The sequence below is a fragment of the Bradyrhizobium sp. BRP56 genome (genome assembly GCF_020194035.1).
Classification (GTDB): Bacteria; Pseudomonadota; Alphaproteobacteria; order Rhizobiales; family Xanthobacteraceae; genus Bradyrhizobium; species Bradyrhizobium australafricanum.
Map to the genome: position 1 here is coordinate 1 of NZ_JADYVV010000060.1, position 57,671 is coordinate 57,671.

48 protein-coding genes (1 of these 48 running past the window's edge) are annotated in these 57,671 nt (G+C 66.0%); 21 read left to right on the top strand and 27 right to left on the bottom strand.

Annotated elements, in window-relative coordinates; all coding sequences use genetic code 11:
- Positions 1 to 485: 485 nt before the first annotated feature.
- Positions 486 to 848 (bottom strand): darcynin family protein, encoded by a 363-nt coding sequence (locus I6F38_RS32395; RefSeq protein ID WP_016846500.1) that lies wholly within the window; start codon positions 846 to 848, stop codon positions 486 to 488.
- Positions 849 to 988: 140 nt separating this feature from the next.
- Between I6F38_RS32395 and I6F38_RS32400 the strand changes: the two genes are divergently transcribed.
- The 9 genes from I6F38_RS32400 to soxA all read left to right on the top strand — a co-directional run bounded on the left by I6F38_RS32400 (position 989) and on the right by soxA (position 9,181).
- On the top strand, positions 989 to 1,549 hold the full coding sequence (locus I6F38_RS32400) for a TetR/AcrR family transcriptional regulator (RefSeq protein ID WP_225163267.1): 561 nt from the start codon (positions 989 to 991) through the stop codon (positions 1,547 to 1,549).
- Positions 1,550 to 1,648: 99 nt separating this feature from the next.
- Positions 1,649 to 3,046: an MFS transporter gene (locus I6F38_RS32405; protein WP_225163268.1), complete on the top strand. Its 1,398-nt coding sequence runs from the start codon at positions 1,649 to 1,651 to the stop codon at positions 3,044 to 3,046.
- Between the two features lie 153 nt (positions 3,047 to 3,199).
- On the top strand, positions 3,200 to 3,649 hold the full coding sequence (locus tag I6F38_RS32410) for a (2Fe-2S)-binding protein (protein ID WP_016846497.1): 450 nt from the start codon (positions 3,200 to 3,202) through the stop codon (positions 3,647 to 3,649).
- Positions 3,650 to 3,659: 10 nt separating this feature from the next.
- Positions 3,660 to 5,846, top strand: coding sequence for a molybdopterin cofactor-binding domain-containing protein (locus tag I6F38_RS32415; protein WP_225163269.1), 2,187 nt, complete (start codon positions 3,660 to 3,662; stop codon positions 5,844 to 5,846).
- Positions 5,847 to 5,903: 57 nt separating this feature from the next.
- Positions 5,904 to 7,175 (top strand): NAD(P)/FAD-dependent oxidoreductase, encoded by a 1,272-nt coding sequence (locus I6F38_RS32420; RefSeq protein WP_225163270.1) that lies wholly within the window; start codon positions 5,904 to 5,906, stop codon positions 7,173 to 7,175.
- Positions 7,168 to 7,617, top strand: coding sequence for a sulfur oxidation c-type cytochrome SoxX (gene soxX / locus I6F38_RS32425; RefSeq protein WP_225163271.1), 450 nt, complete (start codon positions 7,168 to 7,170; stop codon positions 7,615 to 7,617). Before I6F38_RS32420 ends, soxX begins: the two co-directional genes overlap by 8 nt.
- Before the next feature lie 9 nt (positions 7,618 to 7,626).
- On the top strand, positions 7,627 to 8,091 hold the full coding sequence (locus I6F38_RS32430; RefSeq protein ID WP_225163272.1) for a SoxY-related AACIE arm protein: 465 nt from the start codon (positions 7,627 to 7,629) through the stop codon (positions 8,089 to 8,091).
- The gene (gene soxZ, locus I6F38_RS32435; protein WP_076827071.1) at positions 8,091 to 8,411 is read left to right on the top strand and encodes a thiosulfate oxidation carrier complex protein SoxZ; all 321 of its coding nucleotides are present in this window, start codon (positions 8,091 to 8,093) and stop codon (positions 8,409 to 8,411) included. The genes I6F38_RS32430 and soxZ overlap by 1 nt, the downstream gene beginning before the upstream one ends.
- Positions 8,408 to 9,181: a sulfur oxidation c-type cytochrome SoxA gene (soxA, locus tag I6F38_RS32440; RefSeq protein ID WP_225163273.1), complete on the top strand. Its 774-nt coding sequence runs from the start codon at positions 8,408 to 8,410 to the stop codon at positions 9,179 to 9,181. Before soxZ ends, soxA begins: the two co-directional genes overlap by 4 nt.
- A 120-nt stretch (positions 9,182 to 9,301) precedes the next feature.
- Here soxA and I6F38_RS32445 read toward each other — a convergent pair whose 3' ends face one another.
- The gene (locus tag I6F38_RS32445) at positions 9,302 to 10,075 is read right to left on the bottom strand and encodes a ferredoxin--NADP reductase (RefSeq protein ID WP_018270450.1); all 774 of its coding nucleotides are present in this window, start codon (positions 10,073 to 10,075) and stop codon (positions 9,302 to 9,304) included.
- A 146-nt stretch (positions 10,076 to 10,221) separates the two neighbouring features.
- Here I6F38_RS32445 and I6F38_RS32450 point away from each other — a divergent pair, with 146 nt between their 5' ends.
- From I6F38_RS32450 to I6F38_RS32460, 3 genes are all read left to right on the top strand, one after another.
- Positions 10,222 to 11,418 carry an amidohydrolase family protein gene (locus I6F38_RS32450; RefSeq protein ID WP_225163274.1) on the top strand — a complete coding sequence of 399 codons (1,197 nt, stop codon included), beginning with the start codon at positions 10,222 to 10,224 and terminating at the stop codon, positions 11,416 to 11,418.
- A 387-nt stretch (positions 11,419 to 11,805) separates the two neighbouring features.
- Positions 11,806 to 13,206, top strand: a complete 1,401-nt coding sequence (locus I6F38_RS32455) for a selenium-binding family protein (RefSeq protein WP_225163275.1) — start codon at positions 11,806 to 11,808, stop codon at positions 13,204 to 13,206.
- Between the two features lie 102 nt (positions 13,207 to 13,308).
- Positions 13,309 to 13,977 carry a hypothetical protein gene (locus I6F38_RS32460; protein ID WP_225163276.1) on the top strand — a complete coding sequence of 223 codons (669 nt, stop codon included), beginning with the start codon at positions 13,309 to 13,311 and terminating at the stop codon, positions 13,975 to 13,977.
- A gap of 194 nt (positions 13,978 to 14,171) precedes the next feature.
- Here I6F38_RS32460 and I6F38_RS32465 read toward each other — a convergent pair whose 3' ends face one another.
- From I6F38_RS32465 to I6F38_RS32500, 8 genes are all read right to left on the bottom strand, one after another.
- On the bottom strand, positions 14,172 to 14,627 hold the full coding sequence (locus I6F38_RS32465; RefSeq protein WP_225163277.1) for a MarR family winged helix-turn-helix transcriptional regulator: 456 nt from the start codon (positions 14,625 to 14,627) through the stop codon (positions 14,172 to 14,174).
- 14 nt (positions 14,628 to 14,641) lie between these two features.
- The gene (locus tag I6F38_RS32470; protein WP_038383941.1) at positions 14,642 to 15,346 is read right to left on the bottom strand and encodes an ABC transporter ATP-binding protein; all 705 of its coding nucleotides are present in this window, start codon (positions 15,344 to 15,346) and stop codon (positions 14,642 to 14,644) included.
- Positions 15,343 to 16,134 (bottom strand): ABC transporter ATP-binding protein, encoded by a 792-nt coding sequence (locus I6F38_RS32475; RefSeq protein WP_225163278.1) that lies wholly within the window; start codon positions 16,132 to 16,134, stop codon positions 15,343 to 15,345. Before I6F38_RS32475 ends, I6F38_RS32470 begins: the two co-directional genes overlap by 4 nt.
- Positions 16,131 to 18,020 (bottom strand): ABC transporter permease, encoded by a 1,890-nt coding sequence (locus I6F38_RS32480; RefSeq protein WP_225163279.1) that lies wholly within the window; start codon positions 18,018 to 18,020, stop codon positions 16,131 to 16,133. The genes I6F38_RS32475 and I6F38_RS32480 overlap by 4 nt, the downstream gene beginning before the upstream one ends.
- A gap of 186 nt (positions 18,021 to 18,206) precedes the next feature.
- Complete coding sequence (locus I6F38_RS32485) at positions 18,207 to 19,421, bottom strand: ABC transporter substrate-binding protein (protein WP_225163280.1); 1,215 nt, start codon at positions 19,419 to 19,421, stop codon at positions 18,207 to 18,209.
- Positions 19,422 to 19,449: 28 nt separating this feature from the next.
- Entirely contained in the window at positions 19,450 to 20,034 is a 585-nt protein-coding gene (locus I6F38_RS32490; RefSeq protein ID WP_016842455.1) for an amino acid synthesis family protein, read from the bottom strand.
- Between the two features lie 16 nt (positions 20,035 to 20,050).
- Positions 20,051 to 20,959, bottom strand: coding sequence for a UPF0280 family protein (locus I6F38_RS32495; RefSeq protein ID WP_225163281.1), 909 nt, complete (start codon positions 20,957 to 20,959; stop codon positions 20,051 to 20,053).
- Positions 20,956 to 22,395 carry a 6-hydroxynicotinate reductase gene (locus I6F38_RS32500; protein ID WP_225163282.1) on the bottom strand — a complete coding sequence of 480 codons (1,440 nt, stop codon included), beginning with the start codon at positions 22,393 to 22,395 and terminating at the stop codon, positions 20,956 to 20,958. Before I6F38_RS32500 ends, I6F38_RS32495 begins: the two co-directional genes overlap by 4 nt.
- A 275-nt stretch (positions 22,396 to 22,670) precedes the next feature.
- On the opposite strand from I6F38_RS32500, the gene I6F38_RS32505 reads away from it, so the two are divergent.
- From I6F38_RS32505 to I6F38_RS32525, 5 genes are all read left to right on the top strand, one after another.
- Positions 22,671 to 23,138: a (2Fe-2S)-binding protein gene (locus tag I6F38_RS32505; protein WP_225163283.1), complete on the top strand. Its 468-nt coding sequence runs from the start codon at positions 22,671 to 22,673 to the stop codon at positions 23,136 to 23,138.
- Positions 23,138 to 26,680 (top strand): molybdopterin cofactor-binding domain-containing protein, encoded by a 3,543-nt coding sequence (locus tag I6F38_RS32510; protein ID WP_225163284.1) that lies wholly within the window; start codon positions 23,138 to 23,140, stop codon positions 26,678 to 26,680. The genes I6F38_RS32505 and I6F38_RS32510 overlap by 1 nt, the downstream gene beginning before the upstream one ends.
- A 61-nt stretch (positions 26,681 to 26,741) precedes the next feature.
- A complete protein-coding gene (gene pncB / locus I6F38_RS32515; RefSeq protein WP_225163285.1) occupies positions 26,742 to 28,046 on the top strand; it encodes a nicotinate phosphoribosyltransferase in 1,305 nt (434 codons plus the stop codon).
- Between the two features lie 45 nt (positions 28,047 to 28,091).
- Complete coding sequence (locus tag I6F38_RS32520) at positions 28,092 to 29,387, top strand: O-acetylhomoserine aminocarboxypropyltransferase (RefSeq protein WP_225163286.1); 1,296 nt, start codon at positions 28,092 to 28,094, stop codon at positions 29,385 to 29,387.
- A gap of 4 nt (positions 29,388 to 29,391) precedes the next feature.
- Positions 29,392 to 30,171 carry an alpha/beta hydrolase gene (locus I6F38_RS32525; RefSeq protein WP_225163287.1) on the top strand — a complete coding sequence of 260 codons (780 nt, stop codon included), beginning with the start codon at positions 29,392 to 29,394 and terminating at the stop codon, positions 30,169 to 30,171.
- 183 nt (positions 30,172 to 30,354) lie between these two features.
- On the opposite strand, the gene I6F38_RS32530 is transcribed toward I6F38_RS32525, so the two are convergent.
- The 4 genes from I6F38_RS32530 to I6F38_RS32545 all read right to left on the bottom strand — a co-directional run bounded on the left by I6F38_RS32530 (position 30,355) and on the right by I6F38_RS32545 (position 34,863).
- A complete protein-coding gene (locus I6F38_RS32530; RefSeq protein WP_225163288.1) occupies positions 30,355 to 31,377 on the bottom strand; it encodes a trypsin-like peptidase domain-containing protein in 1,023 nt (340 codons plus the stop codon).
- A gap of 76 nt (positions 31,378 to 31,453) precedes the next feature.
- Positions 31,454 to 31,903 carry a hypothetical protein gene (locus I6F38_RS32535; RefSeq protein ID WP_225163289.1) on the bottom strand — a complete coding sequence of 150 codons (450 nt, stop codon included), beginning with the start codon at positions 31,901 to 31,903 and terminating at the stop codon, positions 31,454 to 31,456.
- Positions 31,904 to 31,920: 17 nt separating this feature from the next.
- Entirely contained in the window at positions 31,921 to 33,522 is a 1,602-nt protein-coding gene (locus I6F38_RS32540) for a GMC family oxidoreductase (RefSeq protein ID WP_225163290.1), read from the bottom strand.
- Positions 33,523 to 33,639: 117 nt separating this feature from the next.
- Positions 33,640 to 34,863 (bottom strand): cytochrome P450, encoded by a 1,224-nt coding sequence (locus I6F38_RS32545; RefSeq protein WP_225163291.1) that lies wholly within the window; start codon positions 34,861 to 34,863, stop codon positions 33,640 to 33,642.
- Between the two features lie 235 nt (positions 34,864 to 35,098).
- Between I6F38_RS32545 and I6F38_RS32550 the strand changes: the two genes are divergently transcribed.
- Complete coding sequence (locus tag I6F38_RS32550) at positions 35,099 to 36,733, top strand: NAD(P)/FAD-dependent oxidoreductase (protein ID WP_225163292.1); 1,635 nt, start codon at positions 35,099 to 35,101, stop codon at positions 36,731 to 36,733.
- Positions 36,734 to 36,916: 183 nt separating this feature from the next.
- Here the strand turns inward: I6F38_RS32550 and I6F38_RS32555 are convergent, their stop codons facing one another.
- From I6F38_RS32555 to I6F38_RS32605, 11 genes are all read right to left on the bottom strand, one after another.
- Positions 36,917 to 40,219, bottom strand: coding sequence for a carboxyl transferase domain-containing protein (locus I6F38_RS32555; protein ID WP_225163293.1), 3,303 nt, complete (start codon positions 40,217 to 40,219; stop codon positions 36,917 to 36,919).
- Between the two features lie 16 nt (positions 40,220 to 40,235).
- Positions 40,236 to 41,120 carry an ABC transporter permease gene (locus tag I6F38_RS32560; RefSeq protein ID WP_225163294.1) on the bottom strand — a complete coding sequence of 295 codons (885 nt, stop codon included), beginning with the start codon at positions 41,118 to 41,120 and terminating at the stop codon, positions 40,236 to 40,238.
- A complete protein-coding gene (locus I6F38_RS32565) occupies positions 41,117 to 42,073 on the bottom strand; it encodes an ABC transporter permease (RefSeq protein WP_225163295.1) in 957 nt (318 codons plus the stop codon). Before I6F38_RS32565 ends, I6F38_RS32560 begins: the two co-directional genes overlap by 4 nt.
- A 3-nt stretch (positions 42,074 to 42,076) precedes the next feature.
- The gene (locus I6F38_RS32570; RefSeq protein WP_225163296.1) at positions 42,077 to 43,624 is read right to left on the bottom strand and encodes an ABC transporter substrate-binding protein; all 1,548 of its coding nucleotides are present in this window, start codon (positions 43,622 to 43,624) and stop codon (positions 42,077 to 42,079) included.
- On the bottom strand, positions 43,621 to 44,646 hold the full coding sequence (locus tag I6F38_RS32575; RefSeq protein WP_225163297.1) for an ABC transporter ATP-binding protein: 1,026 nt from the start codon (positions 44,644 to 44,646) through the stop codon (positions 43,621 to 43,623). The genes I6F38_RS32570 and I6F38_RS32575 overlap by 4 nt, the downstream gene beginning before the upstream one ends.
- Positions 44,643 to 45,719 (bottom strand): ABC transporter ATP-binding protein, encoded by a 1,077-nt coding sequence (locus I6F38_RS32580; protein ID WP_225163298.1) that lies wholly within the window; start codon positions 45,717 to 45,719, stop codon positions 44,643 to 44,645. Before I6F38_RS32580 ends, I6F38_RS32575 begins: the two co-directional genes overlap by 4 nt.
- Entirely contained in the window at positions 45,719 to 48,151 is a 2,433-nt protein-coding gene (locus I6F38_RS32585; protein WP_225163299.1) for a CoA transferase, read from the bottom strand. The genes I6F38_RS32580 and I6F38_RS32585 overlap by 1 nt, the downstream gene beginning before the upstream one ends.
- Before the next feature lie 173 nt (positions 48,152 to 48,324).
- The gene (locus I6F38_RS32590) at positions 48,325 to 49,761 is read right to left on the bottom strand and encodes an amidohydrolase family protein (protein WP_225163300.1); all 1,437 of its coding nucleotides are present in this window, start codon (positions 49,759 to 49,761) and stop codon (positions 48,325 to 48,327) included.
- 103 nt (positions 49,762 to 49,864) lie between these two features.
- A complete protein-coding gene (locus tag I6F38_RS32595; RefSeq protein WP_225163301.1) occupies positions 49,865 to 50,890 on the bottom strand; it encodes an ABC transporter substrate-binding protein in 1,026 nt (341 codons plus the stop codon).
- 44 nt (positions 50,891 to 50,934) lie between these two features.
- Positions 50,935 to 51,711, bottom strand: coding sequence for an ABC transporter permease (locus tag I6F38_RS32600; protein ID WP_050425957.1), 777 nt, complete (start codon positions 51,709 to 51,711; stop codon positions 50,935 to 50,937).
- A 2-nt stretch (positions 51,712 to 51,713) separates the two neighbouring features.
- On the bottom strand, positions 51,714 to 52,568 hold the full coding sequence (locus I6F38_RS32605) for an ABC transporter ATP-binding protein (protein WP_225163302.1): 855 nt from the start codon (positions 52,566 to 52,568) through the stop codon (positions 51,714 to 51,716).
- Between the two features lie 201 nt (positions 52,569 to 52,769).
- Between I6F38_RS32605 and I6F38_RS32610 the strand changes: the two genes are divergently transcribed.
- Entirely contained in the window at positions 52,770 to 53,528 is a 759-nt protein-coding gene (locus tag I6F38_RS32610) for a GntR family transcriptional regulator (protein WP_225163303.1), read from the top strand.
- A gap of 180 nt (positions 53,529 to 53,708) precedes the next feature.
- Here the strand turns inward: I6F38_RS32610 and I6F38_RS32615 are convergent, their stop codons facing one another.
- Complete coding sequence (locus I6F38_RS32615) at positions 53,709 to 54,128, bottom strand: nuclear transport factor 2 family protein (protein ID WP_225163304.1); 420 nt, start codon at positions 54,126 to 54,128, stop codon at positions 53,709 to 53,711.
- A gap of 152 nt (positions 54,129 to 54,280) precedes the next feature.
- On the opposite strand from I6F38_RS32615, the gene I6F38_RS32620 reads away from it, so the two are divergent.
- Together I6F38_RS32620 and I6F38_RS32625 are read left to right on the top strand one after the other, a co-directional pair.
- Positions 54,281 to 55,543 (top strand): amidohydrolase family protein, encoded by a 1,263-nt coding sequence (locus I6F38_RS32620; protein ID WP_225163305.1) that lies wholly within the window; start codon positions 54,281 to 54,283, stop codon positions 55,541 to 55,543.
- Between the two features lie 237 nt (positions 55,544 to 55,780).
- Positions 55,781 to 56,995 carry a mandelate racemase/muconate lactonizing enzyme family protein gene (locus tag I6F38_RS32625; protein WP_225163306.1) on the top strand — a complete coding sequence of 405 codons (1,215 nt, stop codon included), beginning with the start codon at positions 55,781 to 55,783 and terminating at the stop codon, positions 56,993 to 56,995.
- A 157-nt stretch (positions 56,996 to 57,152) separates the two neighbouring features.
- Here I6F38_RS32625 and I6F38_RS32630 read toward each other — a convergent pair whose 3' ends face one another.
- Positions 57,153 to 57,671 carry the 3' portion of an ABC transporter substrate-binding protein gene (locus I6F38_RS32630; protein WP_225163307.1) on the bottom strand. Its footprint extends 717 nt past the window's final position, so the window shows 519 of its 1,236 coding nt (coding positions 718-1,236); its start codon lies off the right edge, out of view; it ends in the stop codon at positions 57,153 to 57,155.

Below are 57,671 nucleotides of genomic sequence, written 5' to 3' on the forward strand. Positions count from 1 at the left end.
CCATCGGCAGGATGCGCCGCTTTATTCCCCGCAAGACGGATCTCGTAACCCTCTCGACCGCCAGATTCCGCCAGTTCATCGCCGCCTACAACAACACCCCGCGCAAATGCCTTGACTACCGCACGCCCGCCGAGTCCTTTGCTCAAGTGTTGCACTTCGAATGTGAATCCACCTCCCGGCCTGCGCCGGGACGACGATGCGGGCGGGGCGCAATTCGAGATGTCAGAACAGCCACTCGGTGTCATCGCCCGCGAAAGCGAACGCGGGTGATCCATCACTGACACCTCACTCCAAGGCATGGACGGCCTCCCGAATCGGACCAATCCAGCCAATGTTGATGTGTCAGCTATGTCTCCGAACACCCGTCAGTGATCTGTCCGGGCTGAACATCGAGCCGGGCGATGACAGATGTGGATGGGACGCAGTTGCGTCGCCACAGGCTGCCGGGACGCCGGCCCGCAACGATCCGGGCCGGCGTCGGCGTTCTAGGCAAGGTAATTGCCTTCGAGTGCCGGCATGATGTCGAGCACTTCGAAATAGTGGTCCCAGAACCTCGTCTCGCGCAGGTGGTCGCAGAACCACGCCCAGGCCGAGAGGTCATCGGTCTCGCAGATCATGACGTCGGTCGCCCTGGTCGAGAAGGCCTCCGGCTCGAACCAGCGCACCTTCAGCTCCGGGCGACGCCGGAGCAAGGGAATGACCTCCTCATGCAGGAAGGCGAGGCGCTGCTCGGTCTTCAGATCGAGCCAGTGCCGCGTGGTCTTGACCATGACGAAGATATGAAACCTGTGCGGATCGTCCTCGTGTTCGGGAAGCACGGGAGACGAGGTCGTTTGCAGTGTCACCATTGATCGGTTCTCCTTTCACGGCCATAATGTGAGTAATTGCTCATATTCCACAACTCGCGTTTTGGGAGATGCCCGCCATGCCGCCGAAGCGGCGTACAAAGGCCCGGAAACAGCCGCTTCAGCAGCGTTCGCGGGAAACCGTGGCGGTGATTCTGGAAGCGGCGGCTCGCGTTCTGGAGGCGCGTGGGCTCGAGGGCTACAACACCAATGCGGTCGCCGAGCGCGGCGGGATCAGCGTCGGCTCGGTGTACCAGTACTTCCCGAACAAGGACGCGCTGACGCTGGCTTTGATCACGAGGTTCGAGGACGCGCTGCTGGCGAAAGTGCGGGATGCGGTCGCGGCATCCGAGGGCAAGAGCCTGACGGTATCGCTCAGCCTGATCGTTCGGGCCCAGCTCGAGGCGCATGCCGAGCGCGCCGGGCTCAATCGCATTCTGGAGGCCGAGGAGGATCGCCTGCGCCCGGCGTCATCGGGCACGTCAGCGGCCGGCGAATTGAAGGAACTGGTCGCCGCCCTGCTGGCGCGGCATCGTCGTGAGATCGCAAGGCCAGTCGACGATGACGCCGTCGAGGATCTGATCGTGATCAGCCGCGCCATGGTTGACCACGCGCTTCAAAACGACCTCTCGCAGGCTGCGGCCACCCGGCGGGTACTGCGCGCCATCGAGGGATATCTGTTCGGTCCGCGGCCGGACTTTTGACGCTTCCGGCAAGGCCGCTTCGCATACGCATCATGCAATCGCGCGGCTGGGGAACGGGATGCCGGCGTAGTACATGGCGGTCCCGGAGACACTTCAGGCATGCTCGAGAAGACCCCGACCACCGCGGCAACGGCGCCGATCACCGATGGGCTGCCTTGGGAACGCCGCCGCTGGGCGGTGGCCGCGATCTTCACGGCGCTGGCGATGGCCTCGCTCGATACCGCGATCGCCAATATCGCGCTGCCGGCGATCGCGAGCGATCTGCATGTCAGCCCTGCGGAAGTGGTCTGGGTCGTCAACGTCTATCAGATCGCGCTGGTCGCGACGCTGCTGCCGCTCGGCGCGCTTGGCGAGATCGTCGGCCACCAGCGGATCTATCTCGGTGGCCTTCTGCTGTTCACATTGGCGTCACTCGGCTGCGCCCTGGCGTGGTCGCTGCCGAGCCTGCTGGTCGCGCGCACCTTGCAGGGGCTCGGCGCCAGCGGCCTGATGAGCGTCAACACCGCGCTGGTGCGCTTCGTCTATCCGAGCCGGATGCACGGCCGCGGCTTCGGCCACAATGCGCTCGTGGTCGCGACCGCCTTCACGCTGGGGCCGACCATCGCTTCCGGAATCCTCGCGCTCGGCCCATGGCCCTGGCTGTTCGCCGTCAACATTCCCTTTGGCGTCGTCGCGTTGCTGATCGGCATGAAGACGCTGCCGACGACGCCGCGCGCCACCCACGCCTTCGATTTCACCGGCGCGGCGCTGGCCTGTGCCTGTCTCGGCCTCTTCATCATCGGCATCGGCAGCGCCGCGCACAAGGCCGCGCCGGCGTTTGTCATCGCCGAGCTTGTCGGCGCCGTCCTGTTCGGATGGATCCTGACCCGGCGGCATGCCGATCATCCGGCGCCGATGCTGCCGATCGACCTGTTCCGGCGGCCGATCTTCGCGCTGTCGGCCGCGACCGCCGTCTGCTCATTCGCTGTGCAGGGCCTCGCCTTCGTATCGCTGCCGTTCTACTTCGAGGACATATTGCACCGCTCGCAGGTCGAGACTGGCTTCTTCATGACGCCCTGGCCGCTGGTGGTCGCCTTCATGGCGCCGATCGGCGGCCGGCTGTCGGACCGCTATCCGGCCGGCATCCTCGGCGGCATCGGCATGCTGCTGCTCGGACTTGGCATGGTGCTGCTCGCGACCCTGCCGGCCGAGCCCAGCGTCGCCAACATCGTCTGGCGCACGATGATCTGCGGCATCGGCTTCGGCTTCTTCCAGACCCCGAACATGAAGGCGATCATGTCGAGCGCGCCGTCGCATCGCAGCGGCAGCGCCAGCGGCATCGTTGCGACCGCGCGGCTGACCGGGCAGACCACCGGCGCCGCCCTCGCCGCGCTCTGCTTCGCGCTGGCCGATCGCGAGGGCGCCACCGTGGCGCTGGCGCTGGGTGCGGGATTTGCCGCGCTCGGCAGCGTCATGAGCTTCCTGCGTTTGGCCGTCGCATCACCGCAAAAGTCATGACAGGTATGCGGCGCGCACAGTCCGCGGCCAAACACCACAGCATCAACTTTCTTTCGCGCTGCGAGCGCATTTTCTTGATTTGAACCGTTCCAGTTTCAAGGCCAACATCGCACTGCAGCCCGGTCGGAGGATCGGACCATTCAGGGGATCGCGATGGCAAACCTCAAAATTAACGGCAAGACAATCACTGTAGACGTCGAGGACGATACGCCACTGTTGTGGGCAATCAGAGAGAACGTCGGACTCACAGGGACCAAATACGGCTGCGGCATCGCCCAATGCGGCGCCTGCACCGTGCATATCGACGGCGTCGCGATGCGCTCCTGCGGCGTCACGGTGAGCGAAGCGGCCGGCAAGGAAATCACCACGATCGAGGGTCTCGCGGCGGGCGGCGTGATGCACAAGGTGCAGCTCGCCTGGATCGCCAGCGACGTGCCGCAATGCGGCTATTGCCAGAGCGGCATGATCATGGCCGTCGCGGCGCTCTTGAAGGACAATCCGAAGCCGACCGACGACGACATCAACGACGCCATCACCAATATCTGCCGCTGCGGCACCTTCCAGCAGGTGCGCGAGGCGATCCATGCTGCCGCGAACGCATAAGGACGCAGCGATGAACCAGCACGTCATGCCAAAACTGAATCGCCGCGCCTTTGTGATCGGCACCGCAACCGCCGGCGCCGGCCTCGCGCTCGGCCTCGACCTGCCGTTCGGCGGCCCAGCCGTGGTGCGCGCGGCCGACGGCGCGCCTGAAGTCAACGCTTGGGTCGTGATCCGGCCCGACGACACCGTGGTGATCCGCATCGCCCGCTCCGAAATGGGCCAGGGCACGCTCACCGGCCTCGCCCAGCTCGTCGCCGAAGAACTGGAATGCGACTGGTCGAAGGTCACGACAGAATATCCGACGCCCGGCCAGAGCGTCGCCCGCAAGCGCGCCTGGGGCGACTTCTCGACCGGTGGCAGCCGCGGCATCCGCACCTCGCAGGACTATGTCCGCAAGGGCGGCGCCACCGCGCGCGTGATGCTGATCCAGGCCGCAGCCAATGAGTGGAAGGTGCCGGCCTCGGAGTGCAAGGTCTCTAACGGAGTCATCACCCACACGCCCTCGGGCAAGACGACGACCTACGGCAAGGTCGCGGAAGCCGCGGCCAAGCTCGAGCCGCCGGCCGACGTCAAGCTGAAGGACCCGAAGGACTGGACCATCGCCGGCAAGGGCCTGAAGCGGCTCGACACATCAGACAAGACCACCGGCAAGATGGTCTACGGCATCGACGTCAAGCTGCCGGGCATGCTGAACGCCGCGATCAAGGATTGCCCGGTGTTCGGCGGCAAGGTGAAGAGCTTTGACGAGGCCAAGGTCGCTGGCATGAAGGGCGTCAAGAAGGTGGTGCAGGTCGGCGACAGCGCCGTTGCCGTCGTCGCCGACACCTGGTGGCACGCCAAGACCGCGCTAGATGCGCTGCCGATTGTCTGGGACGAAGGCCCCAACGCCAAGGTCTCCAGCGAGACGATCGCGACATGGCTCGCCGAAGGTCTCGACAATGCGCAGCCGGCCTATGTCGGCCACCAGAACGGCGACGCCAAGGCGGCGATCGCCAGCGCTGCCAAGAAGGTCGAGGCGGTCTACAGCTATCCCTATCAGAACCACGCCACGATGGAGCCGATGAACGCCACCGTGCTCTACACCCCTGACAAATGCGAGGTGTGGTGCGGCACGCAGAATGGCGAGGCGGCGTTCGCCGCGGCGCTCGAGGCCTCCGGCCTGCCGGCGGAGAAGGTCGACGTGCACAAGCTGATGCTCGGCGGCGGCTTCGGCCGGCGCGGCATGACCGACTATGTGCGGCAGGCGGTGGCGATCGCCAAGCAGATGCCGGGCACGCCGATCAAGCTGTTGTGGTCGCGCGAAGAGGACATGCAGCACGGCAAGTATCACCCGATCACGCAGTGCAAGCTGACCGGCGCGTTCGATGCCGACAACAACCTGGTCGCGCTGCATTACCGGCTGTCGGGTCAATCCATCCTGTTCTCGGTGCGCCCGGAAGCATTGCAGAACGGCATGGATCCCGCCGCATTCCAGGGCGTCGCGCAAGCCGGCGAGGCCGCGATCGGCTATTCGGTGCCGAACCTGCTGGTCGAGCATTCGATGCGCAACCCGCACGTCCCGCCGGGCTTCTGGCGCGGCGTCAACGTCAATCACAACGCGATCTACATGGAATGCTTCATGGACGAGCTGGCGCTGGCGGTTGGCCAGGACCCGCTCGAATTCCGCCGCAAGCTGATGGGCAAGCACCCCAAGCATCTCGCCGTGCTCAACGCCGTGGCCGAGAAGATCGGCTGGGGCACGCCGGCGCCGCAGGGCGTCTATCGCGGCATCGCGCAGGTGATGGGCTATGGCAGCTATGTTGCCGGCGCCGCCGAGATCTCGGTGACCGACGGCAGCAAGATCAAGGTGCATCGCATCGTCGCCTCCACCGATCCCGGCTATGTCGTCAACCCGGCGCAGGTCGAGCGGCAGATCGCGGGCTCCTTCGTCTACGGCCTCAGCGCGCTGTTCTACGGCGGCTGCACCGTGAAGGACGGCCGCATCGAGCAGACCAATTTCGACAGCTACAACTCGATGCGCATCAACGAGATGCCGAAGGTGGAATCGGTGATGGTGCCGAGCGGGGGATTCTGGGGCGGCGTCGGCGAGCCGACCATCGGCGTTGCGGCGCCGGCGGTGCTCAACGCCTATTTCGCCGCGACGGGAAAGCGCATCCGCAACTTCCCGCTGCGCAACCAGAACATCAGCTTCGCCTGATCAAACCGGAAGCGGCGGCCCGACCGGCCGCCGCCTCCTTTTTTCGGATTCTCGTGCATGGCCGTCACGCGTCATCAGACGCGCAGGGATGTGATCCGTGGCGCCGCTGCCGTCGCAGCGGCCGCCTTGGCGCGTCCGGCGTTGGCGCAGGCGGCGCCGCGCATCGCGGTGATCGGCGGCGGCTTCGGCGGCGCGGCCTGCGCGCGGGCGCTGCGGCGGCTCGACACCAAGCTTCAGGTTACGCTGATCGAGCCGAACAGGACTTTCACCGCCTGCCCCTTCAGCAACGAGGTGATTGCAGGTCTGCGCGAGCTTGCCGCGCAGCAATTCACCTATGACAAGGTTGCGGCCGACGGCATCACGATTGCCGCACAGGCGGCGACGAAGGTCGACGCGCAGGCGCGCAGCATCGCGCTCGCTGATGGGACAACGCTGTCCTATGACCGGCTGGTGCTGGCCCCCGGCGTCGACATGCGCTTCGACGCCCTCTCCGGCTATGACGAGGCAGCGGCCGAGAAGATGCCGCACGCCTGGAAGGCCGGCGAGCAAACCATGCTGCTGCGCAAGCAGCTTGAAGCCATGGACGATGGCGGCCTCGTCGTGATCGCGGTGCCGGCTGCGCCGCTGCGCTGTCCGCCCGCCCCTTACGAGCGCGCCAGCCTGATCGCGCATTATCTGACGGCGAACAAGCCGAAGTCGAAGATCCTCGTGCTCGACGCCAAGGACAATTACTCGCAGCAGAAGCTGTTCGAGAAGGCCTGGACGGAGCTCTATCCCGGCATGATCGAACGGATCGCGCTGTCGCAGGGCGGACGGGTGACGTCGGTCGATCCGGCGACCAACGAGATCGTCACCGACTTCGGCAACTACACCGCCGCTGTCGCCAATGTGATCCCACCGCAAAGAGCCGGCCGCATCGCTGACATCGCCGGCGCCGCCGACCACACCGGCTGGTGCCCGATCGATCCCGTTACCTTTGCTTCAAGGCTCGTGCCCAACATCCACGTCATCGGTGATGCCGCGATCGCCGGCGGCACCCCGAAATCCGCCTCCGCGGCGGCGGCGCAAGGCAGGGCCTGCGCGGCGGCGATCGTCAACTCACTTGCCGGCAAGGCGCCGGAGACGCCGCGGCTCGATGGCGCCTGCTACAACACGGTCGCGCCGGGCTACGCCTTCTCGCTGAAGGGCATCTATCAGCCCAAGGACGATCAGTACGCCGAGGCCGAAGTCACCACGAGCCCGGTCGACGCGCCACGCGAAATGCGCCAGCAAGAAGCTGACCAAGCGCTCGACTGGTTCAAGAGGATCACGGGAGAGGCCTTTGGCTAGGCTCGCCCTCACGACGCTTCTCGCCGCGGGACTGTTCGCGGCCTGCCGGCCCGCCGGCGCCGAGGAGCTGCGGTCCTACACCGTCGTGGGCGATGCGATTCCGGCCTCGCTGACGGGAACCAAGGGCGATGTCGCGCGCGGCCGCGCGCTGATCGTCGAGCGTTCCTCCACTTGCATCCTCTGTCACAGCGGCCCATTTCCCGAGCAGGCGTTCCAGGGCGACCTCGCGCCGAACCTTGCCGGAAGCGGCAGCCGCTGGTCGGAAGGACAGTTGCGGCTCCGCCTGGTCGATGCGTCGCATCTCAACGCGGCGACGATCATGCCGTCCTACTATCGGGTCGAAGGGCTCGTGCGAGTCGGCACCTCTTGGCGCGGCAAGCCGATCCTGTCGGCGGAGCAGATCGAGGATCTCGTGGCTTACTTGACGACACTGCGGAACTAGGACCAAGCGATGGCGAATTCGGACCATACCACACGCCGGACGTTTCTGAGCCTGACTGGCGGCGCCGCCGCGCTGGTGATCGTGCGCCCCGTGGACGCGACGCCGGCGATGCTGTCGGCCGCGATCCGCAATGTCGTCGGCGAGGCCGATGTGCACATCGGCAAGGTCAAGCTCGACATTCCGCCGCTGGTCGAGAACGGCAACACGGTGCCGATGACGGTCAGCGTCACCAGCCCGTTGACGGCGGACGAGTATGTGAAGAGCATCCACGTCTTTAACGAGAAGAACCCGCAGCCGAACATCGGCAATTTCTATCTCGGGCCGCGCGCCGGGCGCGCCCAGGTGTCAACCCGCATCCGCCTCGCCGACAGCCAGAAGGTCACCGCCATCGCGCGGCTGTCTGACGACACGTTCTGGTCTGCAACCGCCGACGTCGTGGTGACGCTCGCTGCCTGCACTGAGGAGGCGATCTGATGCCGTCGGCCCTGATCAATGTCCCGGCCAAGGCCAAGCGCGGCAGCGTCATCGAGATCAAGACGCTGATGTCGCACATCATGGAGACCGGCTACCGCCACACGGCCTCGGGCAGCGTGGTGCCGCGCGACATCATCACGAGCTTCACTTGCCGCTTCAACGGCAAGGAAGTGTTCCGCGCCGATCTTTATCCTGCGATCGCGGCCAATCCGTTCATCACCTTCTTCACCACGGTGACCGAGAGCGGCAAGTTCGAATTCGAATGGATCGGCGACAAAGGGTTTTCGGAGACCGCGCAGGCTTCGATCACGGTCGAATGAGGATTGCGGTCTGCATCGCGCTGCTGACGGCGATGGCGGGCGCCGCGCTCGCCGACGAGATCCCGCAAGGCGAACGCCGCTCCGGCTATAGTTTCATGAGTCCGGACACCAAGGCGATGCAGGACGAGGACACCGCCAATCCCGGCATGCTGTCCGTGCTCGACGGCGAGGCCTTGTGGGCGCGCAAGGCCGGCGCCGCAAACAAGGCCTGCGCCGACTGCCACAACGACGCGCGCGTCAGCATGAAGGGCGTCGCGGCGCACTATCCGGCCTTCGACAAGACGCTAGGCAAGCCGGTCGACCTCGAGGGACGGATCAACCTCTGCCGGACCAACCACCAGCAGGCCTCGCCCTTCACCTATGAAAGCCGCGAGCTGCTGGCGCTGACCGCCTATGTCGCACGGCAATCGCGTGGCATGCCGATTACGGCCGGCGACGATCCGGAGCTCGCGCCGTTCGTCGAACAGGGCCACGCGCTGTTCATGCAACGGCAGGGCCAGCTCAATCTCGGCTGCACCAATTGCCACGATGATAACTGGGACAAGAAGCTCGCGGGCAGCGCGATCACGCAAGGGCAGCCGACCGGCTATCCACTGTACCGGCTGGAATGGCAGGCGCTCGGATCGTTGCAGCGGCGGCTGCGCGCCTGCATCACCGGCATCCGCGCGCAGGCTTATGATTACGGCTCGCCCGAGCTGGTCGAGCTCGAGCTCTATCTGATGACGCGGGCGCGTGGCATGCCGGTCGAGACGCCGGCGGTCAGGCCTTGACCACACAGCTCCATCCGCGTCATTGCGAGGAGCGGAGCGACGAAGCAATCCATCCCTCCGCGCGCTGGGTAGCAATGGATTGCTTCGCCTCGCTCGCAATGACGGCGAAATGTGGGGGCTTCAGCGCTCGGCGAACGCCTTCTCGACCACGAACTGCGCGGGCTCGCCGTGATTGCCTTCGACGAAGCCGCGGCCGTTCAGCAACGTGCGGGTGTCGGCGACCAGCGCCGGCGAGCCGCAGATCATGACGCGGTCATGGGCAGCATCGAGCGCCGGCAGGCCGATGTCGGTGAACAGCTTGCCCGAGGTGATGAGGTCGGTGATGCGGCCGCGGTTGCGGAACGGATCGCGCGTCACGGTCGGGTAGTAGATCAGCTGATCGCGCACCAATTCGCCGATCAGTTCGTCCTGCGGCAGCTTCTCGGTGATCATCTCGCCATAGGCGAGCTCCTTGACGCGGCGGCAGCCGTGCAGCAGCACGACCTTCTCGAACCGGTCGTAGGTCTCGGGATCCTTGATCACGCTGAGGAACGGCGCGAGGCCGGTGCCGGTGCCGACCAGATAGAGGTTGCGACCATCCTCGAGGTTGTCGATGACCAGCGTGCCGGTCGCCTTGCGGCTGACGATGATCTCGTCGCCTTCCTTGAGGTGCTGGAGGCGCGAGGTCAGCGGGCCGTCCGGAACCTTGATCGAGAAGAACTCCAGCGTGTCCTCGTAGTTCGCGCTGGCGACGCTGTAGGCCCGCAGCAGCGGCTTCTCGCCGACCTTGAGCCCGATCATGGTGAACTCGCCGTTGCGGAAGCGGAACGACGGATTGCGCGTGGTTTTGAAGGAGAACAGCGTGTCGGTCCAGTGGTGAACGCTGAGGACGCTTTCCTGGTTGAAATTGCTCATCGTCAGTTTCCTTGACGCACGGGCCGGATTGGCGGCAAAATCATTTGTGCACGATCGTTCGTATACAAATGAATATTCCAGCTTGATCCGGCCGTCAAGCCACGGGCACAATGGCCGGCGAAGGCGTTGAACCAAAAGGAAAAACCATGGCGCACGATGCACCCCAGGCGACCGGTCCGAGCAAGCTGGTGATCCGCAATATCGGGCTGTTGCTGTCGGGGGCCCTGGAAAAGCCGATCCTGGATGCCGACACCATCGTCGCCGAGAACGGCAAGATCACTGCGATCGGCCGCTTCAAGGACGTCGACACCGAAGGCGCCACCACCATCGTCGATGCCAATGGCACGACGGTCGCGCCCGGCCTGATCGACAGCCACGTCCACCCCGTCGCCGGCGACTGGACGCCGCGGCAGAACCAGATCAACTGGATCGACAGCTACCTGCATGGCGGCGTCACCACCATGATCTCCGCCGGCGAAGTGCACATGCCCGGGCGGCCGCGCGACGTCGTCGGGTTGAAGGCGATGGCGATCTTCGCGCAACGCGCGTTCTGGACGCTGCGTCCGGGCGGCGTGAAGGTGCATGCCGGCGCGCCCGTGATCGAATGCGAGATGGTGGAGGACGACTTCAAGGAGATGGCCGCCGCCGGCGTCAAGCTGCTCGGCGAGGTCGGGCTCGGCGGCGTCAAGGACGGACCGACCGCGCGCAAGATGGTCGGCTGGGCGCGCAAATACGGCATTCAAAGCACGATCCACACCGGCGGCCCGTCGATCCCGGGCTCCGGCCTGATCGACAAGGACGTGGTGCTGGAGGCCGACACCGATGTGGTCGGTCATATCAATGGCGGCCACACCGCCCTGCCCGACGACCAGATCCGCTGCATCTGCGAGGGCTGCAAGCGCGGGCTCGAGCTGGTGCATAACGGCAATGAGCGCTCGGCGCTGTTCACGCTGCGCACCGCGCGCGAGATGGGCGATTTGCACCGCGTCATCCTCGGCACCGACGCGCCCGCCGGCTCCGGCGTGCAGCCGCTCGGCATCCTGCGGATGGTCTCGCTCTTGTCCTCGCTCGGTGAGCTCCCGGCCGAGCTGGCGTTCTGCCTTGCGACCGGCAACACCGCACGGATGCGCGAGCTCGATTGCGGCCTGATCGAGGTCGGCCGCTCGGCCGATTTCGTGCTGATGGACAAGGCACAGCATTCGCCGGGCAGGAACATCCTGGAGAGCGTTCAGCTCGGCGATCTCCCGGGCATCGGCATGACGATCATCGACGGCATCGTCCGCACCCAGCGCAGCCGCAACACGCCGCCCGCGGGCAAGGTGCCGGAGGTGGTGGCGAAGTGACGTGCACCAAAGCCCGTTGCGCGGCGGTGACGGGGTGAACAGCGGTGCGACATATCCGGTGTCGCCCCGGCGAAGGCCGGGACGGCGCTGAGCGTTTGGTGCCACTCGTCAGTCATACATTCCCTTGCTCTCAGGGTGATCGTGCTGGATCGGTGTTTGCTCAACCCCTTGAGCGGGCTGCCAGATCGCGCGCCCGGCGGCGCGCGGCTTTGCCGCGCCGCCTGCGTAACCGAACCTTGTTTTCACCGGTCACCATTGCGGTGTATCCTGACCGCAAGCGAACCTTAGCCGGCGGCACTCGCAAGAGGCATTTTAGATCCGGATAGTTCTTGCTGCTGCGTGCCGCCATGCCGTGTTGATGTACACCAGGCAATCAGGAGGCAGCCGATGACGATGAGGCCAGATCCTACGTTCCACGCGTCGCCGAAGCTCGCGATGGAAGCGCCGGCCGAGAGCTTTGCCTACACCGTGCTGCTCAGTCCGGATTTTTCAGAGCCGGACGCGCTCGCGGTGATCGACGTCAAGCCCGGCTCTCCGACCTACAGCAAGATCGTCCATACGGTGACGATGCCCAACAAGGGCGACGAGTTCCACCATTTCGGCTGGAACGCCTGCTCGTCGGCGCTGTCCCCGCTGGCCGGACACGCCTTCCTCGAGCGTCGCTATCTCATCATCCCGGGCATGCGATCGTCCCGGATCTATATCGTCGACACCAAGCCGGACCCGACGCAAGCGAAGATCCACAAAATCATCGAGCCGGAGGAAATCTTCAAGAAGACCGGCTACTCGCGACCGCACACCATCCACTGCGGGCCGGAAGGCATCTATGTCAGCACGCTCGGCGGGAGCGGCAAGGACGGCACCGACGGCCCGCCCGGCATCTTCATCATGGACTGCGAGACATTCGAGGTGCTCGGCCGGTGGGAGATCGATCGTGGCCCGCAGACCAAGCATTATGACTTCTGGTGGAACCTGCCGCGCGACTACATGGTGAGCAGCGAGTGGGCCCTGCCGCCGCAGTTCGAGAACGGCATCGTGCCGGAAGACCTGCTGTCGAACAAATACGGCCATCGGCTGCATTTCTGGGACCTGCGCGCCCGACGCAATGTCCAGACCATCGACCTCGGCGCCAACCATCAAATGGCGCTGGAGGTGCGTCCGGCGCATGATCCGGTTCGCGAACACGGCTTCGTTGGCGTCGTGGTCGATACCACGAACCTCGAGGGTTCGATCTGGACCTGGTGGCGCGAGGGCGGCAAGTTTCACATCGAGAAGACGGTGACGATCCCGCCCGAGCCTGCATCGAAAGACCAGCTGCCGCCGCTGCTGCAGGGTTTCGGCGCCGTACCTCCGCTGGTGACCGATATCGACTTGTCGATGGACGACAAGTTTCTCTACGTCGCCTGCTGGGGCACCGGCGAGATGCGCCAATACGACGTCAGCGATCCGCGCAAGCCGAAGCTCGCCGGGTCGGTCCGCATCGGCGGCATCGTTCATCGCGCGCCTCACCCGAACGGACAGGCTTTTGCCGGCGGGCCGCAGATGGTCGAGATCAGCCGCGACGGCAAGCGGGTGTACTGGACCAATTCGCTCTATTCGACCTGGGACAACCAGTTCTATCCGCAAGGCATTCCCGGCGCCGAGGTGATGGCGAACGCAAACCCGGGCGGAGGCCTCGAGCTGGCGAAAGACTACTGGGTCAGCTTCCCCGACGGCTACCGGGCGCACCAGATCCGGCTCGATGGCGGTGACTGCTCCACCGACTCGTTCTGCTATCCATCGGTCTAGAGCGCTTTCGAGCGAAGTGGGTACCGGCTCGCGTGAAGACAACGCGTCAAAACAAGAATCCAGAGCCCGTTCCGATTCGATCGGAACGGAAAAGGCCTTGACGTGAGCCCGGCCGACTGGACTCCGGCCTGGCTGTGGCTGGCGGTCATCGCGAGCGGCCTCTACCACGGGATCAACCCGGGCATGGGCTGGCCGCTCGCGGTTTCCGCGGGATTGATGCAGAGAAGTTCGCGCGCGCTGGTGACCGCGCTTGGCCCGCTCGCGATCGGTCATTTGCTGGCGATGCTGCTGGTGATCCTTCCATTCGCGCTCTTGATCACCCTCGTCGAATGGCAGCGCACGATCCGGATCGGCGCCAGTCTGCTCGTCATCCTGTTCGGTGTCTATCGGCTGATCGACCGGCGCCATCCGCGGGCCCTGGCGCGGATACCGCCGACGCAACTCGCTTTGTGGTCGTTCGCGGTGGCGATCGCGCATGGCGCGGCGCTGATGCTGGTGCCGATCTATCTGGGGCTGTGCCGCGAGGCTGAAGCCGACCAAGGCCATGCGGCCGCCAACAGCCTGATCGACACCAGCCTCACGATGGCCGTGCTGGTCTCCGTCGTCCATGCCGGCGCGATGATCGCCGCCGGCGGATGCCTGGCGTGGCTGGTCTACCGCTACCTCGGCCTCAAATTCGTATCCCGGAGCTGGTTCAACCTGGACACGGTTTGGGCCTTCAGCCTGGTGCTAGTCGGCGCCGTCGCGCTGGCGCTTGGCCTTGCGACATAGTTTGGACGCGACACGCCGCCCGTAGGTAAGGTTGCGAGGTAATGCGCCATGAGTGACCCGTCATCCTGAGGTGCACGCGCAGCGTGCCTCGAAGGGTGAACGGCCCGGCGATATCTGCGCGGCGAAAGCCGGGCCGTCGACCCTTCGAGACGGTCGCTTCGCGACCTCCTCAGGGTGACGGTGTTAGATTTGCGTCACCGCAGCTTGCCGAGCAGCGCGATCAGCGTCTCGCGCTCCTTGGCGTCCAGCGGCGCCAGCGTTTCCCTGGAGATCACCAGCGCGTTGGGTGCGGCCTTGTCGGCCATCTGCTGGCCGGCGCGCGTGAGACTCACCAGCAGTCGGCGACCGTCGTCGGGATCCGGCGCGGTCTCGGTCAGGCCGCGCGCGGTCAGGCGATCGATCACGCCCTTGATGGTCGCAACGTCCATCGAGGTCAGCCGCCCGAGCTGGTTCTGCGAGCAGGCGCCGACCTCCGACAGCTTCGACAGCGCCGCCCACTGAGTCGGCGTCAGATTGATGCCGATCTCGCGGGCGAAGATCACGGCGTGGCGCTGCGACACCTGGCGCAGGATGAAGCCGATCTGCTCGTCCAGCACGTATCCCGGCCTGGTCGCCTTCCCGTTTCGCTTCGGTGCCGCACTCCTTGCCATCGTCCACCCCGCCCTTACAGCGACAGATGCGCGTCACGGATATCCGGACGCGCATCGAGTTCCGCCATGGTGCCGCCAAAGCAGATCCGGCCGCGCTCGATGATGTAGGCGCGATCCGAGATCAGCCGGGCGAAATGCAGATTCTGCTCGGAGACGACGATGCTGACGCCCTCTTTCTTCATCGCCAGGATCGCATCGACCATCTGCTCGACGATTTTCGGCGACAGCCCCTCCGAGGGCTCATCAAGCAGCACCAGCGACGGATTGCCCATCAGCGTGCGCGCGATCGTCAGCATCTGCTGCTCGCCGCCGCTCATGCGCCCGCCGGGCCTGCCGCGCATCTCGCCGAGGTTCGGGAACAGCTTGAACAGTTTTTCGCGATCCCATTGCGGCGCGCCTGCCCGCTTCGGCTGCCGGCCGACCTCGAGATTCTCCTCGACCGTCAGATCCGTGAAGATGCGCCGCTCCTCCGGGACGTAGCCGAGCCCGCCGCGCACGATCGCGTGCGTCGGCAGATCCGAGACGTCCCGGCCCTCGAACATCACACGGCCGGAGCGGTTCTCGACCAGGCCGACGATGGAGCGGAACGTGGTCGATTTGCCGGCGCCATTGCGCCCGAGCAAGGCGACCACTTCGCCCTCGCCGACCTCGAGTGCGATGTCGAACAGGATATGCGCCGGGCCGTAGAAGCTGTTGAGATCCTTCACCGTCAGCTTCATGCCGATGCTCCCTCGCGGTGCCGGGCGTCATAGACGAGGCCCTCGCCGAGATAGATCGCCCGCACCTGGGCATTGCCGCGGACTTCCTCGGGCGAGCCTTCGGCGATCAGGCTGCCGCGGTTCAGCACCAGGATGCGGTCGGCATGCTCGAACACCACGTCCATGTCGTGCTCGGTGAACAGCACGCCGATCGACTGCTCGCGCGCGATCCGCGCCGTCAGCCGCATCAGCTCGACCCGCTCGCGCGGCGCCATGCCGGCGGTCGGCTCGTCCATCAGGAGCAATTTTGGCTGGTTGGCGAGCGCGATCGCCAGCTCGAGCCGCTTGACGTCGCCATAGGCGAGCTCGCCGCACGGCCGCTCCGCATAGGCGCCCATGCCGACCAGATCGAGCAGCCGCCCCGCCTCGTCGCGGGCCTGGCGCGCGGTCGAGGCCCACAGATTGAGCAATTGCCCGCCATGCGAAACCAGCGCGACCTGCACGTTCTCGCGTACCGTCATGGTCGGGAATGTCGCCGCGATCTGGAAGGTGCGGCCGACGCCCATGCGCCAGATCACGCGCGGCTTCTTGCCCGTGGTCTCCGCGCCCAGCACGCGAATGCGGCCGCTGTCGGGAATGTTCTGGCCGTTGAGCATGTCGAAGCAGGTGCTCTTGCCCGCGCCGTTCGGCCCGATCAGCGCCAAAATCTCGCCGGCACGCAGTTCGAAGGAGACGCCGCGCACGGCATGCACGCCGCCATAGGATTTGGTCAGCCCCTCAACCGACAGCAATGTGGGAACCATGCTCATTCGGCGCTCTCGATGCGGGAGGTCAGCAGGGGCGATACCGACGACGAGGATTTGCGCCGGCGATGCATGAAGGCTTCCAGCGTGCCGACGATGCCCTTCGGGAACGCGACCACGATCAGCACCACGAAGCCGCCGAGCACCAGCTTGGAAAGATCGGTCTGGCTGACCAGCCAGATGTTGAGCGCCTTGTAGACGATGGCGCCGACCACCGCGCCCGACACCGTCTCGACACCGCCGAGCAGCACCATGACCAGCGCATCGACCGACAGCGAGATGCCCATATTGTCGGGGAAGACGCTGCCCTTGAGATAGGCGAACAGCGCGCCGGCAAGGCCGGCGACCGTGCCCGCAATCACGAAGGCGGTCCACTGGATGCGCTTGCCGTCGATGCCGATGGCTTCGCTGCGCAGCGGCGAATCGCGCGTCGCGCGCAGCGCGAAGCCGAACGGCGAGAACACGATGATGCGGAGGATCACCACCGCGAGCGCGGCGATGCCGAGCGACAGCCAGTAGAAATGCGACGGGCTCGCCGCCCATTTTTCCGGCCAGACGCCGAGGATGCCGTTGTCGCCGCCGGTGACCGACACCCATTGGAACGCGATCGACCAGACGATCTGGGCAAAGGCCAAGGTCAGCATCGCGAAATAGACCCCGGAGAGCTGCACCGCGAAGAAGCCGAATACGGCGGCGCCGAGGAGCCCGAGCAGCGGCCCGAGCAGCAGGCAGGCAATCATCGGCAGGCCCGCCATCTTGGCGAGCAGCGCCACGCCATAGGCGCCGAGGCCGAAATAGGCCGCGTGGCCGAACGAGGCGAGCCCGCCGACCGACATCAGGAAGTGCAGGCTGACCGCGAAGATCACGAAGATCGCGATCTCCGAGCCGACCGTGAGCAAATAATTGCCGGCGACGAACGGCAGCGCGGCGGCGAGCACGAGCACGGCAATCGCGGCGAACCGCTCGTTCATCGTCAGCGGCCGCCACGGATTGACGGTGAGGCCAGGCGTGCGCCGTGCCGGCGCCTCCGGCTTGCCGAACAGCCCCCACGGCCGAACGATCAGCACCACCGCCATCACCAGGAACACCAGGATGATGGAGATCTTCGGGAAGATCAGGATGCCGAAGGCGTTGAGCTCCGAGACCAGCACCGCCGCGACGAAGGCGCCGATGATGCTGCCGAGGCCGCCAATCACGACCACGACGAAGACCTCGACGATGACGCGCAGATCCATCGCGTGATTGACCGCATCGCGCGGAATCTGCAGCGCGCCGCCGAGCGCGGCGAGGAAGACGCCGAGCGCGAACACGCTGGTGAACAGCCATTTCTGATTGACGCCGAGCGCCGCGACCATGTCGCGGTCCTGCGTCGCCGCACGCACCAGCACGCCCCAGCGGGTGCGCTGGAACAACAGCCAGAGCACGCCGAGCACGACCGGCCCGAGCACGATCAGGAACAGATCATAGCTTGGTATATTCTGGCCGAAGAAATCGATTGCGCCCTTGAAGCCGGGCGCGCGGCGGCCGACCAGATCGTCCGGGCCCCAGATCAACACGACGAGATCCTCGACCATCAGCGTCAGGCCGAAGGTCGCGAGCAACTGGAACAACTCCGGCGAATGGTAGATCCGGCGCAGCAGCACCATCTCGACCAGCACGCCGATGGCGGCCACGGCCAGCGCGGCAACGACGATGCCGCCCCAGAACCCGAACGCGCCCGAGAAGCGCTCGGTCAGGGTAAAGGCGACATAGGCGCCGAGCATGTAGAACGCGCCATGCGCGAAATTCACGATCCGCATCACGCCGAAGATGATCGACAGACCCGAAGCGACCAGGAACAGCGACGCCGCGCTGGCAAGACCGGTCAGGAACTGGACGACGTAGAAGGCCATGGGCGGTCCGCGTTGGAGATCACAAGCGTCACTTTCCTTCACCTCGCCCCGCCTGCGGGGAGAGGTCGAAACTCAAGCGCCAGCTTGAGTTTCGGGTGAGGGGGACTCTCCACGAACACGACTCGTGGAGACAGCCCCTCACCCCAACCCTCTCCCCGTAAGAACGGGGAGAGGGAGAAGAAAAAATCAATCCTTCGGCCGCAGCTTCTCGATCTCGGCATCGCCGGGCAGATAGTCCGCCCCCTTGCGATAGGCGGTGTCGACCATGATGCCCTTGCCGTCCTTCAGCGCGGTCTTGCCGGTGAAGGCGCCCAGCGTCGACTGGTGGTCGATCTTGCGGAAGGTGATCTCGCCGAACGGCGACGGCATCGAGATGCCTTCCGCCGCCGCGATCAGCTTCTCCGGATCGCTCGAGCCGGCCTTGGCAAGGATCGCCGCCGCCGCCTTGATGGTCTGGTAGCCGACGATCGAGCCGAGCCGCGGATAGTCGTTGTACTTGGCCTGGTAGGCCTTCAGGAACGCGTCATGCTCCGGCGTCTTGATCGCGTACCAGGGATAGCCGGTGACGATCCAGCCTTCCGGCGTCTCGTCCTTGAGCGGATCGAGATATTCCGGCTCGCCGGTCAGGAAGCTCACCACGGTGCGGCCCTTGAACAGGCCGCGGGTGTTGCCTTCGCGCACGAGCTTGACGAGGTCGGCACCGAAGGTGACGTTGAGGATCGCTTCCGGGTTCGCCGCGGCAACCGCCTGCACCACCGGGCCGGCGTCGATCTTGCCCTGCGGCGGCCACTGCTCGTCGACCCACTGGATGTCGGGCCGCTTCGCCGACATCAGCTTCTTGAACACCGCGACCGCCGACTGGCCGTATTCATAGTTCGGCGCGATCGTCGCCCAGCGTTTTGCAGGCAGTTTTGCGGCTTCTTCCACCAGCATTGCCGCCTGCATGTAGTTCGACGGACGCAGGCGGAACGTGTAGCGGTTGCCTTTCGACCAGGTGATGGCGTCGGTCAAAGGCTCAGCCGCAAGGAAGAACACCTTCTTCTGGCTGGCGAAGTCAGAAACCGCAAGGCCAATATTGGAGAGGAACGTGCCGGTGAGCATCGCGACGTTCTCGCTCGACACCAGCTCGTTCGCCGCGGTCTGCGCATCCGCCGGCTTGCCGCCGTCGTCCTTGGAAATGACCACGAGCTTCTTGCCGCCGATGCCGCCCGCCGCATTGATCTCTTCCACCGCGAGCTGCCAGCCCTTGCGATAGGGCTCGGTGAACGCCGGCAGCAGCGAGTAACTGTTGATCTCGCCGACCTTGATTTCGCTCTGCGCCAAGGCCTGCGTCGTCATGGCGCTCGTTGCCATGGTCGCGACCGCGATCGCCAATCCCGCCCCTACGAAATAACCACGCATCCCGTCCTCCAGTTTTTCTTCAAAGAGATTATCGCAATCCGTCTTCGCCCTTGATCTCGCCGACCGTCAGCCCGCCGACGCGCGGCAGCGGCCGTCCACTGTCGGTCACCGCGACCGCGACCATGATCTCGTTGGCCCGCGGCGCGTCGTTGATCTGCACTTCCATACCGTCGAAATGGCTGCGCACGAAAGCCGCGTCCTTGTGCCCGAGCGGAATATCCAGCGTGGTGCCGGGCCCCGAGCGCTTCTTCGACGACGGGATCAGCGCCGCGCCCTTCGACAGCACCTTGCGCACCGGCGCACCCATCTTCGGATGCAGGATCGCCGCCGCATGTTCGAGCTCGCCATTCTCGCCGACGGCGGCGGCCTTGCCATAGCTGTGCGCCTTGGCGCCGTCGATGCCGAGCGCGGCGACGGCCCGTTTTGAGAGCAGTTCGCCGAGTTCCTCGCCAATCGCGATCAGCGGCGACAGATCCTCGACATAGCGGCCGGCAAAGGGGTTTTCGATCACGGCGATCGCGGCGGCCCGCCTTGTCGGCGGCGCGATGGTCTTGCCCATCTCCAGATGGGTCTCCTCGACCACTGTAACGATCTTGCGAATGACGGCGCTCATCTTGCCTCGCTTCCGGTCATGCCCGCAGCATGTGTTCTATCGTTTGTCCCTGAAACGCGTGCGACGCCGGCGCCCCAATCCCAGTTGCACCGACAATTCGCGTTTCGCCCAGTAGACGCAATGCCGCGCCCTCGATCAATCCCGACATCAGGAGGTCGCGCGCCCGCACCGCCCCCACCTCGAGCGCTTGCTCGACCTCGTGTTCCGCCAAAGACCCGACGTCGCGGGTCACCAGCCGCGCGCCGAGGTCGCTGTCGGGCTGCAGTTCGTTCGCCGCAACGCGCAGGATCGCGGGATGATTGGGCAGATCGACCGCATTGGCGATCACCGTCGCCGCGGCATCCGCCTGCGACGCCGTCCGCGCCAGCACGGTGACGGCATCGGCGATACCGAGCGAAAAGCTGCGGCCGTGCCGGCCGCTGGTCGCGATGCCGCGGACCGGCGTCTCGGCATCGACCGTCATGGTGCGCATCACGCCGTGGCGGTCCGGCCGGTCCATCAGGCCGACGGTGAATTGTTCGCCGTCGCCGAGATGCAGGGCAATGTCGCCGCCGTTGTTGACATAGGCACGGTCGAGCGGCGCGGCCTCAAGCATCGTGCCCAAAACTTCCTCGGCGACCGAGCCCGCGACCGCTGCCATCGGCGTGATGAAGCAATCGGCGGCAAACGGCGCGACCGCCGCATGCATGCGCCGCGCGACCACGCCTCTCAACACGCAACGGTGCGGATCGGCTGCACTGCGCAGCTCGGTGAGTTCCGCGCATAGCTCGTCGAGCAAACCGGTGAAGCGCTCGGCCGCCGCTCGATAGGCGGCGCTGACGTCGTCGTCCCTGCCCCTCGCCTCGATGACCAGATCAATCGGACCGTCCTGCAAATGCAGCCGCTTGCCGTCAGGAAGAAGCGCGATTTGCGGAAGCCTAGTCATGCGCGCCGCCCGGGCATCGGCCGGACCTCAGCGCTGTCCCGCAGTGACGACAGCGGCCGGACATAGTCCATGTGACCGCCCAGCGCCGCATAATCGGACATGCGCATCGTGAATTCAATCGGCGCCACCAGTGCCGGGGTCGGCACATAGCCGAAGGCACCGGCCGGCATCTGCGTGACATCGACCATGTAGGTGATGCCCCCGCCCGGCCAGACATAAACCGGCGCGCCGCCGCTGGTCACCCGCGTCAGCGCGTCCTTCACCGAGCGTGTCAGCCGCACCGGATTATCGGTGACGCCGGCGCGCAGCGATCCGCCCGCGCCGCCCATGAACAGCACGGTGCACAGCGCCGGCTCGCAATTCTCCTGGATGCGCTCGACCGAAAATCTGAGGTCGGCCGGCATCTCGGTCTCGACCGGTTTCAGCGCCTCGTCGAGCACATAATAAGAAGCGTGCTCGCCGGTGGTCGAGACCATCAGCATGGTGAGCCCCGGCCGCGCCTCCTTCGCATTGAAGGGGCCGAGGATCGACAGCGGATCGGAGATGTTGGTGCCGCCCCATCCGGTACCGGGATCGGCGACCTGGAAATAGCGGCCAGGCGTCGAACGCCGCCCCTTCATCTTGATGCCGGTGTCGGCGATGTCGAGCAGCTTGCCGGCCTGGTGCTCGCTGAGCACGCCGGTGATGTGGTCGTCGACCACCACGACCTCATCGACCTTGCCGTGCCATTGCTTGGCGAACATGCCGATGGTCGCCGAGCCGCAACCGACCCGCATGCGCTCTTCTGCCACACCATTGACGATCGGCGGCCTGCCGGCCTGCACCACGACGGTGGCGCCGCCGTCGATGGTCAGCTCGACCGCCTTGCAGTTGGAGAGATCCATCAGCGTGTCGCAGGTGACGCGGCCTTCCTTCTTGGAGCCGCCGGTCAGATGATGCACGCCGCCGAGCGAGAGCATCTGCGAGCCATATTCGCTGGTCGTGACATGGCCGACCGCCTCGCCGTCCGCGCGCACGGTCGCGGTTTCCGGGCCGAGGTAGCGGTCGGTGTCGATCTTCACCTTGACGCCGCAATACGAGAAAATGCCTTCGGTCACCACGGTGACCATGTCGATGCCGTCGACCTCCGACGACACGATGAAGGGCGCGGGTTTGTAGTCCGGATAGGTGGTTCCGGCGCCGATCGCGGTAACGAAAAGTTCGGGCTGGCGGACGATCTTGCCGTCCCAGTCGCCGCTCACCTGGAACGGAACCAGCTTGCCGCCATGCGACACGGTGCGCTCCAGCACGACGTGCGGATCGACGCGCACCAGCGTGCCGTCATGATTGGCATAGCGGTCGCAGGCGCCGGCCGCGCCCGGCTTGATGTAGCACATCACCGGACAGGCATCGCAGCGGATCTTGTCGCCGGCGGCGACGGTCATTGTGTCAGCCATCGTGACCAAGCCTGGACTTGTGGCGGCGGTCGATCATACTGCGCTTCCGCCTCCCATGCATATCGTTCGTATACGAATGATCCTGCGCGCGAGCCCGGGAGCTGTCAAGCGGCCTTTGCAATCAAACCCTGCCCTTCGCTTGCGCACCCTGTTCATAAAGCGGGCACGCGCTGCAGCGCGGCATGCCGCCGCTTGCACGTTTGTATACAAACGTTATCCTCGTCGGCGATCCGACGCTGGCGTTGCAGCGCAAAACATCAGGGAGAACCGGGGCAATGCGCCTGACCGTGAACGGCAGGAATCATGATGTCGACGCCGCTCCCGACACCGCATTGCTTTACGTGCTGCGCAACGACCTCGAATTGAACGGACCGAAATATGGCTGCGGGCTCGGCGAGTGCGGCGCCTGCGCGGTGCTGATCGACGGCGTCGCCGCGCGCGCCTGCGTGATTCCGATCGAAGGCTGTGCGGACCGCAACATCGTCACGCTCGAAGGCCTCGGCAGCCGCGAGCATCCCGATCCGGTGCAAGATGCCTTCATCCACGAACAGGCCGCGCAGTGCGGCTATTGCCTCAACGGCATGATCATCACCACCAAGGCCTTGCTGACGCGCAATCCCAATCCGTCCGAGCATGAGGTGCTGGAGGCGCTGCGCTACAATCTCTGCCGTTGCGGCGCGCATATCGAGATCATCCGCGCGGCGATGCGCGCGGCCGGTCACGCGCTCGAGGCGCGCGATTGATGGTCGACGCACGGGCTCCCGAGCAACGCCAGCGCGGCTCGCTGTCGGTCGTCCGCCCCGCGGTGCTGGGCGCGGAAGGTGCGTTCGAGACCTTCATCACCATCACGGCCGACGGCACGGTCAATGCCTATAACGGCCATGTCGACCTCGGCACCGGCATCCGCACCGCGCTCGGACAGATCGTTGCCGAAGAGCTCGACGTCTCCTTTGCCCGCGTCGTCGTGATCCTCGGCGACACCGCCGTGGTGCCGAACCAGGGCCCGACGATCGCGAGCGAGACCATCCAGATCACCGCCGTCCCCCTGCGCAAGGCCGCCGCGCAAGCGCGACATTTTTTGCTCACACGGGCCGCCGAGCGATTGGAGCTAGCTGTCGACGAGCTCACGATCGAGGACGGTCTGATCCGCGGCCGCGACAACCGCAGCGTCAGCTATGGCGAACTGATTGCGCATGAAACCATCCGGCTCGATCTTGCCGACGAGGTTCCGGTCAAGGCGGTGAGCGCCTATTCGGTCGTCGGTAAGTCGGTGCCGCGCGTCGACGTGCCGGCGAAGGCTACCGGCGAGCTCGTCTATGTCCACGATGTGCGCGTGCCCGGCATGCTGCACGGCCGTGTCGTCCGCCCGCCTTACGCCGGCGTCGATGCCGGCCCGTTCGTCGGCACCAGCCTGATCGCGATCGATGAAGCGTCGGTGCGGGATATTCCAGGCCTCGTCGCGGTGGTGCGAATCGGCGATTTCGTCGGCGTCGTCGCCGAACGCGAGGAGAATGCGATCAAGGCCGCCGCGCAACTCACGGTGAGCTGGAAGCCGGGACCGGCGATGACCGATCTTGCCGACGTGGAGAAGGCGCTGCGCGCCAATCCCTCGACGCCGCGCCAGCTGATCGACAAGGGCGACGTCGACGCCGCGATCAAGGCGGCCGCCAAGCCGATGCAGCGGACCTATCTTTGGCCCTACCAGATGCACGGCTCGATCGGCCCGTCCTGCGCGGTTGCCGATTACAGCGAGGGCGCGATCCGGGTCTGGTCCGGCACGCAGAACCCGCACATCCTGCGCGGCGACCTCGCGCTGCTGATCCAGCGGCCCGAGTCCGAGATCGACGTGATCCGGATGGAGGCGGCCGGCTGCTACGGCCGCAACTGCGCCGACGACGTCTCCGCCGATGCGCTATTGCTGTCGCGCGCAGTCGGCCGTCCGGTGCGCGTCCAGCTCACCCGCGAGCAGGAGCATGCCTGGGAGCCGAAAGGCACCGCGCAGCTGATGGACGTCAATGGCGGGCTCAATGCCGACGGCAGCGTCGCCGGTTACGATTTTGCCACGCGCTATCCCTCGAACGGCGCGCCGACATTGGCGCTGCTGCTCACCGGGCGGATCGCGCCTGAAGCGGCGGTGTTTGAGATGGGCGACCGCACCGCGATCCCGCCCTACGACTACGAGAACTTGCGTGTCGTCGCCAACGACATGCCGCCGGTCGTGCGCGCGTCCTGGTTTCGCGGCGTCTCGGCGCTGCCGAACACCTTTGCGCATGAATCCTACATCGACGAGCTTGCGGCGGAGGCGAAGGTCGATCCGATCGAGTACCGGCTGCGCTATCTGAAGGACCAGCGCGCGATCGATCTCGTCAATGCCGTTGCCGAGCGCGCCGGCTGGACGCCGCGCCCGGTGTGGAAAGAACCCGAGGCGGACGGCAATATCGTGCGCGGCCGCGGCTTTGCCTATGCGCTCTACGTGCACAGCAAGTTTCCCGGTTACGGCGCAGCATGGTCGGCGTGGATCGCCGATGTTGCCGTCAACAAGGCGACCGGCGATGTCAGCGTGACGCGCGTCGTCGCCGGCCAGGATTCCGGATTGATGATCAATCCGGAGGGCGTGCGGCACCAGATCGAAGGCAACGTGATCCAGTCGACTAGTCGAGCGCTGATGGAGGAGGTGTCCTTCGAGCGCGGCGCGGTGACGGCGCGGGAATGGGGCGCCTATCCCATCATCAAGTTTCCTGAGCTGCCGAAGATCGATGTGCTGATGCTGCCGCGGCAGGATCAACCGCCGCTCGGCGTCGGCGAGTCCGCTTCGGTGCCGAGCGCCGCTGCGATCGCCAACGCGATCTATGACGCGACCGGCGTCCGCTTCCGCGAATTGCCGTTCACGCCGGAACGCATCCTGAAGGGATTGCGCGGCGAGCAACCGGTCGCGCCCGCCCCGCTCCCGCCGCCTGCGCAGACGGCCGACCGCAACAGATGGCAGAACCCCTTTGCAAAGCGCGGGGGGATCCTTGCCGGCATTGCAGCGATCTGCGCAGCGGCGATCGGCATCGGCGCGGCCGTGCTGCCCTGGCGCGCGATCGCGCCGATCGCCCGGCCCGACGCCTCGGTCTATTCCGCTGCGACGATCGCCCGTGGCAAGGAGCTTGCAGCGCTCGGCGCCTGCGCCGTCTGCCATACGTCGGAGCATGGCGTTCCGAACGCCGGCGGTCGGCCGCTCGAGACGCCGTTCGGCACCATCTTCACCACCAACATCACGCCCGACGTCGACACCGGCATCGGCGCCTGGTCCTATCCCGCCTTCGAGCGCGCGATGCGCGAGGGCATTCATCGCGACGGACGCCATCTCTATCCGGCGTTCCCGTACACGCACTTCGCCAGGACCAGTGATGCCGACCTGCAGGCGCTCTATGCCTATCTGATGGCGCAGACGCCGGTGCGCGCCGAGACGCCGGCCAACGCGCTCGCCTTTCCGTTCAATCTGCGGCCGCTGCTCGCCGGGTGGAATGCGCTGTTCCATCAGCCGAACACGTTCCACAGTGATCCCACTAAATCGGAAGTGTGGAATCGCGGCGCTTATCTGATCGAAGGTCTCGGTCATTGCAGCGCCTGCCACTCGCCGCGCAATGCGCTCGGCGCCGAACGGCAAAGCGCCTATCTCGCCGGCGGCTTCGCCGAGGGCTGGGAGGCGCCGGCGCTGACGTCGCTGTCGAAGGCGCCGATCCCCTGGAGCGAGGACGAGCTCTACGCCTATCTGCGCACCGGCGAATCCCGGCTGCACGGCGTCGCCGCGGGCCCGATGGCGCCGGTCGTGCAGGAGCTCGCCGCGCTGCCCGACCAGGACATCCGCGCGATGGCGGTCTACCTCGCCTCGTTCAACGAGAGCACCGATCGGTCGGCCCACGATGCCATTGCCGCGAAGCTCGAAGCCGGCACCGTCGTCACCACCGCGGCCTCGGCCGGGGCGCGGATCTATCAAGGCGCCTGTGCGGTCTGCCATGAGGTCGGCGGCCCGCCGCTGTTCGGCAGCCGGCCGTCGCTGGCGCTCAACAGCAATCTGCACAGCGACGCGCCCGACAATCTGATCCAGGTGATCCTGCACGGCATCGCCAAGCCGGCCGTGACTGATCTGGGCTACATGCCGGCGTTCAAGGACAGCATGACCGACGGCCAGGTCGCCGAGCTCGTCACCTTCCTGCGACGGCAATTTGCCCCTGACAAGCCGGTCTGGACCGATGTCACCGCCACCGTCGGCCGTATACGGCAGACCATAGCGCGCTGACCTGCCATGTTCCGCCCGATACCCACTGGGCGGGCGGCGCCCGGCAGGCTAAGGTTCCCGCATGACCGTGACAGATATCGCGACCCGGACCTATAACCACGGCTGGCGGCTCGACCCGATCGTGCGCAGCCTGCTGGACACCGATTTCTACAAGCTGTTGATGCAGCAGATGATCCGGGAATGCTATCCGGACACCCGCACGACCTTTTCGGTGATCAACCGCTCGACCCATATCCGGCTCGCCGAGGTCATCGGCGAGGCCGAGTTGCGTGCCCAGCTCGACCACGCCCGCACCATCCGCTTCACCAAGAAGGAGCTGATCTGGCTCGCCGGCAACACGTTCTACGGCAAGACCCAGATGTTCTCGCCCGACTTCATCAACTGGCTCTCGAACTTCCGGCTGCCCGAATACGAGCTGCACAAGGTCGACGGCCAGTACGAGCTGCATTTCCACGGGCCGTGGACCCACACCACGATGTGGGAGATTCCGGCGCTCGCGATCCTCAACGAGCTGCGCTCGCGCGCGGCGACCAAGACCTACGGCCGCTTTGCGCTCGACGTGCTCTACGCCCGCGCCAAGGCCAAGCTGTGGGCCAAGGTCGAGCGGCTGCGCAAGCTGGACGGCTTGCGGCTGTCCGATTTCGGCACACGCCGCCGCCACGGCTTCCTCTGGCAGCGCTGGTGCGTCGAGGCGGTGAAGGAAGGCCTCGGCCCCTCCTTCACCGGAACGTCGAACGTGCTGCTCGCGATGGACAACGACCTCGAGGCGATCGGCACCAACGCGCATGAGCTGCCGATGGTCGCCGCCGCGCTCGCCAATGACGACGAGGCGCTGCGCTGGGCGCCCTATCGCATCCTCGATCAATGGCGCCACACCTATGGCGGCAACCTCTTGATCGCGCTGCCCGACGCCTTCGGCACCAAGCCGTTCCTGCGCGACGCGCCCGATTGGGTCGCCGACTGGACCGGCTTTCGACCCGACAGCGCGCCGCCGATCACGGCCGGCGAAGAGATCATCAAATGGTGGAAGCAGAAGGGCCGCGATCCCAAGGAGAAGCTGCTGGTGTTCTCCGACGCGATGGATGTCGGCTCGATCGAGGAGACGTTCCACCATTTCAAGGGCCGCGTGCGCGTCAGCTTCGGCTGGGGCACCAACCTCACCAACGATTTCGTCGGCTGCGCGCCGGATGGCACCGCCGAGCTCGACCCGATCTCGATCGTCTGCAAGGTGACGTCGGTCGACGGACGCCCGGCCGTCAAGCTCTCCGACAATCCGGAGAAGGCGACCGGCATCCCCACAGAGGTCGAGCGCTATTTGCGCGTGTTCGGCAATGTCGGCCGTGTTCGCACCGCAGTTCACGTCTAAACCGGCACAGATATCACTCCCATCGACTGACCTGACGAGTATCGCATGCCCGCACCCAAGCCGCCTGCCTTCGAAACCCTGAGCCTGCACGCCGGCCAGCGCCCCGATCCCGCGACCGGCGCGCGCGCGGTTCCGATCTATCAGACCACGTCCTACGTGTTCCAGGATGCCGATCATGCCGCGGCGCTGTTCAATCTGGAGCGCGCCGGTCACATCTACACCCGCATCTCGAACCCGACGACATCAGTGCTGGAGGAACGCATCGCCGCGCTTGAATGCGGCGTCGGCGCGATCTGCACCGCGAGCGGCATGGCCGCGATGCATCTAGCGATCGCAACCCTGCTCAATGCCGGCGACCATATCGTCGCCTCAGCCTCGCTCTATGGCGGCACCATCAATTTGCTGGCGCACACGCTGCCGCGGTTCGGCATCACCACGACGTTCGTGAAGCCGCGTGCGCTCGATGAATTCCGTGCCGCGATCAAGCCGAACACACGGCTCGTGATCGGCGAGACCATCGGCAATCCCGGGCTCGAGGTGCTCGATATCCCAGCGGTGGCGCAAATCGCGCATGACGCGAAGATTCCGCTGCTGATCGACAACACCTTCGCGACGCCCTATCTCAGCCAGCCGATCGAGCTCGGCGCCGACATCGCGATGAACTCGGCGACCAAGTGGATGGGCGGCCACGGCATCGCGATCGGCGGCGTGATCGTCGATGGCGGGCGGTTCGACTGGCGCGCCTCCGGCAAATTCCCGCAGCTCACCGAGCCCTATGCCGGCTATCACGGCATCGTCTTCGACGAGCAGTTCGGCAAGGCCGCCTTCATCATGCGCGCCCGCACCGAGGGCCTGCGCGATTTCGGCGCCTGCCTGTCGCCGACCAACGCCTTCCAGCTGCTGCAGGGCATCGAGACGCTCGGCGTCCGCATGGATCGCCATGTCAGCAACACCCATGCGGTGCTGGACGCCCTCGCCGCAAACAAGGCGGTCGACTGGGTGCTGCATCCCTCGCTGGAGACGCATCCGGATTACGCGCTCGCCAAGAAGCTGTTGCCGCGCGGCGCCGGCTCGATCGTCAGCTTCGGCATCAAGGGCGGCCGCGCCGCCGGCAAGAAGTTCATCGAGTCCCTGAAGCTGATCAGCCATCTCGCCAATGTCGGCGATGCCAAGACGCTGGTGATCCACCCCGCCAGCACCACGCACCAGCAGATGGACGCCGAGCAGCTCAAAGCCGCCGGCATCGGCGAGGAGCTGGTGCGGCTGTCGGTCGGCATCGAAACCGCGCAGGACATCATCGACGATCTCGGCCAGGCGCTGCGCGCCTCGCAAAGGACTTAGGGCCATGCAGCTTTCCGTGAACGGATCAGACACCTTCATCGCGACCGGCGGCAGGCCGTTCGATCCGTCGCTGCCGGCGGTGGTGATGATCCACGGCGCCGGCTTCGATTCCTCGACCTGGGCGCTGCACAGCCGCTGGTTCGCCCATCACGGTTTTTCCGTACTGGCGCCGGACCTGCCCGGTCATGGCCGCTCCGCCGGCAAGCCGCTGCCGACCATCGCCGAGATGGCCGACTGGATCGCGGCGCTGATCACGGCGGCCGGCGCATCGAAGGCCCGATTGATCGGCCATTCGATGGGCTCGCTGATCGCGATCGAGACCTCGGCGCGGCATCCCGACAAGGTCTCCGGCCTCGCGCTGATCGGTACCGCCGCGACCATGACGGTCGGCCCCGATCTCCTGAAGGCCGCCGAAGCCAATGACGTCGCGGCGATCGACATGGTCTCGATCTGGGGCCTCGGCTTCACGGCCGAGCTCGGCGGCAGCCTCGCGCCCGGCCTGTGGATGCACCAGGGCGCGCAGCGGGTGCTGCAGGAGGCGAAGCCCGGCGTGCTGTACAACGACCTCAACGCCTGCAACGCCTACCAGAACGCCCTGACCGCCGCCGCTGCGGTCAAGGTGCCCGCGACCTTCATCCTCGGCGAGCGCGACATGATGACGCCAGCCAAGGCCGGCAAGGCCCTCGCCGCCGCGACGCCGAACGCCCGCACCGTCGTGCTGCCGGGTGCCGGCCACATGATGATGGTCGAGCAGCCCGACGAACTGCTGGCGGCGTTGCGGTAGCAATATTCGAGGTCCCTCTTCCCTTCTCCCCTTGTGGGAGGGGGTGGCGCGGACGTAGTCCGCGACGGATGAGGGGTCTGTCTCCGCGGAGAGAACCCCTCACCCGGTTTCGCTGCTACCGCAGCGAAACCACCCTCTCCCACAAGGGGAGAGGGTGCAGCTCGCACGCGGATAGAGCAACGCTCACTGCTTCGCCGGCTTCCTTCCGATCGGGTGGATGTCGATCGCGCGCAGGCGGCCGAGGCGGAGCACGTCCATCGACAGGCTCCGGTCGATCCGGCTGTGGTCGAGCGCGCGGATCAGATCGTCGACACCGTTGATCTCGATGCCGTCGAGCCCGATCACGACGTCGCCCGGCAGCAGCGCCGCGCGCGCGGCCGGGCTGTCCGGCTCGATCTGCATCAAGAGCGCACCCATCTTGTTTTCGACGCCGGCCAGCACCGCATGCCGCCGCGGCACCGGCGCGGTCTGCCCGGCGACGCCGATATAGGCGCGGCGGACATAGCCGTGGCGGATGATCTCCGACAGCACGAACTGCGCGGTGTTGCTGGCGACCGCAAAGCAGATGCCCTGCGCGCCATTGATGATCGCGGTGTTGATGCCGATCACCTCACCCTTCGACGACACCAGGGGTCCGCCGGAATTGCCGGGGTTGAGCGCGGCGTCGGTCTGGATCACGTCCTCGATGGTGCGCCCGCTCACCGAGCGGATCGAGCGTCCCAGCGCCGACACCACGCCGGCGGTGACCGTCGATTCGAAGCCGAGCGGATTGCCGATCGCGACCACGAGCTGGCCGCGCCGCAGCGTCTTGGAGTTGCCGAGCGACGCGTAAGGCAGATCGCGCGCGCCATCGGCCCGCAGCAGCGCGAGATCGGTGTCGGGATCGACGCCGAGCACATGCGCATCGGTGACGAAGCCCTCGGTGTCGCGCAGGCGGATCTCCTTCGACGATCCGACCACGTGGCTGTTGGTCAGCACGAACCCGTCGGGCGAGATCACGATGCCCGAGCCGAGGCCGCCGCGCTCGCGCGCATTGCGCACCTTCGGCCCGGTTTCGACCCGGACCACGGCGGGGCCGACGCGGTCGGTGACGTCGATCACGGCATTGGAATAGGCATCCAGCAAGGCCCGGTCGTTATCCCGGGCAGCATCGGCCGTTCGCGGTGACGGCGTGTCACCGGCGGTATCTGAGGTAATATCCAGCATGGCGAGAGTCCTTTGGTCTCCTCAGATGGTGACCGGTTCCCCGCGCCGCAAGTGGTTACGGCACCTACCCGGTCGGCTAGGGCGCCCGCCGCAACGTGCCGCCGCGCGCCCTGACCGGATCGAGCAGCGACCAGTCGCCCTCCGGCAGCACATGACCCTTGGGGAACGGCGCGCGCAGCTCGAGGCCGAGCGAGCGCAGCACGCGGTCGTCGCGGTAGTAGCATTGCAGCACCACGCGGACGAGCGTCGCCGCGGCCGCGCCGCCATGGCTACGAAACTCCCGCGCCACCGCATCGCGCCCGGCATCGTCGAGCTCGGCGAGCGGCTTGCCCGCAAGCTTTGCCAGATGACCCAGCGCCTGCGCGACCAGCGCGGTGTCGCGACCGAGCGTTGCGAGCATGTCGGCCTGGATCGCGACGTCGTCCGCCCCCGGCATCTTGTACTCGTCACTTTCGGGAACGATCATCGCGGCGACGGTGCGCAGATCAGCGCGCTGGGCTGCGGTCAGTTGATTGCTATCGGACATGTCGGTCTCTGGCGGTCTCAGTCGAACAGATTGGCGAGGCGCTGCTTCATCTGGTCGGCGATGTAGAGCGCAAGGGCCTGGATGGTGGAGGTCGGGTTCACGCCGCCCGAGGTGACGAAGATGCTGCCGTCGACGACGAAGAGGTTCTTCACGTCGTGCGAGCGGCCCCATTCGTTGACCACGGAGCGCGCCGGATCGGTGCCCATCCGCGCGGTGCCGAGCAGATGCCAGCCGCCCCACGGGATCGGATCGTTGATGCAGATGTCGGTGGCGCCGGCGGCCTCGAGAATCTCCCGGCCGCGCGCCAGCCCGTGGTTCATCATCTTCCGGCTGTTCGCGCTGATCGTGTAGTCGATCTTCGGCGCGGGTATGCCGTGGCTGTCCTTCAGCACGGGATCGAGCGTGACGCGGTTGTGCTCCTCCGGCAGATCCTCGCAGATCGCCGATACCGCGAGACGATGGCCGTTGAGCTTGCGGAACACGCGGTGATGATCCTTGCCCCAGGGCAGGATGCCCTTCTGCTCGCTCGCGACCGCCTCGAACACCGGCCCGGCGCCGCGGCCGAACTGGATGCCGTAGCCGCGGACGAAGCCGCGCGACAGATCGGTGTCGTAGAACTCCTTGCTCCACAGGCAGGTCGGCGGCGCGCGGTTGCTGTCGGTCGGCTCCTTCACGAAGCCGTAGATCTGCGCATAGGGGTGGAACATCAGGTTCTTGCCGACCAGGCCCGACGAGTTGGCGAGGCCATTCGGGAATTTTCCTGACGCCGAATTGAGCAGCAGCCGCGGCGTGCCGACGCCGTTGCAGGCGATGATGACGACCTCGGCCGGCTGAAACTGCTCAACGCCGTCCTTGTCGTAATAGACGACGCCGGAGGCCATGCCGTGCTCGTTGGTCAGTATCTCGCGCACCCGGCAATGGGTCTTCAGCTCGACCCCGGCGCGGACCGCGTGCGGCCAGTAGGTGATGTCGGTCGAGGCCTTGGCACCCTGCGCGCAGGCCGGCGTGCAGTGGCCGAGATTGATGCAGCGCGCCCTGCCCTCGTAATCCATCGTCGCCACGGTCGTGTCCGACGGCCACCAGTGCCAGCCGAGTTTGTTCATGGCGTTGCCGATCAGCGGGCCGGACAGCCCGAGCGGCTGCTGCGGCATCGGCGGGTGGCTCAGCGGCGATAGCGGATCGCCCGACAGGCCCGAGACGCCCATCATCCGATCGTTCTCCTCGAAGAACGGGGTGAGCGCGTCGTAGTCGATCGGCCAGTCATCGGCGACGCCGTCGAGCGTCTTCACCTTGAAGTCGGACGGATGCAGCCGCGGCCAATGCGCGGTGTACATCACCGTCGAGCCGCCGACGGCGTTGAAGTTGACGACCTTGATCGGCGAATTGTCGTCGTTGATCGGATAGTCCTCGGGCCGCTTGCGGACATTCGGGCTGGACGACCACTCGCCGTAGAACTTCGCCTCCCAGTCGCGCCCGGTGCTCGGATATTCGGCCGGATTCATCCAGCCGCCCTGATCGAGGCAGAGGATATGCATCTTGGTATCGGCAAGGCTCCAGGCCACCGCGGCGCCGGAGGCGCCGGCGCCGATGATCAGGACGTCAACGGGATCGTTCTTCATTCTTGTTCCTTGAAGTCTCTACTTCTGTCATTGCGAGCGAGGCGAAGCAATCCATTCTTTCCCAAGCGGAAAGGTGGATTGCTTCGTCGATTCGCTCCTCGCAATGACGGATGGGATTCAATCGACGATTCTCACCGGCAAGCTTCGTATACCGCGGATGAAATTGGAATAGAGCCTTTGCGGCGGGCCCATCAGCTCAAAACGCAGATCGCGTGCCAGAACCTCCTCCCAGAGGATGCGCAGCTGCTGCTCGGCGAGGCGGTCGCCGACGCAGCGGTGGACGCCGGCGCCGAAGGCGAGATGCTGGCGCGGCTTGGCACGGTCGATGATGAATTCATCGGCACGCTCGATCTTGTCCTCGTCGCGGTTGCCGGAGATGTACCACATCACGACCTTGTCGCCCTTCTTGATCCGGCGGCCGGCAAGCTCGACGTCGTTGCGTGCAGTGCGGCGCATGTGCAGCACCGGCGTGTGGTAGCGGATGGTCTCGGACACCAGGTTCGGGATCAGCTCGCGCCTCGCGCGGACCAGCTCGAGCTGCTCCGGGTTCTCGCACAGCGCCATCAGGCCGGCCGACATCGAATTGCGCGTGGTGTCGTTGCCGCCGACGATCAACAGCCCGATCGTGCCGATAAACTCGCGCGGCTCCAGATTCCGCGTCGCGTCCGAATGCGCCAGCATCGAGATCAAATCGAAGGTCGGCGGCGCATCGGCCCGCGCGTCCCACAGCTTGCGGAAATATTCTCCCATCTTGACCAGTTCGGCGGTGCGTTCAGCCTCCGAATGCACCACCGCGTCGGAGGATTCGACGTTGGCGATCGCGACATCCGACCACCAGGTCAGCTTGGCACGGTCTTCAGACGGGAAATCGAACAGAGTCGCCAGCATCATGTTGGTGAGGTCGACCGAGACCCGCTCGGCCCAGTCGAAGGTCTCGTTGCGCGGCAGCGCGTCGAGCACGGCTGCGGTGCGCTTGCGGATCAGGGCGTCGAAATTGGCGAGGTTCGACGGCGCCACGATCGGCGCCACCGTGCGGCGCTGCGCGGTGTGGCCGGGCGGGTCCATGCGGATGAAGCTCGGCCGCTCCTGCCCCTTCGGCTGGTCCGCGACCTGGATACCGCCAAGCTCGGAGGCCGACGAATAGTTCTGGTGATCCAGCTCGACCGCGAAGATGTCGTCGTAGCGCGTCACCGACCAGTACGGGCCGTAGGCCGACGCCTCGCAATAATGCACGGGATCGTCGCGGCGGAGCTGCGCGAACAACGGCCGCCAGGTGTCATCCTGGTAAAGCCGGGGATTGCTGACGTCTGTCGACGTCGGCCTGCGCAGCGCCTCTCCCATCGCTTCACTCCCGTTAGGTTCCGTCGCCGCTTGGCGGGCGATCGTCGTGTCGGGCCGACGATAGAGGGAATCCCGCGGCCGAGTAAAGCCGCGGGGCGGACAGTCCGCCGCGCGGAATGCGCGCGGGCCGACGCACCCGGCAAATCCCGATAGCTGCCCCGCTCCGCGATGTTTGTCGGCAGCAGGAAGACCGGTTAGCCTTGCCGGCAATCAATCCATCGCGGAGCAACGACAGGTGGCCGAATTGCGCCAGGACAACACCGCCCAGACGGCTGCGCTGGACTACGACGTCATCATCATCGGCGCCGGCCTGTCCGGCATGTACCAGCTCTACCGGCTGCGCGAGCTTGGTCTCAGCGCGCGCGTGTTCGAGGCCGGCACCGGCGTCGGCGGCACCTGGTACTGGAACCGCTATCCCGGCGCGCGTTTCGATTCCGAGAGCTATTCCTACGGCTACTCGTTCTCGAAGGAGCTGCTCGAGGAATGGGAATGGTCGGAGCATTTCGCCGGCCAGCCCGAGACCTTGCGCTACTGCAACTATGTCGCCGACAAGTTCGACCTGCGCCGCGACATCCAGCTCGAGAGCCGCGTCACGTCCGCGATCTACCAGGACGACACGCGAAGCTGGCAGATCACGCTCGAAAGCGGCGCGCAGCACTCCTGCCGCTTCCTGATCACCGCGATCGGCCCGTTGTCGACGCCGACCCTGCCGCGCATCGAGGGCCGCGATGATTTCGGGGGCCAATCGTTCCACACCGCGCGCTGGCCGAAGGAGAAGGTGGATTTCACCGGCAAGCGCGTCGCCGTGATCGGCACCGGCGCGACCGGCATCCAGACCATCCAGACCATCGCCGGCGAGGTCGGGCATCTCACCGTGTTCCAGCGCACCGCCAACTGGGCGGCACCGCTGCACAACGGCAAGATCGACGCCGAGACGCAAGCCAGGATCAAGGCCGGCTATCCCGAGATCTTCGCGCGCTGCAAGGAGACGTTCGCCTGCTTCGTGCATACGCCCGATCCGCGCGGCGCGTTCGAGGTGAGCGAGGCGGAGCGCGAGGCGTTCTACGAGAAGCTCTATGGCGAGCGCGGGTTTGGCATCTGGCAAGGCAACTTCAAGGATATCCTGATCGACCGCGCGGCGAATGCGACGATCAGCGATTTCGTCGCGCGCAAGATCCGCGAGCGCGTGAAGAACCAGGCGGTCGCGGAGATGCTGATCCCGAAGAACCACGGCTTCGGCACGCGGCGGTTGCCGCTCGAGACCTTCTATTACGAGGTCTACAACCGCGACAATGTCGAGCTCGTCGATATCAAGGAGACGCCGATCGAGCGGGTCACGCCCGAGGGCATCCGGACGACCGACAAGGATTACGCCTTCGACATCATCATCTACGCCACCGGCTTCGATGCCATCACCGGCAGCTTCGACAAGATCGATTTCCGCGGCGCGCACGGTGCGCGGCTGAAGGAGAAGTGGACGCACGGCCCGGAGACCTATCTCGGGCTGATGGTCGACGGCTTCCCCAACATGATGATGCTGATGGGGCCGCACACCGCGCTTGGCAACATCCCGCGCAGCATCGAATACAGCGTGGACTGGGTCACCGGGCTGATCCGCTTTGCGCAGGAGAGAGACCTGACCTTCCTCGACGCCACGCCTGATGGCACCGCCGACTGGACCGAGCATGTCAAGGCGCTCGGCGTCGGCCTGCTCTCCAACGAGGTCGATTCCTGGATGACCGGCATCAACCGCAACGTCGAGGGCAAGCAGACCCGCATCGTCGCCCGCTACAGCGGCAGCGCGCCGGTATATCGCGCGCGATGCGACGAGGTGGCGGCGAAGGGGTACGTTGAGTTGAGGTTGGGGTAACTCTCTCAATGACGCGAGACGCCCGCCCACCCGCCGCCGTCGTCCCGGCGAAAGCCGGGACCCATAACCACAGGGTTGGGTTGTTGAAGGAGGCTATGGCCCCAGCACCGTGCAACAATGACCATCGGTGGTTATGGGTCCCGGCTTTCGCCGGGACGACACAGAGTGTGTTGCGCCGTCACCTCACCACGCATCGATGCACGGCCGCTTGCGGTGGGTCCGCGGCTCGGGCTTCGGCACCGAGCGGAGGCCGGCCATGATCCAGTGCCGGGTGTCGGCGGGATCGATGACCTCGTCGATCTCGAGCACCGAGGCGATCGAGACCGCCTTGCCGTTGGCGTAGAGCTCGGCGACCTTGGTCTGGAAATATTTTTCGCGCTCGACCGGGTCCGCGATCGCCTCCATCTCCTTGCGGAAGCCGAGCCGGACATAGCCTTCGAGGCCCATGCCGCCGAACTCGCCGGTCGGCCACGCCACCGTGAAGAACGAGGCGTGGAAGCCGCCGCCGATCATCGATTGCGCGCCGAGACCATAGCCCTTGCGCAGCACGACGCCGAACAGCGGCACCGTGATGCTCGCGCCGGTGACGAACATCCGCGCGACGTGGCGCACGATCGCGGTCTTCTCGGCCTCGGGGCCAACCATGAAGCCCGGCGTGTCGCAGAGCGAGACGATCGGAATGTCGAAGGCGTCGCACAGCTGCATGAAGCGCGCGGCCTTGTCGCCGGCAGGCGCGTCGATCGCGCCGCCGAGATGCTTTGGATTGTTGGCGATCAGGCCGAACGGCTTGCCCTCGATGCGGATGAAGGCCGTGATCATGCCGACGCCGAAATCGCGCCGGATCTCCAGCACCGAGCCCTCGTCGGCGATCAGGTCGATCACGCTGCGGATATCGTAGACCCGCAGGCGATTTTCCGGAATCGCACGGCGCAGCAGCCGCTGGTCCGGCGCCTTCCAGTCCTGCACCGCGCCCTGGAAGTAGGACAGATATTTCTGCGCGACCGCGGTCGCCTCGGCCTCGTCCTCGACCAGGATGTCGATCACGCCGTTCGGCGACTGGAACGAGACCGGGCCGACCTCGGCCGGATGGTAGACGCCGAGCCCACCGCCCTCGATCATGGCCGGACCGCCCATGCCGATCGACGCATTCCTGGTGGCGATGATGACGTCGCAAACGCCGAGCATCGCGGCGTTGCCGGCGAAGCAATAGCCGGAGACCACGCCGACCACGGGCACCAGTCCGGAGAGTTTTGCGAACTGCACGAAGGACGGGCCGTCGAGGCCGGTCATGCCGAGCCGGTCGGTATCGCCGGGACGGCCGCCGCCGCCCTCGGCATAGAACACCAGCGGCATGCGCCACTGCTCGGCGAGGCCGAGCATGCGGTCGATCTTCTTGTGGTTCATATGGCCCTGAGTGCCGGCGAGCACGGTGTAGTCGTAGGAGATCACCATGCAGCGCGCCCCATCGGCGCCGAAATCCTTGGCGTTGACGGTGGCGACGCCTGATATCAGGCCGTCGGCCGGGGTGTTCTTGATGAGATCTTCGACCTTGCGGCGGCGGCGCTGCGCCGCGATCGCCAGCGAGCCGTATTCCACGAACGAACCCTCATCGACCAGCTGCGCGATGTTCTCGCGCGCGGTGCGCTGGTTGGTCTTGCGGCGCCGCTCGACCGAGGCCGGGCGGTTCTCGTCCAGCGTGATCGCCTTGCGCGCGATCAGCTCGGCGAGATCCGGCCGGATGTGATCGAGATCGATCGCGGCCTCTTCCGCCGCGTGATGACCGTCGACCTCGGCGGGCTCGAGGAACAGAATCGGCTCGCCATGCATCAGGGTGACGCCGATGCCGCCCGCGATCCTGGTCACCCGGCCGCCATGCGGCGCGGTGACCAGATGCTCCATCTTCATCGATTCCAGCACCGCGATCTGCTGGCCGGGACGGACCAGATCGCCCTCCGCGACCTCGATCGCCACGATCGTGCCCTGCAGCGGCGCGGGCACCGGGAGCGATCCCTCGGGGGCTGCTTCGACAGCAACGGCCTTGGTCGCAGCCGCCTCGCTCACTTCGATCAAGGGTGCGGCAAGATCCTGCGCCGCGCCGACCAGCGCCGCAACATGGGTGTCGATGAAATTGGTGCTGATCTTGTTCCGGCCAAAGCTCTGGTGCGCCAGGATGGCGCCGAGGAACGGGATGTTGGTGGCGACGCCGCCGATCCGGAATTCGCGCAAGGCGCGCGATGCCTTGTGCACCACGTCGGTCCACTTTGGGCTCGGCGAATGCACGATGACTTTTGCCAGCAGCGAGTCGAACGCGGCAGAGGTCCGGTAGCCGGAATAGCCGAAGGTATCGACGCGGACGCCGGGGCCGGACGGCAGGTCGAACACGGCGAGCGTGCCGCCGGTCGGTTTTGTCACTCCCGCCTCGTCCATCACCTCCATGTTGACGCGCAGCTGCATCGCATAGCCGCGCGGCAGCGGCACCGCTGATTGCGCGAGGCCGAGCGAGGCCAGCGTGGCGCCGGCCGCGACCGCGAGCTGCGCGCGCACGAGGTCGACGCCGAGCACCTCCTCGGTGACGGTGTGCTCGACCTGGAGCCGCGGATTGGCCTCGATGAAAGCGAACGCGCCCTCACCTTCGCCGGCTTCGTCATCGACCAGGAATTCGAAGGTGCCGAGATTGTCGTAGCGCGCGGCGGTCGCAAGCTGCTTCGCCGCCTCGATGATGCGCGCGCGCATTCCCTCGCTCAGCGACGGGCTCGGCGCCACCTCGATGAGCTTCTGGTTGCGGCGCTGGATGGTGCATTCGCGTTCCCAGAGATGGCTGATGACGCCGTGACGGTCGCCGATGATCTGCACCTCGATATGGCGCGCCTTGCGGATCAGCCGTTCGACATAAACCGCATCGTTGCCGAACGCCGCCTTGGCCTCCGACTGGCAGCGCGCATAGGCCTCGTCGAGCCTGGCGGCGTCCTCGACCACGCGCATGCCGCGCCCGCCGCCGCCGGCGATCGCCTTGATCATCACGGCGGCGCCAGCGCCGAGCGCGGCGAAGAACGCCTTTGCCTCGTCGAGACTGGTTGCGCCTGAAGTGCCGGCAATGATCGGGACGCCGCATTTTTTCGCCAGCGCCTTTGCCTTGGCCTTGTCGCCGAACAGATCGAGCGCCTCGGGCGACGGGCCGACGAAGGTGATCTTCTCCTCGGCACAGCGCCGCGCGAGCTGCGTGTTCTCGCTGAGGAAGCCGTAGCCCGGATGCAACGCGTCGCAACCCGTGGCCTTGGCCGCCGCGATGACGGCCTCGATGTTGAGATAGGCTCGCGCGCCGCGGCCTGGAATCTCGTGGCTGGCGTCGGCGGACCGGACATGCAACGAGGCGGCATCATCGGCGGGATAGATCGCGACCGTGGCGAGGCCGCTGTCGGCAGCGGCACGGGCAATCCGGATCGCGATCTCACCGCGGTTCGCAATCAGCAATTTCTTGAACGACATGATCATTCCACCAAGGTCAACGATCCTTCATGGTCGGATCGAGCACGACACGCAAGGACTCCCCGAGCGCATTGAACGCCAGGGAGACGACGAGAATGGCAAGGCCCGGCGCATACATCTGCTCCGGGGCGATTTCCATGTATTGATAGGCGCGCGCCAGCATGGCGCCCCAGCTCGGGTCCGGCGGCTGGATGCCGAGGCCGAGGAACGACAGGCTGGCTTCCGCCAGCAGCGCGGCGGCGAGCAAGAGCGTCACTTGCACGATGACCGGCTGCAGCGTGTTCGGCAGCACATGGCGCCACAGCACATGCCAGGTCGGCGCGCCAAATCCCCTGGAGGCGTCGACATAGAGCTCCTGCCGCACGATCAGCGTGCGGGCGCGGACGATGCGCGCCAGCGCCGGGAACATCGTGATGCCGACCGCGATCATGCCGTTGGTCAGCCCGATGCCGAGCGCGCCGGTGACGGCGATCGCCAGCACGATGGCGGGGAACGACAGGAAGGTGTCGATGATGCGGCTGATGATGTCGTCGATCCAGCCGCCGAAATAGCCGGCGATGAGGCCGACCGGCAGCCCGATCAGGACCGCGACGCCGACCGCCAGCAGGCTGGCATAGACGGTGGCCGGCGCGCCGTAGATCAGGCGTGAGAAGATGTCGCGGCCGAGGTCGTCGGTGCCGAGCAGATGGGCCGGCCCCGGCGGCGCCAACATGTTGTTGACGTCCTGCGCGGTCGGCGCATAGGGCGCGATCAAGGGCGCACCGATTGCGACGACAACGAGCACCACGAGCACCAGGATCGACAGCGCGGCGCGGAGATCGCCGGCGAGCCAGCGCGCAAATCGCCGCAGCCGCGTCGGCCTCGCCGGTGCCTTCAGGGGAGCGAGCGCCACCTCGGTCATTGCTCGATCCTCGGATCGACCGCGGCGCAGAGCAGATCGGTGATCAGGTTCACCGCGATCACAACCACCACCATGGTGAAGACGACGCCCTGCACGATCGGGAAATCGCGCTGGATCGCGCCGCGCACGATCAGGCTGCCGAGCCCGGGAATGGCGAACACCGCCTCGATCACCACGGTCGCCGCCAGCATGCGGTTGACCAAAAGGCTGATGATGGTGAGCAGATTGACGCCGACATTCTTCAGGCCGTGCTGCCAGAGGATGCGCGACATCGACAGCCCCTTGGCATGCAGCGTGCGGACATATTGCGACGACAGCACCTCCAGCAGCGCCCCGCGCAGCTGGCGCGCGACCTCGGCCATGCCGTAGGCCGCGATCGCGATGCCAGGCAGCAGCGCATGCCTGATCGCATCGACCGGCGAGGCGCTGAAGGATTTTGCGCCGGTCGCCGGCAGCCAGTTCAGCTTCAGCGAGAATTCCGCCACCAGGATCATCGCGAGCCAGAAGCCGGGCACCGCGACGCCGAGCGACGCCAGCATGCTGATCAGCTTGTCGATCCAGCCGTTCGGCTTGATCGCGGCCATCACGCCCATCGGGATGCCGGTGACCAGCGCCAGCGCCAGCGCGATCACGACGACTAGCAGCGTGTTCGGAAACGCGCGCCCGATCGAATCCGCGACCTTCTCGCCGGTCAATAGCGATTGCGAGAGATCGCCCTGCGCGACATTGCCGAGCCAGGCGCCGTATTGCACCAGGAACGGGCGGTCGAGGCCGTAGATCTTCCTGATCTCGGTGATCCGCGCGTCGGTCGCGTTGTCGCCCGCCAGGGTCACGGCGATGTCGCCGGGCACCAGCTTGAGCAGCGCGAACACCATGAAGGTCGCGAGCAGGATCACGGGCAGCGCCTGTACGAGGCGGCTGCCGACGACCTTGACCGGTGACCGTCGCGCCATCGCCTAACCCCCGAGCCAGACGTCGTCGTATTTCGGCTTGCCGAGCAGGTTCGGCCGATAGCCCTGCACCTTCTTGTTCATGGCGACCAGCTCGAACTGGAACGCCAGCGGCGCGACGAAGGCATTCTCCATCACCAGCCGCTGCACGGTGGAGAACGCCTTGCGCCTGGTGTCGATGTCCTCCGAGGCGCGCGATTCCTTGATCGCGGCCTCGAGCTCGGCCGGCACCGGCGCGCGGCCGCCATTGTAATAGGCGTCCTTGGTGAACATCAGCGAATAGGTCAGGCTCGGGTCGGGCCGCCCGGTCCACGCCGAGAGCAGCCCGGCGCCCTTCTTCTCCGCACCGAAGAAGGCCGCAGAAGCTTCCGCGATCGGGGCGTTGACGAAGCGCACGCCGATGCCGGCCTTGCGCAGCTGCTCGATCAGGATCTCCTGACGCTGCACCGAATCCTGGTCCGGATAGCCGCCGAGCTCGATCTGGGTACCCTCCTTGAAGCCGGCCTCGGCGAGCAGCTTGCGCGCTCGGTCGGGATCATAAGGATAGAGTTTTGCGACCTCCGCGTCGTATGCCCAATGCGCCTTCGGCAGGTTCATGTAGGCGGGCTCCGCAAGACCTGCGAGCGCGGCCTTGACGAAGGACTCGCGATCGATCGCGAAGTTCAGCGCCTGGCGGACCTTGAGATTGTCGAACGGCGGCTTGGCCCAGTTGAGGAAGATCTGAAGCACGTACAGCGTCGGGCCATGCACGACCTTGACGCTCGAGGCGCGCTCGATGATCACCTTCTGCCGCGGCGGCAGCTGGTAGATCAGATCGTTCTGCCCGGCGGTGACCGAGCGGGCGCCGGTGGTGAGCTCGGGAATGATCGAGATCTCGATGGCGTCGGGAAGCGGCCGCTCCGGCTTCCAGTATTTCTCGTTACGCTTGACCACGATCTTCTCGCCGTCGGCCCAGCTGACGAACGAATAGGCGCCGGCGCCGACCGGCTTGCGCGTCACGACGCCGCCCTCGGCCGCCTTCAGCGCCGTCGGCGACACCATCATGCCGGCGCGGTCGGAGAGAATCCCGGGCAGCGCGGTATCCGGCGTCTTCAGCTTCAACGTCACCTGCTGCGGGCCGGTGACCTCGACCGCGGCGACCGAGAGCAGATCGGCCTTGATGTTCGACTTCGCATCGCTGCGGTTGCGCTCGAGATTGAACTTGACGGCCTCCGCATCGAGCGGCGTGCCGTCATGGAAGGTGACGCCGGCGCGGATGTTGAGCACCAGCGTGGTGGGGTCGGTGAACTTCCAGCTTTCGGCAAGGCCGGGCTTCGGCTTCAGCGTGTCGAATTCCCATTCGGTCAACGTATCGTACATCGTGAACAGGAAAGCGTGGTCGGAGCCGGCGCCGCCGGTCGCCGGATCGAGGCTCGACGGATTGGCGGGCGCCGAGATGCGCAGGGTGCCGCCCTTCTTCGGCGCGCCTTCCGCGAAAGCACTGTCGCCGAGCGTGGTGCTGGCGAGTGCGCCCGAGATCAGCGCCATGGCCTCGCGTCGTGTCGTCATTGTCATGGCGTCGTCTCCGGTTGTGAGTTCGGCGAAAAATTCGGGCGATCGGCGAAATGGCAGGCCACCCAGTGATCGGGCTTCAGCTCGCGCCACTCCGGCACGCGGTCGGTGCAGAGCGGCTGCGCGTGCGGGCAGCGGGTGCGGAAGCGGCAGCCCGAGGGCGGATCGATCGGGCTTGGCACCTCGCCCTGCAGGACGATGCGGCTCTCCTGCCGCATCGTGGACGGCAGCGGCCGCGGCTCGGCCGACAGCAGCGCGATCGTGTAGGGATGCAGCGGCCGCTCGGCGACCTCTTCGGTCGGCCCGAGCTCGACGAACTGGCCGAGATACATCACCGCGACGCGCTCACTGATATGCGAGACCACGGCGAGATCATGGGTGATGAAGACATAGGTCAGCCCGAGGTCGCGCTGCAGATCGGCAAACAGATTGAGCACGTCGCCGCGGATCGACATGTCGAGCGCGGCCACCACCTCGTCGCAGACGATCAGTTTGGGCTTGAGCGTCAGCGCGCGGGCGATCACGACGCGCTGCTTCTGGCCGCCGGACAGCTGATGCGGGTAGCGCGCACCGAACTCCTGCGGCAGGCCGACGCGCTCCAGCGCCTCCCGCGCCTGCCGCTCGCGCTCGGCACGGCTGCCGACACCTGCGAGCTCCAGCGGCTCCAGCACCGAGGCCAGAATGGTCATGCGCGGATTCAGCGCGGCGTTCGGGTCCTGGAAGATGATCTGGTAGTCCCGGCGATGACTTTGGAATTCCCGGCGCGGCAGCGCCGTTGGATCGATGCCGTCATGCAGGATGGCGCCGGCGCTGGGATTGAGCAGGAACACCAGCGCGCGGCCGATCGTGGTCTTGCCCGAACCGGACTCCCCGATGATGCCGAAGGTCTCGCCGCGGCGGACGTCGAAATTGACGCCATCGACCGCCTTCACGGTGGCGCGGCGGTCCGAGGTCTGGAAGCGGACCTGAAGATCGCGCACCGAAACGATGGCGTCGCGGCGCGGCTCGGCAGTGCCCGTGGTCATTGCGTCGCGACCTTCGCAGCAGCCGATGCGCCGGGCGGATGCAGCGCGCCCGGCAGATTGAGCTCGGCAAAGCGCCAGCAGCGCACTCTTCTGCCGCCGCCGGCGTCCTGCAGCCTCTGCTCGGCCTCGCAACCCTTGGCCGCATGCGCGCAGCGGGCCCGGAAGCGGCAGCCATTCGGCATCTCCGCGATCGACGGCACCCGGCCCGGGATCGACGGCAGGCGGCCGTGGCGCGGGCTCAAATGCGGCAGCGAGCGCAACAGTCCGGACGTGTAGGGATGCAGCGGCCGCACCAGCGCCTCGTCGACCGTGGCGTCCTCGATCACCTCGCCGGCATACATCGTGATCATCCGCGTGCAGGTCTCGGCGACGACGCCGAGATCGTGGGTGATCAGCATCAGCGCGGTCTTCGAGGTCTCGCTGATGTCGCGCAGCAGCTCGAGGATCTGCGCCTGCACGGTGACGTCGAGCGCGGTGGTCGGCTCATCCGCGATCAAAAGCTGCGGCCCGCAGATCAAGCTCGCCGCGATCATCACACGCTGGCGCATGCCGCCGGAAAGCTGGTGCGGATAGTCGTCGATCCGCCGCTCGGGCGAGGCGATGCCGACGCGGCGGAGCATCTCCAGCGTTTTGGCGCGCGCCTCCTCATGCGAAACGTCCGTGTGGACGCGCAGCGTCTCGGCGATCTGGTGGCCGACGGTGAAGACCGGGTCGAGCGCGCTCATCGGCTCCTGAAAGATCATCGCAATGCGCTTGCCCCGAATCGCGCGCATCTGCCGCGCGCTGCAGGAGGCGAGATCGACGCCGTCGAACAGGATCTTGCCGTCGAGGCCGGCAAAATTGCCCGGCAACAATCGCAGGATCGACAGGCCGGTGATGGTCTTGCCGCAGCCGCTCTCGCCGACGATGCCGACGCGCTCGCCGGGCGCGATGTCGAAGTCGATGCGGCGCGTCGCCTGCCAGACGCCCTGCGCGGTCTTGAAGCGGATGCCGAGCCCGCGCACGGACAATAGCGGCCGTGCGCCGTCTCGCGCGCCCTCCGCCCTGCGCTGTGCCGGCTGACCTGCCTCCATCAGCCCGCCGCCCGCTTCTTCTCTTTCACCAGCTGCTCCTCCATCAGCATCTCGGTGCCGATGATGCCCTCGCGGGTGAGCTCATCGAGCTCGGCGTCGGAAAGCCCGAGCATGCCGCCGAGGATCTCGCGGTTGTGCTCGCCGAGCGTCGGCGGCACCGAGCGGATCGCGAACGGCGCATCGCTCTCGCGAAACGGCATCGATGGCTGCGGATGTCGTCCGATGAACGCGCGGTCAACCTGCTGGATGAAGCCGCGCGCGTGGAGCTGCGGATCCTCCAGGAGATCGATCGGCAGCCGCGCGACGCCGGAGGCAACGCCGGCAGATTGCAGCGCGGTCATCGCCGCATCGGCATCGCGCGCCGCGGTCCAGGCCGTGATCGCAGCCTCGATCTCGGCCTCGAGGGCGCGGCGGCCCGCGGCCGTCTTGAGTGCCGCGTCCGCTGCCCAATCCTCGCGGCCGAGCAGCCGGGCAAGCTTTGGCCACATCGCGTCGTCGGACGCCGCGACGACGATCCAGTTGTCTTCTCCGGCGCAGCGAAAGCAGCCATGCGGCACGAAATCCGGATGGCGGTTGCCGTATTTGGTCGGCGGCTCGCCACTGGTCGAATGCGCGACGATCCAGGGCGCGGCGAACGGCATCATGCATTCGATCTGGGCGAGATCGATGAATTGCCCCTGCCCCGTCAGTTTGGCGTGGATCAGCGCGGTCAGCACCGCGGCGGCGCCGTTGAGGCCCCCGACGGCGTCGCCGAACGCGGTATGGCTCATGACCGGCGGACCAGCGGGATCGCCGACCACGCTGGGCAGGCCGGAGCCCTGCTCCAGCGTCGAGCCGTAAGCGCGGCAATCGCGATGCACGCTGCCGGCGCCGAACGCCGACATCGACATCATCACCAGCTTGGGATTGATCTTGCTCAGCACGTCATAGCCGAGGCCGAGCTTGGGCAGCACCTCGACCGAATAATTGTCGACCACGAGGTCGGCATCGGCGAGCAGGCGCTTCGCCAATTCAAGCCCCTTCGGTCGGGTCAGATCGAGCGTGATGCCGCGCTTGTTGCGGTTCATGATGCAGTAGCGCACCGACTTCTCGTACATCTGCTCCAGCACATAGGCCGGACGGCGGTCGACGCCGCGCCACCAGTCCGGATACTGGGTCGCCTCGATCTTGATGACGTCGGCGCCGAGATCGGCGAGCGTGCGGGTGCAGATCGGCCCGGCCCAGCCCATCGAAAAGTCGACGACGCGGATGCCCTCGAGTGGCAAGCGGTCGGTTGCAGCGGGCTCGGGCGCCGGCACGCGCGGCGCGGCTTCGCGCCTCGCCTGCTGCTCGCCGAGATCAGGCACCCGGCCGCCGCGCAGCGGCGGCGTTGCGGTCAGCCGCTGCATCGTGCCGGCGGAAAAGCCGGTCTCGTCGCCGATGGTGATCGGGACGATTGCACCGCGGGCGCACTTCTCCTCGTCGGCGATGAGATCCGCGACCTCCGGCACCGGCACGATCGGAATCCTGCGCTTGAGCCCTTCGGCGAACCACTCCTGCGCGGTGCGCTGCTTCAGCTTCGGCAGGATCTTGGCTTCGATCTCGGCGACATGGCGCAGCCGGTCGACCCCCATGACCAGTGTCGGATCGTCGCGCAGCTCGTTGAGCCCGAGCATCTCGCAGAACGCGCGCCACTGCGCCGGGGTCACCGTGGTGACGCCGAGCCAGCCCTGCTTGGTCTCGTAGATGCCGACCGGAAAGGTCGGCCAGAACCGGTTGACGCCGATCCGCCGCATGATGTCGCCGCGCTGGAATGCCTCGAACATGATGTATTCGGTGACGGCGATAGAGGCCTCGAACAGGCTGAGATGGTTTTCGCGCCCGCGCCCATCGTGCATGCGGCCGAGCACCGACGAAGCGGCCGCGATGAAGCCCCACAGCCCGCCCAGGATGCCGGTCTGGAAATCCGGCGCATGCATCGGCGGCCCCTGCTCCGGACCGACCAGCTTCACAAGTCCGGTCAGCGCGCGGATCGTGGAGTCCGTCGCCGCGAAATTGGCGTAGGGACCGCGATCGCCGAACCAGGCGAGGTCGAGATGAATGAGGCCGGAATTATCCCGCTTGATCGCGTCGAGATCGATCTCGGGACAATCCGCCGCAGCGATGCCGCGCCCGTCGAGCAGGATGTCGCAGCCGGCAATCAGCTCCCGCAAGCGCGATGCCGCGCCCGCATCGCGCGTGTCGAGGACGACACTCGACTTGTTGAAGTTGAGGAACGCAAACCACGCGCTCCGGCCTTTGGGCGTCAGCGGCGCGGTGCGGCGAAGCGGATCGCCGTGCGGCGGCTCGACCTTCTGCACATCGGCGCCGAAATCGGCAAACAGCCGCGCGCAATAGCTCGTCGCCGCAGCACTTCCGATCTCGACAATCCGCAGATGCGACAACGCGCCCATCAGGCTTCCTCGCGACACACGACCAGCCGGTGACAGCGACTGATTCAGTCTTCTTGTTGGGTGAACTTGAAGCCGCGCGACGAGTGTGATGCAAGTGGAATTTTCTTCCGCTTGACGGAATTAGCGAGCGTATGACCGAAGTTGCTGCTCAGCGCGAAGCGAAGATTGTGCAGCTAATTGCAGGTGAGCTGCGCTTCGAACCAGTGTTGCACTGAGTTCGACAATCGCGGCCATGCGCGCAAGACATGCGCGTATGAGGCAGCGCTCGCGCGGGTGATGCCGCGCAGTTCCTGCTCAATGGCGGGAAGATCAACACCGAGGCACCGGCCGGCCTTGGCGACGCTGCGACCATCGACCACAAGCTCAGAGATCAGCGACGCATTGCCGCGTGCGAACAAGAGGTCGAGCGGATCGGCATCGAGAATCTGATCACGCTCGAGGCGGTCGAGATCGATGCTGACGAAATCGGCCGGCGCACCGACCGAGAGCTCGCCGGTGCCCGGCGCGCCGGTGGCGCGGCGGCCGTTGCGGATCGCGAGCGTGAAGAATTCCTGAGCAGTCCATGTACGCTTGAAGCCGAGGCCGCCGTGCGTCATCTGCACCAGCCGCATCTCACGCAGCACGTCGTCATCCTCATCGAGCGCGAGGCCATCGACGCCGACGGCAATCCCGCAACCGCAGCCGTGCGCCGCCGCGATCGGTGCCAGCCCGGAGCGCAGATACAGGTTGGAGGAGAAGTTGGTGACAATGCGCGCGCCCGACGCCGCGATCATCTCGAGCTCGTCGGGCCGAGCGTGGATGCAATGCGCGAGCGTCAGCCGCTCCGAGAGGAAGCCGATGTCGCGGAGATAGCGCACGATGCCGCCGGGAAAATGCTGGTCGGCCCAGGCGCGCTGGTAGATGGTCTCGAGCAGATGCATGTGAATGCGGCGGCCGGTCTGCGCAGAGTTCTCCGCGACTGCCTCCAGCAGCGGCTTCGAGCACCACTGCACCCCGGCCGGCCCAAGCTGCACATCAATCTTCGGCCCGCCGATCGCAGCCGCGATGGCGTCGGTCAGCTCGATATACGCTTTTGGCGACATCGGGGCCCGCACGAACAGCTGCTCGATCATCTTGCGGTCGTCGGCCGGAAGGTCTGACAGCACCGGTTTGCTGTCGCCATAGACGATCGGGTTCTGGTCGCGCACTGCGATCGCAAAGGCGATGCGGATGCCAACATCGGCGGCGGCGCGCGCGATCGCCCTGGCCTCATCGAGCAACGGCATGGTACCGCTCGGACGGGTGTAGTGCATCATCATCGCCGCGCAGCCGGCCTGCGCAGCGCGGGCAAACGCCGAAGCCGCGGAGAGATAGGGATCGACCGGCGTGCCGACCACCGTGCGCAGGATCCAGCTCTCCAGCGGCATGCCGACCGCCCCGAAGCTCGAGGCGCGCGGGCGGGCATGGTCGTGGGCGTTGACGAAGGCGGGAAGGATCAGGGAACGCGGGCCTGTCGCCGGGCGCGCGGCTTCGGAAATATCGGTGATGACGCCGCCGTCGTGACGGAGCACGACGTCGTTGCGGATGTCGTGGTCAGAACCGCAGAACAGACGGGTTACCGTGACGTCCATCGGTCCCTCCGCCGTCATTGCGAGGAGCGGAGCGACGAAGCAATCCATCCATTCCCGTGCCGAAGAATGGATTGCTTCGCTTCGCTCGCAATGACGAGTAAACTTAATTCGCCGTATACACCAGCTCCCGCTCCGCGCGCGGCGGCAGGAATTCCCGCGAAAACACTTCGGCCGGGGCCGGCGTGCGGGCGAGCTGGTAGCCTTCGACGATGAAGCCGATGGCGCGGGCCATGCGGTCGTCCTTGACGTCGCCGATGCCGATGTCCTTCATCTCCGGCGAGACGATCAGCTTCTCGAAGGAATATTGCAGCCGGCGCTTCTCGACATCGACATTGATCAGATTGTCATAGTTCAGCGCCGCCTTCATGGCCGCGTTCTGGTCCTTGGCAACTGCGATTGCGCCCTTGTTGATGGCGCGGACGAGGCCGGCGACCGCCTTCGGGTTCGAGGCGATCAGCTTGCGCGAGACCATCACGCCGTTGGAATAGAGGTCGAGCCCGTAATCGCCGAACGAGAACCATTTGAAGTCCTTGTCGGGGTCCTGGCGGTTCAGCACCAAATTGAAATAGCTCGTGATGTTGAACACCAGCGCGGCGTCGATGTCGCCCTTGATCAGCATCGGCTCCTGCAGGTTCGGCGCCATGTTGGAGACCTTGATCTTCTCGCCATCGAGCCCGTTCTTGTGCACGAACACCGGCAACAGCCGCGTGGTCGGCGTGCCCTGCGCGCCGCCGAGCGTGTGGCCTTCGAAATCCTTGATCGACTTGATGCCGCTCGAGTTCTTGGCGACGATCGCGAATGGCGGCTGGTTCCACATCATGTAGACCATGACCGGCGCATCCTGCGGCTTGGTCGCGGCGTTCTGGATGATCGCGTTGACGTCGCCGAAGCCGGCGTCATAGGCGCCCGACATGATGCGCGTCACGGTCGCGCCGGAGCCCTCGCCCTGGTCGATCACGACGTTGAGGCCTTCCTCTTTGAAGTAGCCGTTGTCCTTGGCGTAGAAGAATGCGGCGTCCGAGCCTTGCGTCTTCCAGCCCAGCGTGAACTTGATGGTGGTTTCCTCGGCGCGCGCGGGAGCGGCGATCAGGGCCAATCCCAACAGCGCGGCGCTTACTTTTCTCAGCATCGAGATCTCCTTAAGCTTCATTGCTTGACGGTTGACGAAGTGTCTCAAGTGGCGATGACATTGTCCTTGCGCGTCGCCCAGCCGGTGACCTGGCCCTCGATCAGCGAGAACAGGACGTAGAGCGCGACGCCGAGACCGGCGAGCACGAACAGCCCGGCGAACACCAGCGGCACGTTGAAATTGGAGGACGCGGTCATCATGACGTTGCCGATGCCGCGGTTCGAAGCGACCGTCTCGGACAGCACCGCGCCGACGAAGGCGTAGGAGACCGCGACCTTCAGCGAGGCGAAGAAGAACGGCATCGTGCGCGGCAGCCCGACATTCCACAGGATGTCGAACTTGCTGGCGCCGAGCGCCTTCAGCACGTCCTCGAGCTCGGGCTCGGTGGTGGCAAGGCCGGTGGCGATATTGACGACGATTGGGAAGAAGCAGATCGACAGCGAGGTCAACACCGCCGGCACGGTGCCGGAGCCGAACCACAGCACGAAGATCGGCACCACGGCGACCTTCGGGATCGACGAGAAGCCGACCAGCAGCGGATAGCAGGTGTCGTAGGCGGTTTTTGACACCCCGATCACGGCACCGAGCGCGACGCCGAGCGCCACGCCGAGCACGAAGCCGATCATGGTGGTGACCAGGGTCTGCACGATGTGCGGCCACAGGATCGGGAATTTCTCGAACAGCGTGACGAAGATCTGCGACGGCCGCGGCAACACGAGGTCCGACATCCCCGTCATCAGGCAGAACAGCTCCCAGGCGACGAAAAACAGCACGATCAGCGCCGCGGACCAGGCCTTCTGCCTGATGTCTGACACGGACATGGTCAGGCTCCCTCTCGCGCCGCGGTGCGCGCATCGACGATGAAGGCGCGGAGCTTCTGGTTGAGCGCGACGAAGTCGGGCTCAAAGGTCATCGCCACGGTGCGCGGACGGGCGAAGTCGACCCTGGAGTCGTCGAGGATGCGGCCGGGCCGCGCGCTCATCACGCAGATACGGCTGGCGAGGAAGCCGGCCTCGCGCAGATCATGGGTGACCAGCAGCACGGTCGGCCTGTGGGTCATCCAGAGCTGCTGAAGGATTCCCCACAGCTCCTCGCGGGTGAACTGGTCGAGCGCGCCGAACGGCTCGTCGAGCAGCAGCATGCGCGGCTCGTGAATCAGCGCGCGGCACAGATTGGCGCGCTGGAGCATGCCGCCGGAGAGCTGCCACGGATAGCCGCCGCCGAACCCCTTCAGCCCGACCTGCTCGAGCAACGCATTGGCCTTGTCGCGGAACTCGGTCTTGCGCAGCTTGCGGAACTGCGAGCGGAACGGCTCGACGATCTTCAGCGGCAGCATGATGTTCTTTTCGATCGTCATCCACGGCAGCATGGTCGGGTTCTGGAACGCCATGCCGACCCGCATCGCGCGCGCCGCGACCTCGCGGCCCCCGACGATGACGACGCCGGTGGACGGCCGCGCCAGGCCCGAAACCAGCCGCAGGATGGTGGACTTGCCGCAGCCGGACGGGCCGACCAGCGCGACGAACTCGCCGTCGGCGATCCGCAGCGTGGTTGTCGACAGTGCCGGCACGGCGCGGGCGCCGCGGCCGAAGGTCACGGAGGCGTCCGACAGCTCGATCGCGGTCGGCGCGGATCCGGCGGCCATCGGCTCGCCGGCGAATTCGGAGTTTGGTTGCATGCGCATCACGAGCAAAGTGCATGCAAGCCGGATGCCAGCGGCCGTAGCGTTGAAAATCAAGGAGATCGCGCGTTCCGCGCCTCAAAGGCCGGATTCCTTTTGGGCAATCCGCGGCTCAAACTGCATGCAATTCGAGCGCCCGATTGCTCTGGCGGTATGATAAAGAGGCGTTCGAAGCACCTTCGAGAGGGATTCGCGGCAATGGCGGGGCGCGCCGACAGCAGCAAGACGGCTGAATCGTCAGACAAGGTCAGCGTGATCTGCCGCGCGCTGCGGCGCGCGATCATCGAGCAGGCGCTGGAGCCCGGCGCCAAGCTGCCCGAGGATTCGCTCGGCGAGCGCTTCGGCGTCAGCCGCACCATCGCACGGCATGCGCTCGGGCAGTTGGCGGCGGAAGGCCTGGTAGAGCTGCGCCGCAACCGCATCGCCGTGGTGGCGACGCCGAGCTGGCAGGAGGCGCGCGATGCCTTCGATATTCGCATCGAGCTCGAGCGGCTGGTGGTGCGGCAGCTCGCGGGCAAGCTGACCAAGGCGCAGATTGCCGAGCTGAATGCCCATGTCGACGCCGAGGATCGGGCCCGCGACGGCACCGACGCGGTGTCGATCCGGCTCGCCACCGAATTCCACATCCTGCTTGCGCACATGACCAACAGCCCGATCCTGGTGCGCTATGTCAGCGAGGTCGCGTACCGCTGCTGCCTGACGCTGTCGCTCTACAGCCGGCCGCATTCATCGGAATGCGCGATCAACGAGCACCGCGCGATCATCGCCGCGCTGGCGAAAGGCGACGTCGACAAGGTGATGGGGCTGATGCACAGCCATCTGGATTCCGTGGCGACCCGTGCGCTGGTCGCGCCGAGCCCGCAGCGCGGCCGCGATCTGCTGGATATTCTGGCCCCCTATGCCGACGAGGCAACCGGCGAAAAGGTGGTGAAGCTGCCGAAGGCGGCGCGGCGCTGATGACTAGCTGCGCTTTACGACTGTCATCTTGAGGAGACTCCGTCGCTCTATCGCCGTCATCCTGAGGAGCGCGTAGCGCGTCTCGAAGGATGCATGGCCCCGCTGGTGGCCGTCGATCCTTCGAGACGCGCGCAAGAGCGCGCTCCTCAGGATGACGGAAGAACGACGGCAGGCGATACTTTACGCCTCGATCCCCCGCTGCACCAGGATCCGCTCGGCGCTGTCGTTCCAGACGTCCATCTTGACGATCTGCCCGCCCCGCACCACGAAGCGGTCGACATAGCGGTTGCCTTCGAACGGCGTGCCGTCGGTCCATTCGCCGTAGAGCGTGCCGACGCTGTAGACGACGGTCTCGTCCGTGCCAGGGCAGACATCGAAGCGGTCCATCTTCTTCTTCACCCAGCGATAGCGTTTCGCGTTGAAGGCGGTCGGCCCGCGCGGATGGTCGAATTCGCGCCCGCCGGTGAAGGCGATCACCGTGCCCGGCTTCATATAGGCCGCAGCCGCATCCGAATCGGGGATCATCGACGCCGTCAGATAGGCCTCGACGATCTCGGCATCGGACATCGGGCGGGCATCGGCTTTGGCGGGTGCGGACATGGGGCCTCCAGGAATAATCAGGACTCTACAATCTGCCGGCAAAAGTGTATGCATATTTTTTAGACAATCGAACCATAAAACTGCACACAATCTGGTGCTGCCGGATCCTCGCCGCTCCGCTAGGCTGAAACCATCCTGATGTTTCCTCGCCGATGATCGCGAAACCTGCCTTCGACCTCGTCTTCCGCAATGCCGTGACGCGCAGCTCCGCCGCCGCGGTCGATATCGGCATCGCCGGCGGCAGGATCGCCGCGATCGCGCCGCGCCTCGTGTGCGAGGCGGTCGACGTCGACCTCAACGGCCGGCTGGCGTTGCCCGGGTTCGTCGACACCCATATCCATCTCGACAAGGCCTGCCTGCTCGGCCGCTGCGGCCACGATCACGCCAGCCTCAGCGAGGCGATCCGCGCGGTGTCGGCGATGAAGCGCGACTTCACGGTCGAGGATGTCTATGCGCGCGGCTCAAAAGTGATCGAGCGCGCGATCACGGCCGGCACCACGCGGATGCGGACGCATGTCGAGATCGACCCGAGGATCGGGCTGCGCGGCTTCGAGGCGGTCAAGGCCTTGAAACGCGACTATGCCTGGGCGCTCGACCTCTCGCTCTGCGCCTTTCCGCAGGAGGGCTTGACCAACGATCCCGGCGCCGACGAGCTCTTGGTCGCGGCGCTCAACGACGGTGCCGAGGCGGTCGGCGGCTGCCCCTATGTCGACAGCGATCCGAACGCGCATATCGCACGCATCTTCGACCTCGCGCAGGAGTTCGATGTCGACGTCGACCTCCATCTCGATTTCGACCTCGATCCTTCCTGGTGGCACATGGAGGAGGTCTGCCGGCAGACCGAGCGGCGCAACTATCACGGACGCGTCGCGATCGGGCACGCCACCAAACTCTCCGCGCTGCCGCCTGATCGGTTGAAGAAAGCCGGCGCTCGGCTCGCCGAGGCCGGTGTCGCGGTCACCGTGCTGCCGGCGACCGATCTCTATCTGATGGGCCGCGACGCCACCCACAACGCGCCGCGCGGGCTCACGGCCGCGCATCGGCTCGTGGCGGACGGGGTGCTGTGCTCGGTCGCGACCAACAATGTGCAAAATCCCTTCACGCCGTTCGGCGATGCATCACTTCTGCGGATGGCCAATCTCTACGCCAATGCGGCGCATGCCGGGATCGGCGAGTTCGACGCCTGCCTCGATCTCGTCACCGATCTGCCGGCGCGGCTGATGAACCTGAAGGATTACGGCATTGCGGTCGGCAACCCCGCCGACATCGTCGTGCTCGATACCGACAGCGGAACCAACGCCATCGCCGAGCTGCCCGACGTGCTGATGGGCTTCAAGCACGGCCGCAAGACCTTCGAACGGCAAAGGCCGACATTGTTCCGGCCTGACACCGAGATGTTTGTCCCGTCATCCTGAGGCGCGAGCTCTTGCGAGCCTCGAAGGATGCACGGCCCCGTGAGATCCATGCGGAAAGAGCCGGGCCGTCGCCCTTCGAGACGCGCGCAAGAGCGCGCTCCTCAGGGTGACGGTGAACGAAGAGGCGAGTGCCGCCTTGCCAATACGCATTGTCGCCTTGCCTTGGCGCGAATTGACGTCTTCGCCGATCCGTTGTTGGTATCCCGCCAACAGCAACAAACAACCGGGCAGGAAACCATGAGCAAATCCACCACAATCAAAAGCGTCGAGACGCTCGCCTGCGATGCCGGCTGGCGGAATTATCACTTCGTCAAGGTGACGACGAATGACGGGCTGGTCGGCTGGAGCGAATATGACGAGGGCTTCGGCGCGCCCGGCGTGACCGCGGCGATCGAGCGGCTGTCGGCGCGGGTGGTCGGCAAGAACGCGTTCGAGCACGAGCGGATCTATGTCGAGCTGTTCGCCGCGACGCGCCCTGCCGCCGGCGGCGTGGTGGCGCTGGCGCTCGGGGCGATCGAGAACGCGCTGCTCGACGTCAAGGCCAAGGCGCTCGGCGTGCCCTGCTACGACCTGCTCGGCGGCAAGATCCGCGACCGCGTGCGGGTGTACTGGTCGCATTGCGCGACCTGGCGCATCAATCATCCCGACTGGTACAAGCCGGCGATCACTGATCTCGACGGCGTCAAGGCGATCGGGGCCGAAGTGCGCGAGAAGAAATTCACGGCGATGAAGACCAACATCTTCGTCTATACCGACGGCAAACCGCAAGGCTGGCGCCCCGGCTTCGGCTCGCCGTTCCAGCCCGAGATCAATATCGACCGCACTGTGCTGCGCAATCTCTGCATGCACCTGGAGGCGATCCGCGACGGCGCGGGGCCGGATGTCGATCTCCTGCTCGACCTCAACTTCAACGCCAAGACCGAGGGCTATCTGAAAATCCTGCGCGCCATCGAGAAGATGGACATGTTCTGGGTCGAGATCGACACCTTCAATCCACAGGCGCTCGGCTACATCCGCCGCCAGAGCCCGCACCCGATCTCGTCCTGCGAGACGCTGCTCGGCCTGCGCGAGTTCCTGCCCTATTTCACCGAGCAGGCGATGGACGTCGCGATCATCGACACACCGTGGAACGGGGTCTGGCAGTCGATGAAGATCGCCGCCGCCGCCGAGCATTTCGAGGTCAACGTCGCGCCGCATAATTTCTACGGCCACCTCTGCACCATGATGAACGCGCATTTCTGCGCCGCGGTGCCGAACCTGCGCATCATGGAGACCGATATCGATCGGCTGGCCTGGGACCACGAGCTGTTCACCCACGTGCCTGAATTCGTCGACGGCCATCTCGTGATCCCGGATCGTCCGGGCTGGGGCACCGAGCCGAACGAGGAAGGGCTGCGCGCGCACCCGCCGAAGAACAAGGGCGGGCTGTTGAATTACGGGTTGAAGAAGTAAACTCTCTCCACACCGTCGTCACGGCGAAAGCCGGGACCCATAACCACCGCTGCGTGGTGTGTAAGGGATTATCGCCCCAGCAGAGCAAAACAATGTGCAGTTGGGGTAATGGGTCCCGGCCTTCGCCGGGACGACGCATGACCCAACTCAACGGCCCTCAATTATCCTCGCGCACTGCCGTGAACGCGCTGTCGATCACGTCGCCGATCGGCTGCCAGGCATTGCCGTCGAACTGCACCAGCCGCATCTGCTTGATCGGGCGGAAGTCCTTCGGTCCGGTGTTGATCACGATCCCGGGCAGCGCGATCGGGCTCTGGTAGTCCTTCAGCGACGCGGCCTGCCGCATGATGTTCTCGCGCGACAAATCGTCGCCGCACTGGCGCAGCACCTGCATCAGCGTGTCCGCGGCGGCGTAGCCGAACACGGCGTAGATGTCGTCCTTGTCGCCGTCGGGGTAATACTTGTCCATGAAGGCGAGCCATGCCTTGATCTGCGGGTCGTCCTTCCAGGAGGCATCGCCGGCATCCTTGAGGAACGAGGTCGAGATCACGCCGAGCGAATTCTGCAGGCCCGCCGGCCGCAGCGCGCTGGCGATCGAGGCCGACGCGTTGTCGAGAATGAACACCGGATGCCAGTCGAGGTCGGCGGCGACGCGGATCGCGCGCGCCGCGATCGC

Coding starts and splice junctions, on each gene's coding strand:
- I6F38_RS32415 (WP_225163269.1), top strand. CDS start 3,660: ATGAACCAGCACGTCATGCCAAAACTGAATCGCCGCGCCTTTGTGATC.
- I6F38_RS32540 (WP_225163290.1), bottom strand. CDS start 33,522: ATGAAGAACGATCCCGTTGACGTCCTGATCATCGGCGCCGGCGCCTCC.
- I6F38_RS32505 (WP_225163283.1), top strand. CDS start 22,671: ATGCGCCTGACCGTGAACGGCAGGAATCATGATGTCGACGCCGCTCCC.
- I6F38_RS32395 (WP_016846500.1), bottom strand. CDS start 848: ATGGTGACACTGCAAACGACCTCGTCTCCCGTGCTTCCCGAACACGAG.
- I6F38_RS32455 (WP_225163275.1), top strand. CDS start 11,806: ATGACGATGAGGCCAGATCCTACGTTCCACGCGTCGCCGAAGCTCGCG.
- soxA (WP_225163273.1), top strand. CDS start 8,408: ATGAGGATTGCGGTCTGCATCGCGCTGCTGACGGCGATGGCGGGCGCC.
- I6F38_RS32490 (WP_016842455.1), bottom strand. CDS start 20,034: ATGAGCGCCGTCATTCGCAAGATCGTTACAGTGGTCGAGGAGACCCAT.
- I6F38_RS32495 (WP_225163281.1), bottom strand. CDS start 20,959: ATGACTAGGCTTCCGCAAATCGCGCTTCTTCCTGACGGCAAGCGGCTG.
- I6F38_RS32525 (WP_225163287.1), top strand. CDS start 29,392: ATGCAGCTTTCCGTGAACGGATCAGACACCTTCATCGCGACCGGCGGC.
- I6F38_RS32585 (WP_225163299.1), bottom strand. CDS start 48,151: ATGGGCGCGTTGTCGCATCTGCGGATTGTCGAGATCGGAAGTGCTGCG.
- I6F38_RS32520 (WP_225163286.1), top strand. CDS start 28,092: ATGCCCGCACCCAAGCCGCCTGCCTTCGAAACCCTGAGCCTGCACGCC.
- pncB (WP_225163285.1), top strand. CDS start 26,742: ATGACCGTGACAGATATCGCGACCCGGACCTATAACCACGGCTGGCGG.
- I6F38_RS32565 (WP_225163295.1), bottom strand. CDS start 42,073: ATGGCGCGACGGTCACCGGTCAAGGTCGTCGGCAGCCGCCTCGTACAG.
- I6F38_RS32610 (WP_225163303.1), top strand. CDS start 52,770: ATGGCGGGGCGCGCCGACAGCAGCAAGACGGCTGAATCGTCAGACAAG.
- I6F38_RS32595 (WP_225163301.1), bottom strand. CDS start 50,890: ATGCTGAGAAAAGTAAGCGCCGCGCTGTTGGGATTGGCCCTGATCGCC.
- I6F38_RS32625 (WP_225163306.1), top strand. CDS start 55,781: ATGAGCAAATCCACCACAATCAAAAGCGTCGAGACGCTCGCCTGCGAT.
- I6F38_RS32445 (WP_018270450.1), bottom strand. CDS start 10,075: ATGAGCAATTTCAACCAGGAAAGCGTCCTCAGCGTTCACCACTGGACC.
- I6F38_RS32500 (WP_225163282.1), bottom strand. CDS start 22,395: ATGGCTGACACAATGACCGTCGCCGCCGGCGACAAGATCCGCTGCGAT.
- I6F38_RS32480 (WP_225163279.1), bottom strand. CDS start 18,020: ATGGCCTTCTACGTCGTCCAGTTCCTGACCGGTCTTGCCAGCGCGGCG.
- I6F38_RS32530 (WP_225163288.1), bottom strand. CDS start 31,377: ATGCTGGATATTACCTCAGATACCGCCGGTGACACGCCGTCACCGCGA.
- I6F38_RS32510 (WP_225163284.1), top strand. CDS start 23,138: ATGGTCGACGCACGGGCTCCCGAGCAACGCCAGCGCGGCTCGCTGTCG.
- I6F38_RS32410 (WP_016846497.1), top strand. CDS start 3,200: ATGGCAAACCTCAAAATTAACGGCAAGACAATCACTGTAGACGTCGAG.
- I6F38_RS32470 (WP_038383941.1), bottom strand. CDS start 15,346: ATGAAGCTGACGGTGAAGGATCTCAACAGCTTCTACGGCCCGGCGCAT.
- I6F38_RS32620 (WP_225163305.1), top strand. CDS start 54,281: ATGATCGCGAAACCTGCCTTCGACCTCGTCTTCCGCAATGCCGTGACG.
- I6F38_RS32590 (WP_225163300.1), bottom strand. CDS start 49,761: ATGGACGTCACGGTAACCCGTCTGTTCTGCGGTTCTGACCACGACATC.
- I6F38_RS32475 (WP_225163278.1), bottom strand. CDS start 16,134: ATGAGCATGGTTCCCACATTGCTGTCGGTTGAGGGGCTGACCAAATCC.
- I6F38_RS32405 (WP_225163268.1), top strand. CDS start 1,649: ATGCTCGAGAAGACCCCGACCACCGCGGCAACGGCGCCGATCACCGAT.
- I6F38_RS32570 (WP_225163296.1), bottom strand. CDS start 43,624: ATGACAATGACGACACGACGCGAGGCCATGGCGCTGATCTCGGGCGCA.
- I6F38_RS32430 (WP_225163272.1), top strand. CDS start 7,627: ATGGCGAATTCGGACCATACCACACGCCGGACGTTTCTGAGCCTGACT.
- I6F38_RS32450 (WP_225163274.1), top strand. CDS start 10,222: ATGGCGCACGATGCACCCCAGGCGACCGGTCCGAGCAAGCTGGTGATC.
- I6F38_RS32535 (WP_225163289.1), bottom strand. CDS start 31,903: ATGTCCGATAGCAATCAACTGACCGCAGCCCAGCGCGCTGATCTGCGC.
- I6F38_RS32465 (WP_225163277.1), bottom strand. CDS start 14,627: ATGGCAAGGAGTGCGGCACCGAAGCGAAACGGGAAGGCGACCAGGCCG.
- I6F38_RS32420 (WP_225163270.1), top strand. CDS start 5,904: ATGGCCGTCACGCGTCATCAGACGCGCAGGGATGTGATCCGTGGCGCC.
- I6F38_RS32600 (WP_050425957.1), bottom strand. CDS start 51,711: ATGTCCGTGTCAGACATCAGGCAGAAGGCCTGGTCCGCGGCGCTGATC.
- I6F38_RS32575 (WP_225163297.1), bottom strand. CDS start 44,646: ATGACCACGGGCACTGCCGAGCCGCGCCGCGACGCCATCGTTTCGGTG.
- I6F38_RS32560 (WP_225163294.1), bottom strand. CDS start 41,120: ATGACCGAGGTGGCGCTCGCTCCCCTGAAGGCACCGGCGAGGCCGACG.
- I6F38_RS32545 (WP_225163291.1), bottom strand. CDS start 34,863: ATGGGAGAGGCGCTGCGCAGGCCGACGTCGACAGACGTCAGCAATCCC.
- I6F38_RS32580 (WP_225163298.1), bottom strand. CDS start 45,719: ATGGAGGCAGGTCAGCCGGCACAGCGCAGGGCGGAGGGCGCGCGAGAC.
- I6F38_RS32485 (WP_225163280.1), bottom strand. CDS start 19,421: ATGCGTGGTTATTTCGTAGGGGCGGGATTGGCGATCGCGGTCGCGACC.
- soxZ (WP_076827071.1), top strand. CDS start 8,091: ATGCCGTCGGCCCTGATCAATGTCCCGGCCAAGGCCAAGCGCGGCAGC.
- I6F38_RS32605 (WP_225163302.1), bottom strand. CDS start 52,568: ATGCAACCAAACTCCGAATTCGCCGGCGAGCCGATGGCCGCCGGATCC.
- I6F38_RS32615 (WP_225163304.1), bottom strand. CDS start 54,128: ATGTCCGCACCCGCCAAAGCCGATGCCCGCCCGATGTCCGATGCCGAG.
- I6F38_RS32555 (WP_225163293.1), bottom strand. CDS start 40,219: ATGTCGTTCAAGAAATTGCTGATTGCGAACCGCGGTGAGATCGCGATC.